Source organism: Mesorhizobium sp. BH1-1-5 (genome assembly GCF_020165615.1).
In the GTDB taxonomy this organism is placed as follows: Bacteria; Pseudomonadota; Alphaproteobacteria; order Rhizobiales; family Rhizobiaceae; genus Mesorhizobium.
Map to the genome: position 1 here is coordinate 1 of NZ_JAIUIM010000010.1, position 54418 is coordinate 54418.

The window sequence follows — 54418 nt, forward strand, 5'->3', positions numbered from 1 at the left end:
GTTCGGCGTTTTGCGGAAACGCCGAACCGCCACATCTCCTTGTTTTTACGCAATTCCGGACGGAAAACCGCTACACACCCTTTCTGGAATTGCTCTAGGTTCCTCACGTCGCCGTGCAATCGGGTCGCGATTCGGACGGCCGGATACCGAAATCTCTCCTGGACCAGTGGGTCTGGTTTGTACCAGCGCTGGTAAGACAAAAATAGAACAAACCCAGATATTGATTATTTTTCAGATGGTTGTTGCCCCTTGTCAAATGAGAACAAAAAAGGTACAAAAACGGCAGGGATCACGGATTGTCCGGCCTTCATTGACGACCAAGGGGTGATGTATCATGGCTCAGAATTCTTTGCGGCTTGTAGAGGATAAGGCAGTGGACAAATCAAAGGCTCTGGACGCGGCGCTGTCGCAGATCGAGCGCGCTTTCGGCAAGGGCTCGATCATGCGGCTCGGCGCCAACGAGCAGGCGGTCGAGATCGAAACCGTACCGACCGGCTCGCTCGGCCTCGATATAGCGCTCGGCGTCGGCGGCCTGCCGCGCGGCCGCATCGTCGAGATCTACGGGCCGGAAAGCTCGGGCAAGACCACGCTGGCGCTGCACACGGTCGCGGAAGCCCAGAAGAAGGGCGGCATCTGCGCCTTCGTCGATGCCGAGCACGCGCTTGATCCGGTCTATGCCCGCAAGCTCGGCGTCGACCTGGAAAACCTCCTGATCTCGCAGCCCGATACTGGCGAGCAGGCGCTGGAAATCTGCGACACGCTGGTGCGTTCGGGCGCCATCGACGTGCTGGTCATCGACTCGGTCGCGGCACTCACGCCGCGCGCCGAAATCGAAGGCGAGATGGGCGATGCGCTGCCCGGCCTCCAGGCTCGTTTGATGAGCCAGGCGCTGCGCAAGCTGACCGCCTCGATCTCGCGTTCCAACACCATGGTCATCTTCATCAACCAGATCCGCATGAAGATCGGCGTCATGTTCGGCTCGCCCGAGACGACCACGGGCGGCAACGCGCTGAAATTCTATGCCTCGGTGCGCCTCGACATCCGCCGCATCGGCTCGGTCAAGGACCGCGACGAGGTCGTCGGCAACCAGACCCGCGTCAAGGTGGTCAAAAACAAGCTGGCCCCGCCCTTCAAGGTGGTCGAGTTCGACATCATGTATGGCGAGGGCGTGTCCAAGACCGGCGAGCTCGTCGATCTCGGGGTCAAGGCGGGCGTGGTCGAGAAATCGGGCGCCTGGTTCTCCTATAATTCGCAGCGCCTCGGCCAGGGTCGCGAGAACGCCAAGCTGTTCCTGCGCGACAATCCCGACACGGCGCGCGAGATCGAGATGGCGCTCAGGCAGAATGCCGGACTGATCGCCGAGAAATTCCTCGAGAATGGCGGCTCCGAAGGCGGAGAGGACGGTTTCGAGGACGAAGCCGGCGCCGTGTGAGGCGACGGCCGGAGTTTGGCCATAATCTTGTTATATCCGCATATGCTTATGTAATTGAGTTCTAGTTATGTAATTGAGTTCTAGTATTGCGTACCCGAACCGCCGGCCCTCGTGCCGGCGGTTTTGCGTTTGTGGGCGGTGTTGAGCCGCCGCTCGCCGGCTGATTGGCCTAAAGCGCGTCGCGATCTTTCAGATTCGCTCCATGCGCTTTAAGCCTTTGTTTTGATGCATGTCGTTGTCCCAGAACCGCTGCGCACTTCTGGGCGACATGCATTAGGTTTTTGATTTTACGCATGTCTTTATCCCGAAACCGGTTCCCACTTTCGGGAGACATGCTTTAACTCCGTGTTTCTGGACAGGCTCAAGAGCTATCGCTAAAAGGCCCATCTATCTTCTGAAACATGAAAGCCCATCAGCCGCCGGCAGCGCCGGCAGTTCTTGCGAAAAAGGCAGTATGCAATGAGTGGCGTGAACGACATCCGGTCGACATTCCTCGACTACTTCCGCAAGGAGGGTCACGAGATCGTCGCCTCCAGCCCGCTGGTGCCGCGCAACGATCCGACGCTGATGTTCACCAACGCCGGCATGGTGCAATTCAAGAACGTCTTCACCGGGCTGGAGAAGCGTCCTTATTCGCGGGCGTCTACCGCGCAGAAGAGCGTGCGCGCCGGCGGCAAGCACAACGACCTCGACAATGTCGGCTACACCGCGCGCCACCTCACCTTCTTCGAGATGCTCGGCAATTTCTCGTTCGGCGACTATTTCAAGGAGCGCGCGATCGAGCTTGCCTGGAACCTGATCACCAAAGGTTTTGGCCTCAAGAAGGACAAGCTGCTCGTCACCGTCTATCACACCGACGACGAGGCGGCGACTTATTGGAAGAAGATCGCCGGCTTCTCGGACGACCGCATCATCCGTATCCCGACCTCGGACAATTTCTGGGCAATGGGCGACACCGGTCCGTGCGGTCCGTGCTCGGAAATCTTCATCGACCGCGGCGAGCATATCTGGGGCGGCCCGCCCGGCAGCCCGGAAGAGGACGGCGACCGGTTCCTGGAATTCTGGAACCTGGTGTTCATGCAGTATGAGCAGGTGACGAAGGAAGAACGCATCGACCTGCCGCGTCCCTCGATCGACACCGGGATGGGCCTGGAGCGCATGGCCTCGATCCTGCAAGGCGTCGAAAGCGTCTTCGAGACCGACCTGTTCAGGCATCTGATCGATGCCGCGTCCTCCGCGCTCGGCCAGGGTCCGGACCAGGAGAATGTCGCGTCGTATCGCGTGATCGCGGATCATCTGCGCTCGTCCTCCTTCCTGGTGGCCGATGGCGTGCTGCCGTCCAATGAAGGCCGCGGCTATGTGCTGCGCCGCATCATGCGCCGCGCCATGCGCCATGCGCAGCTGCTTGGCGCCAAGGAGCCGTTGATGTGGCAGCTGGTGCCGGCGCTGGTCCGCGAGATGGGCCAGGCCTATCCCGAGCTGGTGCGCGGCGAAGCGTTGATCACCGAAACGCTGAAGCTCGAGGAAACGCGCTTCCGCAAGACACTGGTGCGTGGCCTCGGCCTGCTTTCGGACGCCACCGAAACGCTGCATGCCGGCGACATGCTGGACGGCGAGACGGCCTTCAAGCTCTACGACACTTACGGCTTCCCGCTCGACCTGACGCAGGATGCGCTGCGCCAGCGCAGCATTTCGGTCGACATCGCCGGCTTCACCGACGCGATGGAGCGGCAGAAGGCCGAGGCGCGCGCGCACTGGGCGGGCTCGGGCGAAGCCGCGACCGAAACCGTGTGGTTCTCGGTGCGTGAAAAGACGGGTGCCACCGAGTTCCTCGGCTATGAGACCGAGCAGGCGGAAGGCATCGTCCAGGCGCTGGTCAAGGACGGCAAGGCCATCGACAGTGCGAGCCAGGGCGATGCGATCGCCGTGGTCGTCAACCAGACGCCGTTCTACGGCGAATCCGGCGGCCAGATGGGCGATACCGGCGTGATCTCCGGCGAAGGCTTCTCGATCGAGATTTCCGATACGCAGAAGAAGGCCGACGGTCTGTTCGTGCATCTCGGCAAGGTAGCCAAAGGCACGGTGAAGACGGGCGCTGCGGTCGAGCTCAAGGTCGACCACGCGCGCCGCTTGAAGCTGCGCGCCAACCATTCCGCCACGCATCTCATCCACGAGGCGCTGCGCGAGGTGCTTGGCACCCATGTCGCGCAGAAGGGCTCGCTGGTCGCGCCGGACCGGTTGCGCTTCGACATCTCGCACAACAAGCCGATCTCGGCCGATGAGCTCGAGGTGGTCGAGCGGATGGCCAACGAGATCGTCGTGCAGAACAGCCCGGTGTCGACGCGCCTGATGTCGGTCGACGATGCCATCGCCGAGGGCGCCATGGCGCTGTTCGGCGAGAAATACGGCGACGAGGTGCGCGTCGTGTCGATGGGCACCGGCCTGCACGGCGCCAAGGCCAATCGTCCTTATTCCGTCGAGCTTTGCGGCGGCACGCATGTGAGGTCGACCGGCGATATCGGTCTGGTGCGCATCCTTTCGGACAGCGCGGTGGCGGCGGGTGTGCGCCGCATCGAGGCGCTGACCGGCGAGGCTGCGCGCAAGCATCTCGACGAGCAGGACAAGCGACTGAAAGCCGCGGCGGCGACCCTCAAGATCTCGCCTGCCGACGTGCCGGCGCGGGTCGAGACGCTGCTCGAAGAGCGCAAGAAGCTCGAAAAGGAGCTCACGGAAGCGCGCAAGAAACTGGCGCTGGGCGGCGGCTCGGACGTTGCCGATGCGCCGGCCCCCAACGAGACCGTCGCCGGCGTCGGCTTCCTTGGCAAGGCGGTCACCGGCGTGGCGCCGAAGGACCTGAAGCCGCTTGCCGATGCCGGCAAGAAGACGCTCGGCTCCGGCGTGGTGGTCTTTGTCGGCGCCGGTGAGGATAACAAGGCAAGCGTGGTCGTCGGCGTCACCGACGACCTGATCGCTCGTTTCAGCGCCGTCGATCTGGTGCGCGTGGCGTCCGCCGCGCTCGGCGGGCAAGGCGGCGGCGGACGTCCCGATATGGCCCAGGCCGGAGGCCCGGATGCCTCCAAGGCCAATGATGCGATCGCCGCGGTTAAGGCGGCGCTGGAGGCGGCGTAGGCTGCGGGCTAATTATCGAAACGTCGGCGGGGCAGCGGGGCGCTGTCCCGCGGTCTTTTCAATAATGTCAGCTTACCTTTTCGGTCTTGGCAAAGCTCTGCCGCGCCGCGACGCGCTGATACCAATCGCGCATCTCCACGAACCGCGCCAACAGGTCGCGTCCTTCCGCGACCTTGACGAAATAGGCAATGATCGGCGCCGCATGCAGGTCAGCCAGCGTCAGCTGGTCGCCGAACAGCCAGGGCCCCTTTGCCTTCAGCGATGCCAAAACCTTTAGCACCGTCTCGGCCTGGCGGAGCCCGCCGGCGATCAGCGCCTCGTCCGGCGGGGTCTTTTCCAGCCGCTCGACGGCGACGTCCCAGACCATGGCGCGATAGCCATAGGCGTCGAGCATGCCGATGATCTGGCCCATCCTGGCGCGGCCGCGCACGTCGGCGGGCTGCAGGGCCGGACCGTCGAAGGCTTCGTCGACATAGCGCGCGATAGCGCCGGTCTCGAACAGATGAAAGCCGTCATGCTCGAAGGCCGGGATGCGGCCGAAAGGGTGAAGCTCCAGATACCAGGCCGGAATGCCCTCGGCGGCGAAGATGTCGAGCGGCACCAGCTCGTAGCCGACACCCTTTTCCGCCAAAGTCATCCGCGCGATGCGCACATAGACGCTGTAGTCCGCGCCGTAGAGGATAGGCTTGGCCATCACTTTCGCTCGTTGCTTATCCCAGAAAAAACGAAGGCTCCTTCCGGAGCCTTCGACATTATCGGGATTTGATTACCCCATGGCCTTCTGCAAATTCTCGTCGATCTTGTCGAGGAAGCCGGTGGTCGAGAGCCAGGGCTGGTCGGGGCCGATCAGCAGCGACAGGTCCTTGGTCATGAAGCCCGATTCGACTGTCTGGATGCAGACCTTCTCCAGCGTTTCGGCAAAGCGCTTCAGCTCGGCATTGTCGTCGAGCTTGGCGCGGTGGGCGAGGCCGCGCGTCCAGGCGAAGATCGAGGCGATCGAATTGGTCGAAGTTTCCTCGCCCTTCTGGTGCTGGCGATAGTGGCGGGTCACGGTGCCATGCGCGGCTTCCGCTTCCACTGTCTTGCCGTCCGGCGTCATCAGCACCGAGGTCATCAGGCCGAGCGAGCCGAAGCCTTGGGCCACGGTGTCGGACTGCACGTCGCCGTCATAGTTCTTGCAGGCCCAGACATAGCCGCCCGACCATTTCAGGCTGGAGGCGACCATGTCGTCGATCAGGCGGTGCTCGTACCAGAGCTTGCGCGCCTTGAACTCGGCCTCGAACTCCTTCTCGTAGACTTCCTGGAAGATGTCCTTGAAGCGGCCGTCATAGGCCTTGAGAATGGTATTCTTGGTCGACAGATAGACCGGATAGTTACGCAGCAGGCCGTAGTTCAGCGAGGCGCGGGCGAACTCGCGGATCGACTCGTCGAGATTGTACATCGCCATGGCAACGCCGGCGCCCGGCGCGTCATAGACGTCATGCTCGATCACCTGGCCGTCCTCGCCGACGAACTTGATCGTCAGCTTGCCCTTGCCGGGGAAGCGGAAGTCGGTGGCGCGGTACTGGTCGCCGAAGGCATGGCGTCCGACGATGATCGGCTTGGTCCAGCCCGGCACCAGGCGCGGCACGTTCTTCATGATGATCGGCTCGCGGAAGATGGTGCCGCCGAGGATGTTGCGGATGGTGCCGTTGGGCGACTTCCACATCTTCTTCAGCTTGAACTCCTCGACGCGCGCCTCGTCGGGGGTGATCGTCGCGCATTTCACGCCGACGCCGTATTTCTTGATGGCATTGGCCGAGTCGATCGTCACCTGGTCGTTGGTGGCGTCGCGGTGCTCGATGCCGAGGTCGTAATATTCAAGCTTCAAGTCGAGATAGGGGTGGATCAGCTTGTCCTTGATGAACTGCCAGATGATGCGGGTCATCTCGTCGCCGTCGAGCTCGACGACCGGGTTCGCCACCTTGATCTTCGCCATGGAAAGAATGCCTCGTTGCTGGGGGATCTGGACGGCCTTGCCCGCATGGTTTCGGCCGGGATGCGGAGCGTATATCAAAGGCTTTTTCAGCGCGCAAACCGCGATCCGCGCCGGAGCGGACGGGTACCGCTGTTGTGAATGCTTCATTTTCCGGTCCGGATGTGGCAGGGGACGCCGAAACGCCGCAAACTCCGGTTACCCACAGCCATGCCAGCCACCGAAGATACAACCAAAACCGCTTCCGCCGGACCGGCGATCATCCTGGTCGAGCCGCAGCTCGGCGAGAATATCGGCATGGTCGCCCGCGCCATGGCGAATTTCGGCCTATCCGAGCTCAGGCTCGTCAATCCGCGCGACGGCTGGCCGAGCGAGAAGGCGCGTGCGGCCGCCAGCCGTGCCGACCACGTCATCGACGTCACCAGGGTTTTCGACGATCTGGCCTCCGCGGTTGCCGACCTGAACTTCGTCTTTGCCACGACGGCGCGCGAGCGCGACGGCTTCAAGCCGGTGCGCGGTCCCGTGGAAGCGGGCAGGGCGCTCAGGGCGCATGTCGAGGCGGGCGAGCGCACCGGCATCCTGTTCGGCCGTGAGCGCTTCGGCCTCTATAATGACGAGGTCGGGCTCGCCGACGAGATCGTCACCTTTCCGGTCGATCCCGGCTTTTCCTCGCTCAATATCGCCCAGGCGGTGCTTTTGATGTCCTATGAATGGATGAAGTCCGGCCTCGCCGACGAGACCCAAACCAATTTCTCCGGGCCGGAGCTGGTGCCGGCGACCAAGGAGCAGTTGCACAGCCTGTTCGCCTATCTGGAGAATGCGCTGGAAGCGCGCGGTTATTTCCGCCCTGAGGAAAAGAAGCCGAAGATGGTCGACAATCTGCGCGCCGTGCTGACGCGCGCGGGCTTCGCCGAGCCCGAGCTCAAGGTCCTGCGCGGCATCATCTCCTCGCTCGACCGGTTCTCGCCGGCCATGCCGCGCGGCGACGGCTCGCCCGGAGATGATCCAAGACGATTGCCGGCCGGTGCGCGCAGTCGTGTCAAAGACGAAGAAAGTTAAGATCGATAAGCTGTGAGCATTTGAAGTAACCGATTTTTATTCGGTTGTGCCTCATCCTTGCTGCAATAGTGGGGGTGGCACATGTTTACGTCCAATATTGGTCGACTGCGCTTTTTCCTTTACTCTCTCGGTCTTGCCGTTGCCGAAACCGTGGTGATCGTTACCTCCATTGTCAGCACGATTGGTTTCGAAGGGCTGATCAATTCGGGGCCTGGTCCGGCGCGGCAGGGCATGGCGGGCGCCGTCCTCATCGCCTCGCTCATCTTTGTCGCGCTGCGCGGTAATATCGCCTCGCGCCGCACCCGCGATGCCAATGGGCGCCGCTGGATTCTGTGGGCCTACATCGCCCTTTCCGCCGTTTACGCCCTTCTGCAGGCAGGCGTGCTCCTGGTCGTCAAATTCGGCGATCCCGATAGCATTCCCGGCGGGCTGAACCTGCTTGCGCTTTCGATATTCGGCCTCTGGTGCACGATCCTGTGGGCGAAACCCGTCGCGGGCAGCAATATCGATGAATTGACCGATGTTTTCGAGTTCGACGGTCCGCTTCCGTCACCGACACGCACCGCCGCGCCGGCCGCTCCGCGCGCCGCGGCTGCCGCTTCGGCCGCCCGCGTTCCGCCCGCGCCGCAGCCCTTCGGCAGGCCGCGCCCCGCCGGCTTCGGCAAGCGCGGGATATAATTGTGTCTTAGATGGAGCATGATGCCGTCCGAAAACCGCTTCACACTTTTCGGCATCATGCTCGGACGGCTGCGCAAAAGCTGCTCGCATTCGCCTCTTCAAGACCACGATCATTCGCGATAGAAGCGCGGTCGATCCAATCTCGGATCGGATGCTATCTCTTTGTTTGACGCAATTCCGGACGGAAAACCGTTTCACACTTTTCCTGGAATTGCTCTGGCCGCCGGATGACAATGAGCGATCGATCAAGCCAACGCCCGATCCTGATGTTCGATTCCGGTGTCGGTGGGCTGACCGTGCTGCGCGAGGCGCGCGTGCTGATGCCCGACCGCCGCTTCGTCTATGTCGCCGACGACGCGGCTTTTCCTTACGGCGCCTGGGAAGAACCGGCGCTCAAGGATCACATCCTTACGCTGTTCACCAAGCTGCTCGACCGGCTGCGGCCGGCGATCTCCGTCATTGCCTGCAACACCGCATCGACCCTGGTGATCGACGCGCTGCGCGAGAAATTCCCCGGCCATCCGTTCGTGGGCACCGTGCCGGCGATCAAGCCGGCCGCCGAACGCACCCGCTCCGGTCTGGTATCGGTGCTGGCGACGCCCGGCACGGTGAAGCGCCAGTACACGCGCGACCTTATCAGCAAATGGGCGCAAAAATGCCATGTGCGCCTGGTCGGCAGCGACCGGCTGGCCGGACTTGCCGAGATCTATATGCGCCAGGGTTTCGTCGACGAGGAAGCCGTGCGCGCCGAAATCGCGCCCTGCTTCATCGAACGAGACGGCAACCGCACCGACATCGTCGTGCTCGCCTGCACGCATTATCCGTTTCTCGCCAACCGCATGCGCAAGACCGCCCCCTGGCCGGTCGACTGGATCGATCCGGCCGAGGCGATCGCGCGGCGCGCCATGTCGCTGCTCGAACCTGTCGGTGAGACATCGGGCGAGAGCGAGCCCGATCTTGCCGTCTTCACCTCGGGCAAGGTGGATTTCGCTACGCGACGGCTGATCCAGGGCTTTGGATTGACCGCACGCTAGACGGCCGGTTCGAAGACTATGCTGCGCTGATCCGGATCGGCCGAGACCAGCTTCAGCTCGAGATCGTCGCCCTGCCTGAGCCCGGAAGCCTTGACGTTGGCGACGACAGGCATGTCGGCAAGCTGCACGCGCACGCCATGGTCGACGATATCGGTGACGGCGGCCTTGAATGTCTCTCCTTCATGTCCCTTTAGCATGACGGCCTCGGCAAGGTCGATGGCGGCGTGGTTGATCTGCGAAGCGCGGGCGTCCGCGCGCCCCATCACCTTCGGCAATCTGGCGAAGGCATCGGTGACGGCCTGCGGCACGGGTTGGCCATTGGCGATTGCCAGCGCGCAGCGCACGACATAGCGGTCGGCCAGCCGCCGGAGTGGCGCGGTGGCATGCGCGTAGGTCGCGGCCATCGCCTCATGCCAGGGCACGACGCCCTCCTGATAGGGCTGGTAGGACGCGCCATTGCCTGCGCGGCGGATTTCCAGCATCAGCGCCGCCTGTTTCGGATCGGCGGGATCGAGCGTGCGCTGATAGTCGCGCAAGCTGGTGGAGGCAGGCCAGGCAACGCCGAGCGCCTGCGCGGCGCTGCGCAGTCTTTGCACCTTGGAAGCGTCGGGTCCCGACATCACCCGGAACAGCCCGGTCTTGTGCGCCAGCATGGCATCGGCGATCGCTATATTGGCCGCCAGCGAAAGTGCTGCATTGTCCTGCTCGGATTGCAGCAGCGGCCGGAACGAAAGGTGGAACGTGCCGTCGGCGAGCTTTTCCACCGCCTGCTCGGGCGGATCGACACGCGAAGCGCCGCGCCGCTCTTCGTTTGCCGCCATGCGCCGCGACAGTTCCGCGAAGCCGGCCGGAACATCGGCGGCCGTGACGCTGTCATAGGCGAGCTTCGCGCGGCTCTGGATGATTGCCCGCTCCGCGCCATCCAGCTTCACCGCGCCGTCCCCGGCGACCCGGACCGTGAAGACGACTGCAGGGCGCGGTCCGTCGGGCAACAGGCTCGCCGCAGCCTCGGCAAGCACCGGCGGGTAAAGCCCGGCCTTGCCGTCCGGCAGATAAAGCGTCTCACCCCGCGACCAGGCTTCGATATCAATCGCGTCGCCGTCCTCGACGAACCAGGCAACGTCGGCAATGGCATAATGCAGGAGGAGATCGCCGCCGCTGGCCTCGATCGAGAAGGCCTGGTCGAGATCTGTGGAGCTCGCCGGATCGAGCGTGACGAAGGGCATCGCCGTGCGGTCGGCATGCTGCGCGGGCACACGCTTTGCCGCCGCCTGCGCCGCGGCCGTCACCTCCGGCGGAAATCCACCCGGCACGTGGAACTCGGTGCGGATTTTCGCGAGGCCGGTGGAGAGCGCCTGTGCGGGATCGGTCAGCGATTTCATGTCGACGTCCTACACTGGCGTTCCGGAAGCGGGAAGATCGTCAACGAAAATCGCCTGGGAGGGCTGACCGGCTTGCCGATGCCAGCGGTTGGAGCTGCAAGCGTTGGAACTGCCGCGAAGGCGCGGCGTTCTCCTTCTATCTAATTGACGCAATTCCGAACGGAAAGCCGTTTCACACTTTTCCTGGAATTGCTCTCCAGCAAAGGAGAAACCGCCATGCCCGCTACATCGCAAGCCCAGCAAAAGGCCGCCGGCGCAGCCCTTTCCGCCAAGCGCGGCGAGACCAAGAAGAGCGAGCTCAAGGGTGCTTCGCGCGAAATGTATGACTCGATGAGCGAGAAGCAGCTCGAGGAGTTCGCAGAGACCAAGCGCAAGACCTTGCCGGCAAAGAAGTCATAAATCACGATCGGATGAAAAAGCCCGCGGTATTGGCCGCGGGCTTTCTGGATTGGCTCAGGCGCCGGTTTAGCGGCGCCACCAGCAGTGCTTGGTCTTGTAGCGGACGACGTGGCGGTGGCCGTGGCGCCATACGACCTTCTTCTTCCACACGACGCGGCAAACCTGCTTGTGGCCGCTCCAATGCCTGGCCATGGCCGGTTCCGGCGTGATGACCGCCATCGAGCCGGCCAGCAACGCCGCGCCTGTCAGGGTAAGGAAGAACTTCTTCATGGGATTTCGGACTCCTCTGCTCCAGTCCCTTCATCATGTGAGGGCGTTTGCATCCAAAGACGCTGCACTCCGCCCCCGATGCCGTCGGCGTGCCGCCAGCAACGCATAAAACGCTATAGGGTTGCGGACCGCGCGGCCAGCCACAAGCTTGACAGCGGTTAAATCTGTGTTTAACAGGCCCAGCAACACCGGGTGGCGACGCCCGGTGGTTTCTTTTGACGTGTCCCGTGGGTCTTCCGTCGCTTTGCGTGGAAAACCCTGTCAGGTCTCGAAAACGGAGGCCAGAGGAGGGCGCGTTTCCTTCGCCCGGAGCCATGGGGTTCCGGGTATATTGTTTTGAAAGGGAATGCGATGAGCAAGCGCGAATCCGCGAAATACAAGATCGACCGCCGTCTCGGCGAAAACATCTGGGGCCGCCCGAAGTCCCCGGTCAACAAGCGTGAATACGGCCCCGGCCAGCATGGCCAGCGTCGCAAGGGCAAGCTTTCCGACTTCGGCCTGCAGCTGCGCGCCAAGCAGAAGCTGAAGGGTCACTATGGTGACGTTTCGGAAAAGCAGTTCCGCAAGGTCTATGAAGAGGCCGACCGCCGCAAGGGCGACACCTCCGAGAACCTGATCGGCCTGCTCGAGTCGCGCCTCGACGCGATCGTCTATCGCGCCAAGTTCGTGCCGACCATCTTCGCCGCCCGTCAGTTCGTCAACCACGGCCACGTCAACGTCAACGGCAAGCGCACCAACATCGGTTCGTATCGCTGCAAGCCGGGCGACCTCATCGAGGTGCGCGAGAAGTCGAAGCAGCTCGTGATCGTGCTGGAATCGGTCGCTCTCGCCGAGCGCGACGTGCCGGACTACATCGAAGCCGACCACAACAAGATGACTGCGACCTTCGCTCGCGTTCCGGGCCTGTCGGACGTGCCGTTCGCCGTCCAGATGGAACCGAACCTAGTCGTCGAATTCTACTCGCGCTGATCGAACTCAATCAGCCGCAATATCAAGGCCGCCCATCGAGGCGGCCTTTTCTTTATCGGCCGCGTCCGTTAAGCCGGGCGGCAACCGGACCGATGGGCATCAGCGCCATGAATATGCTGCCAGATACCAAATCGCTTGACGTGAAATCCCTGGAACCGATGAGCGACGATACCGAAGGCGGCTTCCATCCGCTGTTTGCCGACGTGCCGTCCTCGGTCGAGTTCAACAAGCTGCGCAAGCGGCTGCTCAGGCTGACGCGCCAGGCGATCGAGGATTTCGCCATGGTGAAGCTCGGCGAACGCTGGCTGGTGGCGCTTTCTGGTGGCAAGGATTCCTACGGCCTGCTGGCGCTTTTGCTCGACCTCAAATGGCGTGGGCTTCTGCCGGTCGAACTGCTCGCCTGCAATCTCGACCAGGGCCAGCCGAATTTTCCAAAACACATCCTGCCAGACTATCTCAACGCCAACGGCATCGCTCACCGCATCGAATACCAGGACACCTATTCGGTGGTGACGGACAAGCTGCCCGAGGGCAGCACCTATTGCTCGCTCTGCTCGCGGCTCAGGCGCGGCCATCTCTACCGGATCGCGCGCGAGGAGGGGTGTTCGGCGCTGGTGCTCGGCCACCACCGCGAGGACATCCTCGAGACCTTCTTCATGAACCTGTTCCACGGCGGGCGTCTCGCCGCCATGCCGCCGAAGCTTCTCAATGACGAGGGCGACGTCATGGTGCTGCGGCCGCTCGCCTACAGCGCGGAGGCGGATCTCGAAAAATTCGCCAACGCGATGAAATTCCCGATCATCCCGTGCGACCTCTGCGGCAGCCAGGAAGGGCTTCAGCGCAACGCCATGAAGGCGATGCTCGATGATATCGAGAAGCGCATGCCGGGCCGCAAGGACACGATGATCCGCGCCATGACCAATGTTCGGCCCTCGCATCTGTTGGACAGGAAGCTGTTCGACTTCGCGGGGCTCGGCACGAACCCAGGACAAGACATTTCCGATGCGATTTGACGATAAAGCGATCGACTGGCTGGCCGAACTTCTCGCCGACGCGGCAAAGGCCGAAATCATGCCGCGCTTCCGCCGGCTGGGCGAGGGCGACGTCCGCCAGAAGACGTCCGCCGCCGACCTCGTCACCGAGGCGGACGTCAACGCCGAGAGGCTGATCACCGCCCGGCTGCGCGAGCGCTATCCCGACGCCATGGTGGTCGGCGAGGAAGCCTGCTCCGATAATCCGGCGCTGCTTTCTGGCCTTGGCGATGCCGCGCTTGCCTTTGTCATCGATCCGGTCGACGGTACTTTCAATTTCGCTTCCGGCGTGCCGCTGTTCGGTGTCATGGCCGGCGTCGTCGTCAATGGCGAGACCGTCGCCGGCATCATCCACGACCCGGTCGGCAAGGACTGGCTGATCGGCACCAAGGGCGCCGGCAGCCATATCCGCCACGCGCATGGCGCGCTGGAGAAGGTACGCGTCGCGGCGCCGGTGCCGATGTCGCAGATGACCGGCGCCGTTTCCTGGCAGTTTCTCACGGAGCCTGAACGCTCGCGGCTTGCCCGCAACCAGACCAAGACGCTGTCGCAGTTCGCCTATCGCTGCGCGGCGCATGAATACCGGCTTTTAGCCAGCGGCTACGCCCATTTCGTGCTCTACAACAAGCTGATGCCCTGGGATCATCTGGCGGGCGCGCTGATCCACCAGGAAGCCGGCGGCCATGTCGCGCGCGTCGACGGCAGCGCCTACCTGCCGTCGCATGTCGATGGTGGTCTGCTGGTCGCGCCGGACAAGCAAAGCTGGGACGAGTTGCGTCGCGAGCTCTGGGCGGAATAGGATCGGTTGCGCCGGCCCCGCTTGGCCGCCCTTCCTTGAGTAGCCGAAGATGACAATGAGCTTCCGGTTCGCTGTGGCTGCTTTTGCCTTGGCTGCCACCGTGAACGCAAGCTGCGCGCAGGATCGCGCCTGCGGCGGTCGCGATCCTGTCAACTCCATAGCGGAAATGTCGGCCGCCATTTATGCCTGCTGGCAACCGCCGCGCGGTACAACCGGCATGTCGCTGACCTTACGGTTCTCGCTTCGCCGGGACGGGACGCTTTTCGGCAAGCCGCACGCCACCTTCTCCGATTTGGGGCCGGACGACAGGCTGAACAGGGCTTTCGTCGCTTCGGTGCTCGAGGCCCTTGGCAAGGCCCTGCCATTGCCATTTACCGAAAGCATGGGCGGCGCGATCGCAGGTCGCATCCTTTCGCCGCGCTTCACGGCGACGCAGGAACGCAAGTCCTGAGCGCTTCTCAGACCGGGGGGTTGTGCGGCTGGAACAGCCGCCCGCCTTCGGCGACAAGGATCATCAGCAAGGCCGCGACCGAGACGCTGCAGAAGCCCGCGGCCAGCGGTGTCACCGTGCCGTTATAGGCCTGGCCGATCAGCGTGCCGAGGATGCCGCCGAGAAAGGTCTGCATGAAGCCGAGGATGGACGACGCGGTGCCGGCGAGCTCGCCGAGCGGCTCCATGGCAAGCGCGTTGAAATTGGCGCCGAGACAGCCGAACGGCAGCATAGCGCCGGCAAAGAAGGTGATGAACAGCCAGAGCGGCATTTGCATCTCCAGCGAGACGACGAGCCATATCAGGCTGATGGCGAGGAACAGCAGCAGCGCGCTTTGCGACAGGCGGCGCATGCCGACCCGCCCGACAAGCCGAGCGTTGAGGAAGTTCGAGAAGGCGAGCACGCCGGCGACGCCGGCGAAGATCAACGGAAACAGCTCGCCGACATGGAAGACATCGAGATAGATCTGCTGGGCCGAATTGATGAAGCCAAACATGGCGCCGAAGATGAAGGTGCTGGCAAAGGCATAGGAGACCGCGACACGGTTGGTGAGCACGATGCGGAAGCCCCCGACGACCGCATTGACGGTCAGCGGCCGGCGGTATTCCGGATGCAGCGTCTCCGGCAGGCGCAGCAGCGACCATGCCGAAACGATCAGCGCGCCGATGGCCATGGTGACGAAGATCCAGTGCCAGGTGGCGAACAGCATGATGAACTGGCCGATGCCGGGCGCGACGACCGGGATCGCCATGAACACCATGAAGATCAGCGACATCACCTCGGCCATGCGGCGACCTTCGAAGGTATCGCGCACGATGGAGACGGCGATGACGCGGGTCGCGGCGGCCCCGATGCCTTGCACGACACGGCAGGTGAGCAGGATGGCGAAGGTGGGCGCCACAGCGGCGGCGGCAACCGCGGCGACATAGATGATCAGGCCGGCGACCAGCGGCGCGCGGCGGCCGAACCGATCCGAGATCGGCCCGAAGAAGAGCTGCCCGGTGCCGAAGCCAAGAATATAAGCAGTGATGACATATTGCCGGTGGTTTTCGTTTTCGACGCCGAGCGAGGCGCCGATCTGCTGCAGCGCCGGCAGCATGATGTCGATGGCCAAGGAGTTGAGCGCCATCAGCGCCGCGCATAGCGCAATGAATTCCCAGCGCGGAATAGGCAAGCTGCTTGCCCGTTGCGACGCTTCTACCTGCTTGTCCACGGCAAAGTCCGATCTTTCAAACGAACAAGCGCCGGCTGACCGGCGCGCTGGTTCGTCTCATCCCCGAGATGCGGGTTTAAAAAATTGCCGAGGTGGGGGCGACCCCGGGCGATGCTTGCCGGCAGGAGGGTTAGCCTCCGCGCCGGCGAGCGAAAAATTGAATCAGGCCGCGCCTTTGACGCTGACGCCCTTTTCGACCAGGAAGTCCTGCAACTCGCCGGCCTGGAACATTTCGCGCACGATGTCGCAACCGCCGACGAATTCGCCCTTCACATAGAGCTGCGGGATGGTCGGCCAGTTGGAATAGTCCTTGATGCCCTGGCGCAATTCGGCCGAGTCGAGCACGTTCACGCCCTTGTAGTCGGCCCCGATATAATCGAGGATCTGCACCACCTGGCCGGAGAAGCCGCATTGCGGAAAGCCGGGCGTGCCCTTCATGAAGAGCACGACGTCGTTGCTCTTCACTTCATTGTCGATGTAGTCGCTGATGCCGGTCATGGACAATCCTTTCACGCCTGTGGGAGTCAGGCTCGAAGCATGTCCTTCAAATAAACCCATAGGGTGGCTGAAACAAGACGTTAGCCGCGACGCCACTCCAATGGCGCAAGGGATAACGCGATTTTGGGCCAAGGCTAGAACGGCTCACCGTACCAAGGAAACGCCGAACCGCTCTATCTCTTTGTTTTACGCAATTCCGGACGGAAAACCGTTACACACTTTTCCTGGAATTGCTCTGAGTGGCGATAGCGCTCAGTCGGGGACGGCGGTCTGCAGCGCCAGCGCATGCAGCACGCCGCCCATATTGCCCTTCAGCGCGTCATAGACCATCTGGTGCTGCTGGACACGGCTCTTGCCCCGAAAACTCTCGGCCACCACTTCGGCCGCATAATGGTCGCCGTCGCCGGCCAGGTCGCGGATCGTCACCCTGGCGTCCGGAATGCCTTCCTTGATCAGTTTTTCGATGTCGTGGGCATCCATTGCCATGGCAAAATCCTGTTTCAAGCGGGCAGGTGTGTGTGACTCGGGGGAGCCTAAAGCCTTTCCAGCCCGGATTGAAGCCGTTCCGTCGGGTGATGAGGCCTAGGGATTATCCTGGCTCGGATGAACCACGCCATCTTCGGTGATGTCATCGCGCGTCGAATAGGCGCGGCCGAGGCTGAAGACCCGCACGTAGAGCGGGATGTTGATCAACAGGATGACGATCGGAAGATAGCTCGTCATCTGCCATGCGGTTGAGAAGAAGGGCCGGCCGTAACCGTCGCAGGTCAAGGACGAGCCATATTCCCAAACCGCTCCGATCAGTGCGGCGACGGCGAAGAGCTTGATGCAGGTCGCGATATGCCTTGCTCGCGCCGGCTCAGGAGAAAGCCTGCTCCAGAGCACGAGGCAGGCGATCGGAACCGCGTAGATCAGGTTCTGTATGACGAGCATCGGCAGCGTGCCGTTGGCCGCGGCAAGGAATTGCGCGCGGGTTTCCAGCAGCGGACAGACCTCGCTCGAGGTCGTCGACAGCAGGAACAGGACGAACGGCCCGAGAAACCAGAAGAAGAACAGGGACGGCCAGAAGACGACTGCGATCAGCGCCTTCGAGGTTAAATCATGTCGCATAAAAAAGGATTTATGCGACATGATTTAAGTCTTTTGTCGTAAGCATGTCTTTTCCCGAAACAGCAGCACACTTTCGGGAGACATGCTTCTAGCCTGGTCAACTGGCCTGATCCATGAAGCGTGGGAACCAGCCCTCATGGGCGGCGGTCAAGTCGCTCACCGCAATCGCGCGCGCTTCGCCGAGCTTCAGTGTCTGGCCGCCCGTCGTGCCGATCCAGGGCGCGAAGATGCCGAGCATGCCCTGTTCCTCGCGGATCCTGTCCCATTCGCCGCTTTGCGGGTCGATCGACAGCGTCAGCAGATAACGGCCCTGATCCTCGCCGAACCAGACCGGGATCTGGTCGGTTCCGCTGAGCCCGGGAATGGTGGCGCCGATGCCGGAGGCCATCGCCATTTCGGCGAGTGCCACGGCAAGGCCGCCGTCGGAGACGTCATGCGCGGCCGTCACGATGCCGGACGCGATGAGCGCGCGCACATGGTCGCCGACGCGCTTCTCATGGTCGAGGTCGACCGGCGGCGGCGGACCGTCGGCGCGGCCATGGATGTCGCGCATATAGACGGACTGGCCGAGATGGCTGCCCCAGCTCGGCGGCGCGCCGACCAGCACGATCATCTGGCCTTCGGCGGCAAAGCCGATGCGCGCCATCTTCGACCAGTCGGCGATGAGGCCGACGCCGCCGATGGTCGGCGTCGGCAGGATACCGCGCCCATTGGTCTCGTTGTAGAGCGACACATTGCCGGAGACGATCGGGAAGCCGAGCGCGCGGCAGGCATCGCCGATGCCCTTAACGGCGCCGACGAACTGGCCCATGATCTCGGGCCGCTCCGGATTGCCGAAATTGAGGTTGTCGGTAGCGGCGAGCGGCAAGGCGCCGGTGGCGGTGAGGTTGCGCCAGCATTCGGCCACGGCCTGCTTGCCGCCCTCGTAAGGGTCGGCCTCGCAGTAGCGCGGCGTGACGTCGGAGGAGAAGGCGAGCGCCTTGGTCGGATGGCCTTCGACGCGCACGACGCCGGCATCGCCGCCCGGAAGCTGCAGCGAATTGCCCTGGATCAGCGTGTCGTACTGCTCCCACACCCAGCGGCGCGAGGAGAGGTCCGGACCGCCGAGCATCTTGAGCAACGCGTTGGCGACATCGGCCTTCGGCGCATCGTTCGCGGCAAGCGGCGCCGGCTTCTTGGCCTCGACCCAGGGGCGGTCATATTCCGGCGCCTGGTCGCCCAGCTCCTTGATCGGCAAGTTGGCGACCTCGTCACCCTGATGGATGACGCGGAAACGAAGATCGTCGGTGGTCTTGCCGACGATGGCGAAGTCGAGCCCCCATTTGCGGAAGATCGCCTCGGCTTCCTCTTCCTTCTCGGGGCGCAGCACCATCAGCATGCGCTCCTGGCTTTCCGACAGCATCATCTCATAGGCGCTCATGCGCTCCTCGCGCACCGGCACCTTGTCGAGGTCGAGCTCGATGCCGAGGTCGCCCTTGGCGCCCATCTCGACGGCCGAGCAGGTGAGGCCGGCGGCGCCCATGTCCTGGATGGCGATGACCGCGCCCGACGCCATCAGCTCGAGGCAGGCTTCCAGCAGGCATTTTTCGGTGAAGGGGTCGCCGACCTGCACGGTCGGGCGCTTCTCCTCGATCTTGTCGTCGAATTCGGCCGAGGCCATAGTGGCGCCGCCGACGCCGTCGCGCCCGGTCTTGGCGCCGAGATAGACGACCGGCAGGCCGACGCCCTTGGCTTCCGACAGGAAGATGGCATCGGTCTTGGCAAGGCCCGCCGCAAAGGCGTTGACCAGGATGTTGCCGTTGTAGCGGGCGTCGAAATTGACTTCGCCGCCCACCGTCGGCACGCCGAAAGCGTTGCCATAGCCGCCGACGCCGGAAACCACGCCGGCCACGAGATGCCGGGTCTTGGGATGGTCCGGCGCGCCGAAGCGCAGCGCGTTCATCGCCGCAACCGGCCTGGCGCCCATGGTGAAGACGTCGCGCAGGATGCCGCCGACCCCGGTCGCCGCGCCCTGATAGGGCTCGATATAGGAGGGGTGGTTGTGGCTCTCCATCTTGAAGACGACGCAGTCGCCGTCGCCGATGTCGACCACGCCGGCATTCTCGCCTGGACCCTGGATGACCTGCGGGCCGCTGGTCGGCAGCGTGCGCAGCCATTTCTTGGAGGACTTGTAGGAGCAGTGCTCGTTCCACATCGCCGAGAAGATGCCGAGCTCGGTGAAGCTGGGCTCGCGGCCGACCAGACCGAGGATGCGCTGGTATTCGTCGGGCTTCAGCCCATGCGCGGCAACAAGCTCGGGGGTGATCGGCACGGAATTGGAAATGGTCATGAGCGGCGATTTTTGTCCGTGGGAGAGGGGAGTTTCTTTGAGTCTCCTCTTATCGCAAGCTTTGGCGCGATACATCCCCACCGGATGACGAAAACGCCGGAAAACGGCCTCTGTCAGTGATGCTTGAGGTCTGGGGCTTGCCGACTTGATCAGGAAAAACTGTCGTAGCCGGCACGGCCTTCGTCGAGCAGGCGGCGGATGACGGCGACGCCGCCGGCGACATCCTTGCTTTGCCGCGGCTGCGACACGCCAAAGCGCACGCCGTGAAAGACCTGCTCGGAACGGCCGGCCTTGAACTCGTCCTCATCGTCGATGAGCACGCCTTGCGCCAGACAGGCGTTCTTGAAGGTGCCGGACAGCCACGGGTCCGGCAAGCTCAGCCAGAGGAAGGGCACGTTGTCCCTTGCCTTGATGTCGAATCCCGCCAGCACGTCGCGCACTATGGCGAGGCGCGCCTGGATTTCGGCAATGCAGCGTTTACGGATCTCGTCCGCCTGGCCCGACATCACCAGCCTCGTGCCGACTTCGGCGAGAAGGAAAGGCAGGCCACCGGTCATCATCTTATGCGCGACACGGATGCGATGGCGATAGGCCGGCGGGCAGGAGAGCCAGCCGCCACGCACGCCGGCGGCGACCGATTTGGACAGGCCGCCGGCGACGATCGTGCGCTCCGGCGCATATTTGGCCAGCAGCGGCGTCGGATCGTCGGTGAGTTCGCCATAGAGATCGTCCTCGATCAGCGCGACATTGTATTCGCGTGCGATCCGCGCGATCGCCTGCCGCCGCTCCGCCGACAACGTCACCAGCGTCGGGTTCTTCGCGGTCGGCATCAGGAACATCACCTTTGGATGTTTCTGCGCGCAGACGCGCTCGAAATCATCCGGGTCGATGCCATCTTCGTCGGTCGAAACCAGCGCCGTGCGGCGGCCGATCAGCCCGGCGCTGCGCGCGATCTGCGAATAGGTGAGATGCTCGAAGACCACGTAGTCGCCGGGCATGGTCAGCGCCGCGATCGCGGCCATGACAGCGGCGTGGGTGCCCAGCGTCGGAACTATCGAATCGGGTGAGGGGCGGAAGGAGTTGCGCGCCAGCCAGCGGCTGCCGGCCTCGTACCAGCGTTCGGGGAAATCACGCGTGTAGCTCGAAATGTCGTGCGGGTGTTCCTGCGCCGTGCGCGACAGCATGTCGGCAATCACCGCGCCCTGGCCGACATCGGGCGCGGCAGTGCTGTCGAAACGCAGCTTGCCGCTCGGCGCGTCGATGAAGCGCGTGCCTTGCAAGCCTGGCTCGACTTCGGGTTTCGGGGTTTCGGCGTGCTGGCCGAGCACATAGGTGCCGCGACCGACCTCGCCGCTCACCAGACCGCGTTCGCGCAGCAGCTGATAGGCCCTGCCGATGGTGCCGACGGTCGTGCCGATGTCATAGGCGAGGTCGCGCTGCGGCGGCAGCTTTGCACCGGCATCGATGACGCCCTTGTCGATATCTGACTCAATGCTGTCAGCAAGACGCTGATAGAGCGGACCGGAGCCGGAAGAGAGGTCAGGGAGCCAATTTGTCATGGTGACAATTTTCTATATTGCACCGCATAATGAGTCAATCCATACCGAGCCCGCGATTGATAAGGTACAATCGAGACAAGGCAGAACGACAATGGATACAATCGACACAATCCGCTGCGCCGGCCCGGCGTTCCGCACGCAAACCGATCTCCAGAGCCGCCCCGGCTTCGTCGGTCGCCTAGTATTTGTGCTTCGTTCCGTCGCCAAGCAAATCGATCATATGCTGGAGCGCCGGCGCGGCCGCCTTGCGCTGCTGGAGATGACGGACGATCAGTTGAAGGATATCGGCATCTCGCGCTGCGATGCCCATCGCGAAGGCATCCGGGCGTTCTGGGAGTGATGGTCTATCTTCGGGTTGCGGGTTTTCCCCGTAGCCGGCCGATGCCGTGATCGAGAAGCACCGCGAGCACGCTCAATCCGATGAACAGCGCGGTGATGGCCAAGGCCGAAACGGCGACGCTGGCCGCGCCGTTCTTGGCGACGTCAAGGAACGGGTAGGGCACTTCGCCGGCGAATGGCGCGCGTATCAGCGCGTAGGCGAGATAGGCGAGTGGATAGATCATCCACCAGGGGATATCGCTCCAAGTTCGCCGGCCGTCGGCCCCCGCCACAAGCCACCACAGCACGAACAGCACTGGCGTCACATAATGCAGGAGAATGTCGCAGAGCAGGAAAAGGCCCTGCGGCTGCCAGAGCCGCGCCAGCACCGTGGCATAGACGATGAACCCCAGCGAAATCGCGACGCCCACGCCGGTCCGCGCGCGGGGTCCGGCAAAAGCCGGAAACCATGCATAGCCGGCGGGCGACAGCAGGGAAACGTGGACGAGCACGGCGCCGATATTGGTCAATATGGTGAAGAAGCTGAAATAGAAGACGATTGAGCCGAGCAGGCTGCGGCCGGCTTCCATCGACGCCGGAATGGTTATGCAAAACTGCAGGACAAGCCCGGCCAGGCCAGCGATGACACCTGCGATCTGCAGCAGGCGGCCCATCGTTTTTACGCCGCCGCGGCGCAGGACGGATTGCCGGCCTGCCAGCGGGCGATGTCGGAGCCGATGCGCGCGCCGAGCGGCTCGTTCATCAGCGGCCCGAAGACGTCGACGCGGCTGGAATTGCCTTGCGCCTGCACGACCAGCAGCGGCTTGCCGCCATAATGCTTGGCGGGCACCAGCAGGAAGCGCGGCGTGCCGCTGTAGGAATTGAGCTCATTGGCCATCTGGTAGGCCTTGAAGGCTGGATCCTTGCTGGCGATCCAGCATTTGTGCGCGGCGATGGCGACCTGTTCCATGGCCAGCAGCGAGGCGCTCTTGCCTGAGGGGACCGGCGTCGTCTTGGGGCTGGACTGGCAGGAAGCCAAGGCGAGCCCGGCGGCGGCCAGGAGAGCAAGGCGAGCAATCGTCAGTCTCATGGTCAGTCCGCCCCCGCGTTCTGGGAAGTTTTTAAAGGATCAAGCGGCGATGCCGAGCGCGCTCTCGAACAGCGCCCGTCCGTCATTGCCACCATGTGCCGCCTCGATCAGGTTCTCGGGATGCGGCATCAGGCCGAGCACGTTGCCCTTGTCGTTGACGATGCCGGCGATGTCGTTGATCGAGCCGTTGGGATTGGTGCCATCCGCATAGCGGAAAACCACCTGGCCTTCGCCTTCGAGGCGGGCAAGCGTGTCGGCATCGGCGAAATAATTGCCGTCATGATGCGCGACCGGCGAGCGGATGACCTGGCCCGGCTGGTAGCCGCGCGTGAACATGGTGTTGGCATTGGCGATCTGGAGCTTCACCTGCCGGCAGACGAACTTCAGCGAGGCATTGCGCATCAAGGCGCCGGGCAGCAGCCCAGCCTCGACCAGGATCTGGAAGCCGTTGCAGACGCCGATGACGGTGACGCCCTTGGCGGCCTTTTCGGCGACCGCCCGCATCACCGGCATGCGCGCCGCGATCGCGCCGCAGCGCAGATAGTCGCCGAAGGAGAAGCCGCCGGGGATGGCGATCAGGTCGACATCGGGGATTTCCGTGTCGGTCTGCCAGAGGGTCGCCGGCGCCTGGCCGGAAATCTTGGTCAGCGCCGCGATCATGTCGCGGTCGCGGTTGAGGCCAGGCAGGAGGACGACGGCTGATTTCATTTTGGTTCGAAAGGCCTCTGATTTTCGGCAAGTTCCCGCAAGTCGAGGCGGCGCTCTATGCGTTCGAGTCGCTCATCCTGACGGCCAAGAATACCATAGATGTTATGGATATCACTCTGCGTGGCCACCATGTGACCTCGCATAACGTTCAACTCACGCTTGGCTTCGGACACATCCTGGCGAAGTTCGCCGATTTCGTGATGGACCCGCTTCAGCAGCTCGAACATCAATTCGTTCGTGGCTTCCGGCATTGTGCCTCCGCTACAACCTCAGGTTATAGCAACACTATAATTCTCAATCACCGTGTTCGCCAGAAGCTTGTCGCACATGGCCTTTAGATCGGTTTCGGCCTTGGCCTTGTCGGTTCCGGCGAGCTCGATGTCGAACACCTTGCCCTGGCGCACCTGGCCGACGCCGTCGAAGCCCAGCCCGGAGAGCGCATGCTCGATCGCCTTGCCCTGCGGGTCGAGAACGCCGTTCTTGAGGGTCACGGTGATACGGGCTTTCATCGATACTCCTGGGCAGGCGGTCGTTTGGGAAAAGGGCCTGCCATTGCCCGGCAGGCCCGTCAGTAACTAGTGCTTCAGGCCCTTGGGCGCTTCGGAAGAGGCGACGAGCACCGGACCCGTCGGACGTGGCGGCTCGTTCTCGTTGATGATGCCGAGACGGCGGGCAACTTCCTGATACGCCTCGACCAGGCCGCCCATGTCGCGGCGGAAACGGTCCTTGTCGAGCTTGTCCTGGGTGGCGACATCCCACAGCCGGCAGGAATCGGGCGAGATCTCGTCGGCGACGACGATGCGCATCATGTCGCCCTCGAACAGGCGGCCGCACTCGATCTTGAAGTCGACGAGCTGGATGCCGACGCCAAGGAACAGGCCGGAGAGGAAGTCGTTGATGCGGATGGCCAAAGCCATGATGTCGTCGATTTCCTGCGGGCTCGCCCAGCCGAAGGCGGTGATGTGCTCTTCCGACACCATCGGATCGTCGAGCGCGTCGGCCTTGTAATAGAACTCGATGATCGAGCGCGGCAGCACCGTGCCTTCCTCGATGCCGAGTCGCTTGGACAGCGAGCCGGCGGCGACGTTGCGCACGACGACCTCGAGCGGGATGATCTCGACTTCCTTGATCAGCTGCTCGCGCATGTTGAGCCGGCGGATGAAGTGGGTCGGGATGCCCATGCGGTTCAAATGGTTGAAGATATGCTCGGAAATGCGATTGTTGAGCACGCCCTTGCCATCGACCACTTCGTGTTTCTTCTTGTTGAAGGCGGTGGCATCGTCCTTGAAGAACTGGATCAGCGTTCCCGGCTCAGGTCCTTCATAGAGGATCTTGGCCTTGCCTTCGTAAATGCGGCGGCGATTTTTCATATGGATTTTTCTCTGGATCTGCGGGCAGGCGGCAAGTGACCAGTTCCTGTCCGTCTGCCTAAATTAGTATGGCGACGGCGGCGTTCAATGCCGGTGTTATCGCAATCGCCTTGTTTGCTCAATCGCCAAATCCCGCGAATCAACCGCTTTCGGAACCGAAATGCCGCAGCGCAGCATGCGACGAAGCATATTGACCGGCCTGCGGCCTTTTGGTTTGTGCTTGCCCATCACACATATTCATCGCCAAGCGAATCGGATTGATCGGAGGGACGCCATGAGCAGCATGAAAGACCGCGAAGAGGGTTTTGAGCGCAAATTCGCCTTCGACGAGGAACTTCGCTTCAAGGCCTCGGCGCGCCGCAACAAGGCGCTTGGGCTCTGGGCCGCCGAGAAGCTCGGCAAGTCCGGCGCCGATGCCGAAGCCTATGCCAAGGAAGTGGTGATCTCCGATATCGAGGAAGCGGGCGACCATGATGTCTTCCGCAAGATCCGCAAGGATTTCGATGCCGCCGGCGTCAACCAGTCCGACCATCAGATCCGCCGCACCATGGACGAGCTGATGGCGCAGGCGATCGAGCAGATCAAGAACACCTGAGGCTGTGCGGGTATGATGTCACCCGAAACCGCTTCACCCTTTTTCGGCATCGGGCCCTATCTCTTTGCCTTTACGCAATTCCGGACGGAAGGTTACGGCGAAGTCGCCGAACCTAAACGTTTCACACTTTTCCTGGAATTGCCCTGACTGGACCAATCGACCGCCCGGTAAAACCGGGCGGTTTTTCTTTGCCTTAGCGCCGTTTTCGACCGAAACTGCGGATTGTTAACAAGGAAAGTTCCGATGTCGCTCAAGTCCCGCCTGGCCGCCGACGAAACGCTGTTCACCGCCTGGTCGGGCGTGCCGGACGCGCTGACGGTCGAGATCATCGCCAAGCAGGGTTTCGACGCGGTCACCCTCGACATGCAGCATGGCGGCCACCACGAGGACAGCGTGCTGCGCGGCCTGGTGCCGGTGCTGGCCGCCAACAAGCCGGCGCTGGTGCGCATTCCGGTCGGACGCTTCGACATGGCGAGCCGCGCGCTCGATTTCGGCGCCGAGGCGGTGATCGCGCCGATGGTGAACTCCGTGGCCGATGCAAGGCAGTTCGCCGCCGCGATGAAATATCCGCCGCTGGGCGAGCGCTCCTGGGGGCCGACCTATGCCTTCCCACGCCACGGCAAGGGCGACCATGCCGAATGGCTGCGCGATACGAACCAGCGCACCATGGCTTTCGCCATGGTCGAGACGCGGGCGGCCCTCGAGGCGCTCGATGGCATTCTCGATACGCCCGGCATCGACGGCATCTTCGTCGGCCCGTCGGATTTCTCGATCGCCTGGTCGAACGGCGCCACCGTCAGCTCGACGCTGGAAAGCATGATGGAGACGGTCGCGTCGATCGCCGAGCGGACGCGCAAGGCCGGCAAGCATGCCGCGATCTATGTCATCGAACCGGCGATAGCCGGGCGCGTCGTGTCAATGGGCTTCCGGCTGCTCGCCATGGGCTCCGACCACACGCTGATCTCGCTCGGGGCGAAGACGCTGCTGAAGAGCATGCGCGATTCGATCGGTTCTTAAGGCGTTTTGATATTCAGGTGAGGCCGGCCTGCAAATGCCGGCTTCCCGCGCTTCCGGTGCTCACGTACTTGAAGTACGCTCCGCTCCGGTTCTCTGAAGCCACCATTTTCGGCTCGGCCTGACCTGAATCTCAACACACCTTGGTCGTCTTAGGGTTCTTTCAACTCCGTCAGGAATTTGGCGAAAGTCATCGAACCCTCAGGCCACGGGCCGAAACCGGCGTCGTGGTTGAGGTGGCCTGCCTCGCCTGCGTCGATGAACAGCGATCCCCAGGCGGCGGCAATGTCCTCGGCGACCTCGAAGGCGCAGAACGGATCGTTGCGGCTGGCAATGACGATCGACGGGAAAGGCAGCGGATCGCGCGAATAAGGGCCAAAGGTCATCAGATGACGCGGCCTCAGCTCAGGATTGGCGACATCCGGTGGCGCCACGAAAAAGGCGCCGGCGACCGGCTTCTTGAATTGCGGGATGGCCTGAACCGCCGCCGCGACGCCAAGCGAGTGCGCGACGAGCACCACCGGCCGCTCGGCCTCGTTGACGGCGTTCGCCACGCTCGCCGTCCAGTCATCGCGCACGGGCTTGGTCCATTCCGCCTGCTCGACCCGGCGCGCCGTCGACAGCTTCGACTGCCAGCGGGTCTGCCAGTGCTCGGGGCCGGAATTGGTGTAGCCTGGCACGATCAGAATATCTGCGTCTTTGACTTTCATGGCGTCGATGTAGCGAGCGGCCTTCTCGCCTGCAACCCTGCTCGCAAATCGATCGATATCGCAATTGTGAACAACTTGTTCGATTCTTGCTGTCTTGTGTGAACGATCGCAATCGACAATCTGAGGAGGACAACAGCCGGCGGCTGGAATATCCCATGCCGGGAAGCTGCCGAGACGGAGAGATTGATGAGCGAACTGCCTTTTGCCGCGACCACCCCGGTCAGCGTTTCGCGCCTCGGGCTGAAGGCGCGCGACGCCGAGAGCCTGGCGGCCTATTACCGCGCCGTTGTCGGCCTGCAGGAACTGAGCCGCGCCGATGGCGCGATCACGCTTGGCGCCGCCAATCGCCCGCTGCTGGTGCTCGAGCCGGATTCTTCGGCCAAGCCGGACGATCCACGCAGCGCCGGACTTTTCCACACCGCTTTCCTCCTGCCGTCGCGCGCCGACCTCGGCCGCTGGATCAGCCACGCCGCCGCCAACCGCATCGGCATCGAGGGCGCCTCCGACCACCTGGTCAGCGAGGCGCTTTACCTGACCGACCCGGAAGGCAATGGCATCGAGATCTATGCCGACCGCCGTCCCCAGGACTGGAAATGGAACGGCGACAAGATCGCCATGGCGACCGAGCGCCTGAACCTGCCGGCGGTGGTGGGCACCGTGCCCGCGGGCGATGCCGGCTGGCAGGGCGCGCCGGAAAACACCGTCGTCGGCCATGTGCATCTGCGCGTCGGCCGGCCGGAAGATGCGGAGGCCTGGTGGCATGACCAGTTCGGCTTCGACACCGTCGCCAAATATGGCAGCCAGGCAGTGTTCCTGTCATCGGGCCATTACCACCATCATATCGGCGCCAATGCCTGGCAGAGCGCCGGCGCCGGCCACCGCGATCCGTCCCGCTCAGGCCTCGCCTGGGTCGAGATGCGCTCGGACAATGTGAAGGCGGAGACGAGCCGCGAGGATCCCTGGGGTACGGTGATCAGGACCGTACCTGGGAAGGCGTGAACGACGGCTGCGTCAAGCTGGAGCACCCCCCTCATCCGTCTCGGCGCTGCGCGCCGATCCACCTTCTCCCACAAGAAGGGGAGAAGTGAAGATTGCGCCGGCGCCGCTGCCAATCGCAAACGCTGGTGATTGACTGAGGCGTGAGCGCCAGATTTCCTCTTCTCCCCTTGTGGGAGAAGGTGGCTTGTCGTGAAACGACAAGACGGATGAGGGGTGTTCCAGCTTGGCGCTAGCGGGCAACTCTTATCCGACGTCAAGCCTCTCCGAACACCCGCTTGAAGATCGTGTCGACATGCTTGGTGTGGTAACCGAGGTCGAATTTCTCGCGGATATCAACTTCCGATAGCGCGGCCGTCACCTCCTTGTCGGCGAGCAGTTCCTCTAGGAAATCGGCGCCGTGCTCCCAGACCTTCATGGCGTTGCGCTGCACCAGGCGGTAGGAGTCCTCGCGTGACAGGCCGGCCTGGGTCAGCGCCAGGAGCACGCGCTGCGAATGCACCAGCCCGCGGAACTTGTTGAGGTTCTTCTCCATGTTCTCGGGGTAGACGAGCAGCTTGTCGACGACGCCGGTGAGGCGCGCCAGCGCGAAGTCGAGCGTCACCGTAGCGTCGGGTCCGATCATGCGTTCGACCGAGGAATGCGAGATATCGCGCTCATGCCAGAGCGCCACGTCCTCCATCGCGGGCAGCGCCATCGAGCGCACCATGCGGGCAAGGCCGGTGAGATTCTCGGTCAGCACCGGATTGCGCTTGTGCGGCATCGCCGACGAGCCCTTCTGGCCCGGCGAGAAATACTCTTCCGCTTCCAGCACCTCGGTGCGCTGCAGATGGCGGATTTCGACGGCGAGGCGCTCGACCGACGAAGCGATCACGCCAAGCGTCGCAAAGAACATGGCGTGGCGGTCGCGCGGGATCACCTGGGTCGACACCGGCTCCGGCTTCAGCCCGAGTTTTGTCGCAACATGCTCTTCGACGTAGGGCTCGATGTTGGCGAAGGTGCCGACGGCGCCTGAAATAGCGCAGGTGGCGATGTCTTCGCGCGCGTGCACCAGCCGCTCGCGGCAGCGCGAGAATTCGGCATAGGCCTGCGCCAGCTTGACGCCGAAGGTGGTCGGCTCGGCATGGATGCCGTGGCTGCGGCCGATGGTGACGGTGTCCTTGTGCTCGAAGGCGCGGCGCTTGAGTGCGGCAAGCAGGGCGTCGATGTCGGCAAGCAGGATGTCGCTGGCGCGCGTCAGCTGCACGGCAAGGCAGGTGTCGAGCACGTCCGACGAGGTCATGCCCTGGTGGATGAAGCGGGCATCGGGTCCGACGAATTCGGCGAGATGGGTGAGGAAAGCGATGACGTCATGCTTGGTGACGCGCTCGATCTCGTCGATCTTGGCGACGTCGAATTTGGCCGCGCCGCCTTTTTCCCAGATCGTCCTTGCCGCTTCCTTGGGGATGACGCCCAGTTCCGCCAGCGCATCGCAGGCATGCGCCTCGATCTCGAACCAGATGCGGAAGCGGGTTTCGGGCGACCAGATGGCGACCATTTCCGGCCGGGAATAGCGAGGGATCATCCGTTTTTAAGTCCTGCTTGGGAGAGGCATCGGCCGCGTCCTAACAGAGGCGAGCCCAATGCTCAACGCCGCTGCCGTGCAAACCAGATGCTGACCCCGACAAGTGCCGCAAAACCCAGCGGAAAATAGAGCCGCACGCCGAGCACGACGAACTGGTAGAGCGCGGTCACCATGGTGAACGCGAATTCGAACGCCCAGGTCAGCGTGAGCGCCGGCGCATGCCACTCGGCGTAATAGGAGCGATATTGCAGCGCGAAGAGGCCGCCGGTGAAGGCGAGTGTCGTCGTCAGAAGCGACACGAATGCCGCGGCCAAGGCTGTTTCCCAATTGCGGTCCCGAGAAACCAGCCTGGCCAGCGTCAGCCCGACCGGGAAGGCGAGCAGGCCTCCAAGGCCGTAAAGCAGCGCAACGAAACGGATCCTGTCGGGCGTCTCCCAGACGGCCAGCAGAAGATTTGCCAGCGCGCTGCCACTCATGGCGCCGCCCCAGAGCAAAGTTCCGACAACGACCTCGTTTGCCGTCGGAACGGCGGCACGCAACCGGTCCGTGATACCGCGGCGCAAGGGAACTTGCTGCAGCGGCATCATGGGCGGCGAGCGGTATCGCGCGCCGGGTGACCGGGCAGGCCGGGCGTCATCGGCATGACATCTGTCTCATGGACGTCATGCCTATCACGCCATGGTGAACGAGACGTGCCGTGCGATGCATCCAATCCGGCGTTCATTTGTTATTGTCGGCCGTCTCGCATCCGAAAGGGCAAATCGCCATCCAGCGGAGGACCAGCATGAGCACCGACATCGGCAAGATACGCGGACATATGGAAGTGATCGGCGCCGACGGCGTCCATATCGGCACCGTCGACAAGGTCGAAGGTGACCGAATCAAGCTGACCAGGGCCGATAGCGGCATGGGCTCGCATAAGGGCCATCACCACTATATTTCGCTCGCCCTGGTCGCGGAGATCGACGGGCAGAAGGTATGGCTCTCCGCGAATTCCGACGTCGCGGTCACCTTCGAGGAAGAAAAGTCCGATCCGACCTGATCAGCGTCGAGCCAATCAGCGCGACGACCAGACGGGGAACAGATCGCCGTCCGCGGGTGTCGCGGCATGGACGCCGCGGCTGATGGCACGCGCCATGGTCGCGCCGGCCGCCGCGAACAAGTCGATAGCCGCATCGGCGCCGAGTTCTATTCCGCTCCTGCCCGTCGCCAGCGCGAACACCAGATCGCCGTCGGCCGGGGTATGCGTCGGCCAGATGGAGCGGGCGAAGCCGTCATGCGCCGAAATCGCCAGCCGCTTGGCCGCGGCCTTGGTCAGGACGGCGTCCGTGGCGATGACGGCGATGGTGGTACTGCCGGCCTCCGCATGTCCGCCGACGCGCCTGTCTCGGTATTTCAGCAATATCTTCCTGGCGTCGTCAGGCATGGGGTCTGGATAACCCAGGCCGCCGAATTCGTCGCCGATCTCGAAGGACGCCGCCCAGAAATGGCGGCTACGGCCTACAGTCACCGAGCCTGTCGGGTTGACGGCGGCGAGCGCGCCAACGGTGACGCCGCTGTCGAGCACCGTCGAAGCCGAACCCAGGCCGCCTTTCAACCCGGAGGTCAGCGCGCCGGTGCCGGCGCCAGCCGTACCGATGGCGAAATCGACGGTTGCCGCCTGCGCGGCCGCATAGCCAAGCTCGCGGTAGGGCGGATAACGGCCCCAATCCTTGTCGCCGCCATTGCGCAAGTCGAACAGGATCGCGGCCGGCACGATCGGCACGCGGAAGCCGCCGACCTCGACGCCGATATCTTTCTCGCGCAGCGCCGCCTGCACGCCGGAGGCAGCGTCGAGCCCGAAGGCGGAGCCGCCGGACAGGACGACGGCATGGATCGTCGCGATCGAATTCTGCGGCTCGAGCAGGTCGGTCTCGCGCGTGCCCGGCGCGCCGCCCAGCACTTGGAAGCCGGCCACGGCAGGCTCATCGCACAGCACCACCGTGACGCCGGATTTCAGCCTGGCGTCGGCGGCATTGCCGACGCTGAGGCCGGCAACGTCGGTGATCAGATTGCGCGGCCCCGTGCGGAACATCACTTGTCCTCCAGCGGTACGAAATGCGTGCCGTCGAAGCGGAAGACGCGGAACGGGTTCTGGCTCAGATCTCCCTTGTCGTCGAAGCGGATGGTGCCGATCGCGGTGGTGAAATCATGGCCGGTCAGCGCCTGGCCAAGCGGCTGACCGGAGCTTTCGGCGCCGGCCAGCGCGGCTTTGGCGATTTCGACCGCGGCATAGGCCGGAAGCGTATAGCCGTCCGGCGCGATGTTCTTCGCGGCGAAAGCCTGCATCACCTTGGGATCGGCGACCTCCGACCATTCCGGTGGGGCGATCATCAGCGTGCCGCCGGCGTAGGGCACATCGCCCGGCGGTGTGCGCAAGTTTTCGCCGCCGGCAAAGGTGATGCCGGCGTCGAGCTGGGCGGCGTCGCGGCCCATGATGGCGATGTCGTCGCCGTCGCCGCCGGCGAACACTTTTGTCGCGCCGGCCTTCTTCAGCCGGCCGATCAACCCGATCTGGTTGTCGAGCTGCGGCCGGAACGTGTCGACGAAGACGGGTTTCAGCGCCGCCTGCTCGGCCGCGGCGCGCAAGGTCTCGGCCATCTCGCGGCCATAGATGGTGCCGTCGTCGACGATGGCGAACAGGTCGTCGCGCCAGAGCTGCGTGAGCTTGGCGGCGACCGCATTGCGCTCATCGTCGCCGCGCGGGCCGAGCCGGTAGACCGGCCAGCCGGTCTTGGCGCGCCGGTCGGTCAGGCTTTCGGTGCGCACGCCGACCGTGATCACCGGAATGTTGGCGTCCTTCAGGATCGGCAGCGCGGCCTCGATCGTCTCGGTGCAGAGAAAGCCCACCACCACATTGACCTTGGCGTCGACGAATTCCTTTGCCGCGGCTGCGCCGCCATCGGCGGTGCAGGCATCGTCAACGGCTTTCACCGTGACGCCGTTTGCCTCCGCTGCCAGGCTTGCGCCGGTCTCAATCTGGTTGCCGAGAACAGCCGACGGACCGGAAAGCGGCGCGGCAACGCCGACCAGCACCTCGGCGTCGGCGCCCGCGGCCAGCGACAGCCAGAGCAGCACGGCTGATGTCGTCGTGAGAAGACGCATTCGGGCTAAGAGATCCTCCATGCCGGGAATACAGTCCCGACACTATTCCAAGAAATGCCTAAAGGCTGGCTAAGCGCCGCGCAACACGCGAATTTGCGGATTGCAGTCAAGCACTTCGCCCGTGCTATGCAACTTGTGGCGTGCAATATGCCGCCATATATAACGAACTGGTTCCGACAGGTGGATTATCGGGTGCTGAAGATCAACGATATCGGGCCGCAGCACTATCGCGATGCGATGGCGCATTTTGCCGGCCATGTGCATGTGGTGACGACGGACGGGCCTGGCGGCAAGCGCGGCGCGACGGTGATCGCCGCCTGTTCGGTCTCTGACACGCCGCCGACGGTGCTGGTCTGCCTCAATCGTGAGAACGCCAAGAACGAGGCCTTCATCAAGAACGGCAAGTTCGCCTTGAACACGCTGGCTTCGGACCAGGAAGCCGTCTCCGTCGGCTTTTCCGGTGTCACCGGCCTGCCGGCGGAGGAGCGCTTCGCGCTGGCCGAATGGGACGTGATCTCGACCGGCGCGCCGACGCTGAAGGGCGCGCTCGCCGTGTTCGACTGCGAGATCATCGACGCCAAGGACCTCGCCACCCACCGTGTGCTTTTTGGCAAGGTGACAGGCCTGCGCATCGGCGATAATTTGCGGCCGCTGATCTACCACAACCGCGGCTATCATTTTCTTTGAAACGGGCATTTTCTTTGAAAAGGGCGGGCGGGATCCTCGGAGACAAGATGATCGCGCCGCGTCCCGCGCCGAACTCGATCGACGAAACGCTCGATCTTCTCACCGGCGCGGACTATGTCGCGGACCGTTCGCTGGCGACCGTGCTGTTCCTTTCGCTGCGCATGAAGCGGTCCTTGTTCCTCGAGGGCGAAGCCGGCGTCGGCAAGACCGAGATCGCCAAGGTGCTGGCCGACGCGCTCGGCCGCCGGCTGATCCGCCTGCAATGCTATGAGGGGCTCGACGTCTCCTCGGCGGTCTACGAGTGGAATTACGCCGCGCAGATGATCGAGATTCGCATGGAGGAGGCGGCCGGCAAGGTCGTGCGCTCCGACATGGAGCGCAACGTGTTCTCCGAAAAATACCTGATCCGCCGTCCGGTGCTCGATGCGCTGACCGGCAAGGCAGGTGCGGCGCCGGTGTTCCTGATCGACGAGCTCGACCGCGCCGATGAGGCTTTCGAGGCCTTCCTGCTCGAGATTCTCTCCGACTTCCAGGTTACGGTTCCCGAGCTTGGCACGATCAAGGCGGAAGAGCCGCCGATCGTCATCATCACCACGAACCGCACGCGCGAGATTCACGACGCGCTGAAGCGTCGCTGCCTCTATCACTGGGTCGACTACCCGAATGCCGAGCGCGAGCTGGAGATCGTGCGCCGCAAGGTGCCGCAGGCGAACCGCCGGCTGTCGGCGGAGGTCGTGTCCTTCATCCAGAAGCTGCGCCAGGTCGAGCTGTTCAAGGCGCCCGGCGTCGCCGAAACCATCGATTGGGCCGGCGCGCTGACAGAACTCGACAAGGTGGCGCTCGATCCGGAGACCGTGTCGGACACGATCGGCGTGCTTTTGAAATACCAGGACGATATCGCCCGTATCGGCGAAGGCGAGGGCCGGCGCATCCTCAATGAGGTGAAGGCCGAGCTTTCGGCGGCGGAGTAGGCGCGGTGCCATCGCCGCGTCCGGAACCCAAAGAAGCACTCGCCGATGGGCGCATCGCCGACAACATCGTCTATTTCGCGCGGGCGCTGCGCAAGGCCGGCATGCGCGTCGGCCCGGCCTCGGTGAAGGACGCCATCGAGGCGGTGCTTGCCGCCGGTATCGGCTCGCGCGACGATTTCTACTGGACGCTGCATGCAGTGCTGGTGTCGCGGCACGAGGACCATCCGGTCTTCGACGAGGCCTTCCGCCTGTTCTGGAAATCGCACGAGCTGATCGAGAAGCTGCTGGCGATGTTTTCGCCAGTCGCGCCGGACAACGCTGAGAAGCAGAAGCCGCGCGCGGCCGAGAACCGCGTCAGCCAGGCGATGTTCGAAGGCCACCAGAAAAACCAGCCGGTGCGCGAAGTGCCGGAGATCGAGGTCGACGCGCGCCTCACCTTTTCCGGGAACGAGGTGCTGCGGGGCAAGGATTTCGCCCAGATGGATGCGGCGGAGATGGCCGAAGCCAAAAAGGCGATTGCGGCCTTGCGCCTGCCGTTCGATGTCATCCGCACGCGGAGCTTCAAGGCGGACGCGCAGGGGCGCCGAATCGATCCGCGCGCCATGATGCGCTCGGCCGCGCGCACCGGCGGCGAGCTTATCCTGCCGAAGTTCCGTTCGCCGCGCGAAGTACATCCGCCGCTGGTGGTGCTGGCCGATATTTCCGGCTCGATGAGCCAATACACGCGCATCTTCCTGCATTTCCTGCATGCGTTGACGGAAAAGCGCCGGCGCGTGCATGCCTTTGTCTTCGGCACGCGGCTGACCAACCTGACCCGCCAGATGCGCCATCGCGATCCAGACGAGGCGCTGGCCGAATGCTCGGCGGCGGTGAAGGACTGGTCGGGCGGCACCCGTATCGGTGACACGCTCGCCGAGTTCAACCGGTTGTGGTCGCGGCGGGTGCTGGGGCAGGGCGCGGTGGTGCTGCTCATCACCGACGGGCTGGAACGCGACGACGTCACCGGCCTATCGGAGGAGATCGAGCGGCTGCACAAATCCTGCCGGCGGCTGATCTGGCTCAATCCGCTCTTGCGTTTCGACGGCTTCGAGGCGCGTGCCCGTGGCGTCAAGGCGATGCTGCCCTATGTCGACGAGTTCCGGGCGGTGCATAATCTCGATGCGCTGGCCGATCTTTGCGCCTCGCTCGACCAGCGGCCGGCGGCTTCCGTCGATCCGCGCCGCTGGCTGCGAACTGGCGACAGGCGGGCGGCGTAGCCATATGTTCCTTGGGAATCTTTTCTCGGGAAAAACAGACTTTGTGAGAAGCGACGATGGATGAGAGCATTTATCTCGATGAGGCCCGCGATCCCCTGATCATCGCGGAAGGCTGGATGAAGGACGGCAAGGATGTCGCCATCGCGACCGTGGTCGAGACCTGGGGTTCGGCGCCGCGTCCGGTCGGCAGCCATCTGGTCATCGACGCCGAGGGGAATTTCCATGGCTCGGTCTCCGGCGGCTGTGTCGAGGGCGCCGTGGTGACCGAGGCGATCGACGTCATCGACAGCGGCAAGGCGAAGATGCTGGAGTTCGGCGTCGCCGACGAGACCGCCTGGCAGGTGGGGCTGTCCTGCGGCGGCCGCATCAAGGTCTATGTCGAGCGGCTGGGCTGACCGCCGTGGATCCGTATGTCCTGAAGACACTCAACGAAGAACGCCGCGCCCGCCGCGCCGCGGTGCTGGTCACCGATCTCGGCGACGGTCGCGACCGCATCGTGCGTGAGGGCGACCATGTCGCCGGCGATCTCGGAGCGGCCATCGCCAATGCGTTCCGGACCGGCAATTCGAGGTCGGTGGATGCTGAAGGGCGGAGCTTCTTTCTCAACGCGCATCTGCCGCGCCCGCGCCTGGTGGTGATCGGCGCGGTGCATATCAGCCAGGCGCTGGCGCCGATGGCCAGGATCGCCGGCTATCCCGTCGAGATCATCGATCCGCGCACCGCCTTCGCCACCCCGGAGCGCTTTCCCGACGTCGCGCTGCATGCCGAATGGCCGGAGGATGTGCTGAAGCGCGCGCCGCTCGACAGCTATACCGCGCTTGCGGCCGTCACCCACGATCCGAAGATCGACGATTTCGCGCTGAAGGCGGCGCTTGATGCCCGATGCTTCTATGTCGGGGCGCTCGGCAGCCGCAAGACCCACGCCAAGCGCGTCGAACGCCTGCTGGCGCTGGGCGCTGGCGCCGACCAGATTGCCCGTATCCACGCGCCGATCGGCCTCGACATCGGTGCGGCAAGTCCGGCCGAGATCGCTGTTGCCGTGCTTGCGCAGGCGATCCACGCCTTCCGCTCGCGCGGTCTCGAAGCAAAAGGCGCCGTGGCGTGAAATTCGGACCGGTTCCGATCGACGAGGCGGAAGGCGCGGTGCTGGCGCATGCGACCACCGCCGGTGAAAAACGGTTCCGCAAGGCGCACCGGCTGAGCGGCGAGGATGTCGCGGCACTCAAGGCGGCGGGCGTCAGTGAAGTTGTCGCGGCGGTGCTTGCCGAGGGCGATCTCGGCGAGGATGCCGCCGCCGCGAAGATCGCCGCCGCCATGAGCCACCGCAACATCGAGGTCAAGCCGGCCGCGACCGGGCGGGTGAATTTGCATGCGGAAGCCTCGGGCGTCTTTACCGTCGACGCCGGTATGATCGACGCCATAAACGCCGTCGATCCGGCCATCACCATCGCGACGCTGGCGCAGCACGCCCCGGTCGAGAAAGGCCAGATGGTGGCGACGGTGAAGATCATCCCCTTTGCCGTTGCCGCAAACCTGGTGGACAGCGTGGTGAGGGTCTGCGCCGGCCGCGAGATCTTTGCCGTCAACGCCTATCGCCCCATCACTGTCGGCGTCATCCAGACGGTGCTTCCGGGCGTCAAGCCGAGCGTGCTCGACAAGACGCTGCGGGTCACCGAGGCGCGGCTGGCGCGTTCCGGCGGCCGGCTGACGGCCGAACGGCGCACGCCGCACGAGATTGCGCCCGTCGCGGCGGCCGCGACCCAGCTGGCGCGCGACAACGACATGGTGGTGATTTTTGGGGCATCGGCGATGAGCGACTTTGCCGACGTCGTGCCGGCCGCGATCGAGCGCGCGGGCGGTACCGTCGTTCGCGCGGGCATGCCGGTCGATCCCGGCAATCTGCTGGTGCTCGGAACGCTCGACGGCAAGCGCGTCGTCGGCGCCCCGGGATGCGCGCGCAGCCCGAAGGAGAATGGCTTCGACTGGGTGCTCGATCGCCTGATTGCCGGGCTCGAGGTGACGGCGGGCGATATTGCCGGCATGGGTGTCGGCGGGCTTCTGATGGAAATCCCGACCAGGCCGCAGCCGCGCGAGCCGGCGTCGCAGCCGGCAAGGTCGGCGCTGAAGGTCGATATCGTGCTTCTGGCCGCCGGCTGTTCGAGCCGCATGGGCGGGCCGAACAAGCTTCTGGCGCTGTTCGACGGCGAGCCGCTGGTTCGCCGCACCGCGGGGCGGGCGCTGGGCTCGAAGGCAGCCAACACCATCGTCGTCACCGGCCATCAGCGCGAGCGCGTGCGTTCCGCGCTTGGCGGCCTTGAGGTGGAACTCGCCGACAATCCCGACTTCGCCGATGGCCTGGCTTCGTCCTTGAAGGCGGGCATTGCGAAGGTCGCGCCCGACGCGGCCGGCGCCATGATCGTGCTCGGCGACATGCCCGGCGTTTCGTCGAAGGACCTCGACAGCCTGATCGATGCGTTCCGCCGCGCCGGCGGCCAAGCCGTGGTGCGCGCCTCGCACCAGGGCAAGCGCGGCAATCCGGTGCTGTTGCCGCGACCGCTTTTCGCGGCGGTTGCGCAACTCGAAGGCGATACCGGCGCGCGGCATCTGGTCGAAGCCGAGGGTCTCGACGTCATCGATGTCGAGATCGGGCAGGGCGCCTCGATCGATGTCGACACGCGCGAGGCGCTGGAAGGGGCGGGCGGCGTTCTGCAGGATTGACAAAGCAGAGCCGAATTTCGCATGGCTCTCGGTATGTCTTTCCGTTTCCAACGTCTCTTTGCCTTGATCGCCGTGACGGCGCTTTCTCTTTCGGCCGCCGAGGGGCAGACGCTTTCGCTGAAGTCGTTCAAGGACGACCTCTTCGCTTACCCGGCGACACTGTCGACCGGCGACAATGGCGCCTACACCGTGCTGGACTATCGCGAGATGCGCGACATCAACCAGCGCGACGAGGTGCCGGAAAAGCGCGTGCGTGCGCAATATACCGATCCCGGCGTGCGCAAGGTGCAGCAGGACCTGATGCTGAAGACGGACGCCGGCGATGTCAGGCATGTCGCGGTCGGCAGGATTGAAGGCGCTTCCATCATCGTGCTCTACCTGCACGGGCAGGGCGGCAGCCGAAAGCAAGGTGTCGACGACTTCACCTTCGGCGGCAATTTCAACCGCATCAAGAACCTGATGGCCGCCAACAACGGGCTCTATCTTTCGCCGGATTTCCCCGATTTCGGCGACAAGGGCGCGGCGCAGGTCGCGGCGCTCATCGGTCACTATGCCGAGACATCGCCCGGCGCGAAAATCTTCGTGGCCTGCGGCTCGATGGGCGGGATGATCTGCTGGAAGCTCGCAGCGCGCAAGGATACGGGCGGCCGCATCAACGGCTTGCTGCTGCTCGGCTCGCTGTGGGACGACAGCTTCCTGACCAGCCCCGCCTTCAAACGCCGCGTGCCGGTGTTCTTCGGCCAGGGAAGCCATGACGTGGTCTTCCCGGTGGAAAAGCAGGAAGCCTTCTTCCGCTCGATCCTCGCCAGGAAGTCTTATCCGACACGCTTCGTACGCTTCGAGACCGGAACGCATGGCACGCCGATCCGCATGGTCGATTGGCGCGGCACGCTGAACTGGATGCTGACGAAGGCGCCCTGATCCGTCTGCCGAGGCTCAAGGCGCCGTGTTGTAGTCGATCACGGTCTGCGGATTCATCTCGCCGTCATAAGAGGCATCGACGTCATACTGGACCAGCGAGAAATCGCCGTTGCGGAAGAGATATGTTCCCGATGACGAGGCATCTCCCACACCACGCCATTTGTCGGATGTGGTGATGGTTTTGGTGTTGTCGTCATAGTCCGAGTTGGTCGCCCAGCCGCTGGTTTTGAACCCGATGATGTGGATCGACTCGACCTTGCCTTCGCTGTTGTTGTTCTCATAGCGGATATCGAGATCCGGCTCGGTGAACTGCAGCTGGGTGACGCCGTTGACGTCATCGCCGATGTAGTAGACCGCCGTCTCGTTATAAGCGGCCATCGAGCAGAAGAAGCGGAACAGCCGCGTCTCGCGCTCCGGGTCGCTGGGCTGGGCGTCCTTGTCCTTGTAATGGATGGAGTGCGCCTCGGGCTCGCCGATCGGCTTGCCGTCCGGGTCCTGCTTGTCGCACTGGCCGCCATAGGTGGCGAGAAACGCCTTCTTAGCCTGCTCCAGCGCCTCGTCCTTCTTCGGCGGCGGCGGGCCGTCGCCGCAGCTTGCCGGAACGGCGCTGTCGAAATCCTCGGTCGAGGGCTTCAAGGCGCCCTTGTCGATGAAGATCGGCTGAAAGGGCGGTTCCTGGATCTGCGCATTGACCTGGCGGACCGTGTAGCAGCCGGCGAAAACCTTGGCCTCGCCCTTCTTGTCGGTGGCCTGGATGGCGATTGGGACACTGTAATAGATGCTGCCGGCCGCGCCCTCGTCCGAAACGGCGCCGGTCTTGACGTCGACGGTGTCGGTGCCGTCATAACCCTTGACGAAAGCGTTGAAGTCTTTAGCCGGCTTCGTATCGCCGAAATAACCCCAGGCGCGGGCGAACTCGTGGCGGTTGATGGCGCTGTAGAGCGAACGGATGACCGCATCGGCGCTGGACCTGTCATCGATATAGGGCGCATCGGCTGCGAGCGCCGAGTGGCCGATACTGGAAAGGGAGAACAACGCAGCCGCTGCGAGAAAGACGTGTCTCATCGGGAATCTCCGCTCGATAACGAAAATACTACCACGGCGATTGCGGCGGCGCGGTGACGTGGGGACACGAGCGCTTGAAGAATCGTGGCCGGAGGCGCTAGGTCACGGCCCGCGGCGCTGGGGCCGCCTTGGGAGATTACCCGTGACCATTTCCATGTACGACATTTCGGTGGGCGTCTTTTCTGCCCGGCTCAAGGCGCTTGCCAGCGTCCTGACGGCGGCGGAGCAGAATGCCGGCGAGCGCAAGATCGATCCGCAGGTGTTCCTCAACGCGCGGCTGTCGCCTGACATGTTCGCTCTGACCAGGCAGGTCCAGATCGCCACCGACCATGCCAAGGGCGCGCCGTCGCGGCTGGCCGGCCGCGAGGTGCCGAAATACGAGGACAATGAAGCGAGCTTTGCCGATCTGCAGGCTCGGATCGCCAAGACGCTCGATCATCTGGCGACGTTCACGGCGGCCGATCTGGAGGGGTCGGAAGACAGGACGGTCGAGTTAAAGCTCGGCGGACGCGAAGCCACGCTGCCCGGCCTGCAGTACCTGCTGCATGTGGCGATGCCGAATTTCTACTTCCACGTCACGACCGCCTACGACATCCTGCGCCACAATGGCGTGCCGCTCGGCAAGCAGACGTTCCTCGGAAATCGCTGACTTTTGAATGGCTTGGAGGTTTCCCAGGCGTCCCGGGAAACCTCTTTGGTCCAGTTCGGCTCAGCGGATCGACATTTCGCGCGCGACGCGCGGAAAATCCGCCGGCTTGATGCCGATATCGGCGCGGTCGGCATTGCTCATCGCATTGAGAAGCGCGAGCGCCGCACGGTAACGCTGGTGTTCCTGCGGCCGCGGCCGAGCGAACATTTCAGTGAAGAACCCCATGACTCAATAGCCCCTGTTGGTCCTCCCGACTCCACGGTATAGGTGATTTGTTAAAAATTGTGCAGTGCAGCAATTGCATGGCTGCCATGCCGGATGAAATTTTTTCTGTCACAATCGGCTTTTCGTGAAACTTTCGGGCGGGCTCGACCGTAGGCACCGGTGCCGGCTCATGGCTGGCTTTTTCCTCGCCACTCCTGGCGAAACTGCCGGGCTGCACGAAAGTGCGGTCCGGCTTTTTGTTGTCGATGGCCGCCAGCCGGGCATAAAGCCGGCAATTGTTAACGTCGCCAGCATTCATTTTTAACGAGAGCGCCCTATGTTCGCGGCATCAACGCATGCCGTCATCATAGGGGGAGGCTGAGATCGGCACCGGGAACAAGCTCGATTTCGCTTCGTTGCTCGACGACCTGATCGTCGCCTCGGAGAAAGGCGAGGAAGAGGGCGCCCGGCCATCGATCCCGTTCGACTATCTGTCGGTGGCCGATGAATTGCATTCCGGCCGCATCAAGGTCGCCGGCGAGAGCGTTGCCGCCGAATATCGCGAGTCTGGCGCCGATCTTGCCGCCGAGTTCGCGGCACTTCTCGACCAGGCGAAACTGGCGCTGGCCGGTGAAGAGCACCGGCCGGAGGAGAAGCTGCCGCCGATCGATCCCGAAGCGATCGCTGGCGAACTCGGTCTCGACCGTCCAGCCAAGAACGCCGATTTCGGCCGCATCCGCCGCAACTTCGCCTTTGCCAACCATCCGGACCGGGTCGCGCCGCATCTGCGCCAGCGCGCCATGATCCGCATGCAGGTGGCCAACATGCTGATCGACGAAGCCAAGCGGCGGGCGTTGGCCGGGGCCAGGCGGTAGTCCCCCGGCTGGAGCTTCTCCAATATTCGTCATCCTTGGGCGTAGCGACGCGAAGCGGAGCGCAGACCCAGGATCCATGCCGTGACCTTCAACGCAAAATGCAACGGTGTAGAATTCTGTAATCGCTGCAACGTCTTAGCGTAACGGAATGGATTCTAGGGTCTCCGCGCGTCGCTTCGCTCCTTGCTCCGCCCTGGAATGACGAACTGACTGACGCTTCGGCCAGTCTCGAAACTGGGCGACTTTGCAAAACGCAAGCGTTTTGCTCTATGTTCAACTTCCTCCCCGCGCTGTCCGCGCAACCTCCCGCCGGAGAAACCCCATGCATAAACGCCGCCTTGGTCGGACCGATCTCCTTGTTTCGCAAATCTGCCTCGGCTCGATGACTTGGGGCCAGCAGAACACCGAGACCGAGGGCCATGCGCAGATGGATCTGGCGTTCTCGCGCGGCGTGAATTTCATCGACACGGCCGAGCTCTATCCGATCCCGCCCAAGGCGGAGACGCAAGGGCGCACCGAGAAGACCATCGGCAGCTGGATGAAGGCCAACCGCAACCGCGACAAGGTCATCCTTGCCTCGAAGGTGGTCGGCCGCACGGCCAACGCGTGGTTCCGCGGCGATCGTCCGTCGAAGCTGGTGCGCGCCGACATCTTCGACGCGGTCGAGAAATCGCTGGCCAAGCTCGGCACCGACTATATCGACCTTTACCAGATCCACTGGCCGGACCGGGACATTCCGTGGGGCTCGAATCCGACGCGCGTCGGAGCGGTGGCGCGGCGGGCGGATGCGGCAGGCGCTCCGGGAGACGAGACGCCGATCGCCGAAACGCTCGCGGTCTTCGAGGAACTGGTGAAGGCCGGAAAGATCCGCCATCTCGGCCTCTCGAACGAAAGCTCCTGGGGCGTCATGCGCTTCGTCTTCGAAGCAGAAAAAGGCAAGGGTCCGCGCGTCGCCTCGCTGCAGAACGCCTACAGTCTCGTCAACCGCACCTTCGAGGTGAACCTTGCCGAGGTCTGCGAGCGCGAGGAGATCGCGTTTCTTCCCTATTCGCCGCTGGCGCAGGGCTATCTCACCGGCAAATACAATCATGGCGCGCGGCCGCAGGGCTCGCGCTCGCAGCTCTTCAACCGCGGCCAGCGCTACGAGACGCCGAATGCCGCGGAAGTGCTGCTGGAATACACCGAGCTGGCGCGCTCCTTTGGCCTGGAGCCGGCGCTTTTCGCCAACGCCTATGTGGCGAGCCGGTCCTTCGTGACCGCGAACATCGTCGGCGCGACCACCATCGCGCAGCTCGAGATGGCGCTGTCCTCGGCCGGCGTCACCTGGACCGAAGAGATGCAGAAAGCGGTCGACGCCATCCATCAGCGTGTCGGCAATCCGTGTCCTTGAGCGGGAATCGTTAAAAAAACAAAGGGGTGGAGACGATGGCAGAGTTTCCGATCGAGACCGTGCGCGGCAGATTTCCGGCGCTTTCGCTGGTCGATGACGGGCGCCGGCGCATCTATCTCGACAATCCCGCCGGCACGCAGGTGCCGCTGACGGTGGCGGACGCGGTGTCGCGCTGCCTGCTGTCGACCAACGCCAATCTCGGCGGTTTCTTCGAAACGGCGGTCGCGGCGCAGCAAGTGGTCGACAGGGCGCATGCCGCGATGGCCGATTTCCTCAATGCCGCGAGTGTCGAGGAGATCGTCATCGGCGCCAACATGACGACGCTGACCTATCACATGTCGCGCACGCTCGGCCGGACGATGAAGCCGGGCGACGAGATCATCGTCACGCGCATGGACCACGAGGGCAATGTCTCGCCCTGGCTGCAGCTTGCCGAGGATCTCGACCTGGTCGTGCGCTTCCTGCCGTTCAACGAGCGGAGCTGGCAGGTGGAGGAGGCGGCGCTCGAGGCGCTGCTTTCGGAAAAGACCCGGCTTGTCGCGCTGAATTATGCATCCAACCTCACCGGCTCGATCAATCGGGTGAAAGCGCTCACCGAGATCGCCAAGCGGGCTGGCGCGCTGGTCTATGTCGATGCCGTGCAGTTCGCGCCGCATGGGCTGATCGACGTGCAGGAGCTCGGCTGCGATTTCCTGATCTGCTCGGCCTATAAATTCTTCGGGCCGCATATGGGCATATTGTGGGGCCGCCGCGACGTCCTCGACGGCCTTGAGCCTTACAAATGCCGCTGCTCGTCGAACGTCCTGCCCGAGCGGTTCGAGCTCGGCACGCCGCAGATCGAGCTGATGGCCGGGCTGACGGCGGCAATCGACTATTTCGCCAATCTCGGCGCTTCCGCCGGCGAGGGTGGCTCGCGGCGGCAACGGATCGCCAAGGCGTTCGAAGTCTCGATCGCTTACGAGAACGCGCTGGCCCGGCAATTGATCGAAGGCCTGTCCGATATAGAGGGCCTGGTCATCCACGGCATCACCGATCCGGAACGCCTCGCCGAACGGGTGCCGACCATTTCCTTCACCGTCGAAGGCATCGAGCCGGAAACGATCGTGCGGCAGATGAATGCCGAAAACATCTTCCTGTGGTCAGGCCACAATTATGCGTGGGAGGTCGTCCACCAGCTCGGCATTCCGGCCGAACAGGGCGTCGTGCGCATCGGCATTGCGCATTACAACACGGCGGCCGAGATCGAGGAGACGCTGGAAAGCGTGCATCGCGTTATCGCGATGCTGAGGCAGGAACGGTCCTGAGTTAGCTCTGCTTGCCGCCGAAGCCGGTGAGGAAGGCGGTGAGGTTGTCGCCGAGCGCATCGCAGAGATAGCCGCCTTCCTGGACGATGACCGTCGGCAGGCCGAGCCCGGCAATCGCTTCGCCGATGCGCGAGAAGCCTGGCGTCGTCACCGACAGGCCGCCGAACGGATCGCCTTCGAAAGCGTCGAGGCCGAGCGCTACGACCAGCGCTTCCGGCGCGAAGGCGCGGATGCGCTGAAAGGCTGCCGATAGCGCTTCGAGAAAGGCCGCGTCGCCGGATTTGCGCGGCAGCGGCAGGTTGAGATTGTAGCCGAGGCCGGGACCGTCGCCGCGTTCGTCGGCATGACCCCAGAAGAACGGATAGAAGCGCACCGGATCGGCATGCAGCGAGACGGTCAGCACGTCGGGCCGGGCGTAGAAGATGCCTTGCGTGCCATTGCCGTGGTGCAGGTCGACATCGAGGATGGCGACGCGGGCAGCTTGTTTGCGCAGCACCTGCGCCGCGACCGCCGAATTGTTGATGAAGCAGAAGCCGCCGGCGACATCGGCGAAGGCATGATGGCCCGGCGGGCGGCAAAGCGCATAGGCCGAAGGCGCGCCGGCCATCACCGTCTCAGCGGTCTCCACCGCGCTCCAGGCGCTCCACAGGGCGCTGTTCCAGGTCTCGGCCGAGATCGGGCAGGCGGTGTCGGCCATGTGGTAGCCGGCCTGGCCGACCGCCGAGGCCGGATAGGAGCCGTTGCGGGCGATCGGGTGAATGTTCGGGATGACCTCCGCCGAAGCGCCTTCGATGCGCTGCCAGCGCGTGAAAATGTGCTCGAGGAAGTCGAGATATTCAGGCGTATGCACCGCCGCGACCGGGCCAAGCCCATGATTCCCTGGACGTTCGACCGTCAAGCCGGCCGATATTGCACCGGCTAACAATCTTTCGACCCGCTCCGGCTTTTCCGGGTTGGGCTGCGGCGTGCCGCTGGAGAGGAAGGCCTTGGGATCATGGCGTTTCTGCTCCTCGGCATAGAAGGCTTTCATCGTCATTCCTCCGGCGTATCGGCAAAGGCGAAGAAGGCATCGCCGACGATCTTCTGCACCTGTTCGTAGCTCGACCAGCCGATGCCTAGCTTTTCATAGAAGGCCTTGGCGGTTTCGTTGTCGGTGTCGACGGACAGCCTCAGATAGACGCCGCCCGCCGCGCGGCACTCACTGGCCACGCGCCGCAGCAGTTTCTCGCCGATCCGGCGGCCGCGAAAACGATCCTCGACGTAAAGATCCTGCACATAGACGCCGGGACGGCCCATCCAGGTCGAGAAGATCGGGAAATGCAGGCAAAGCCCGGCGAATTCGCCGTCGATCTCGGCGATCACGGTCGAGAAGGCGGGCTTTTCGCCGAAGCCATAGCGGCGAAGGTCGTCGGGCGTCGAGGTGATTTCCTGATGCGCGCCGATATAGGTGCCGAGGCGCAGCAGGGCGGCGTGGATGGTTTCGACGTCGTCGATGCGGCCGGGGCGGAGGGTGATTGGTGCCGGCATCAAAACACCTTTCTCACCCCTCCACCGGCAGGTCGAGTTCCTCCGCCAGCGCTTCCAGGGAGTCGCCGATGATGGCGATCATCTCGCCGATCTGCTCTCTGGTGATGATCATCGGCGGCGCCACCATGAAATTGTCGCCGTCGACGCCACCCTTGACCTTGCGGCCATAGATGATCAGGCCGCGCGCATAAGCATGGTCGAGCAGGCGCTGCGTTGCCTTGCGGGCCGGGTCGATCGGCTTCAAGGTCTCGGGATCGGCGACCATTTCGGCGCCGGTGAGCAGGCCCTTGCCGCGCACGTCGGCGATGAAGGGGAAGCGCTTTTGCAGGCTCTTCAACTCCGCCATCAGCACATCGCCCATGGCGGCGGCGTTGGCGATGAGATCGAGCCGGTCCATCTCGCCAAGCACGGCGAGGCCGGCCGCGCAGGCCAGCGGATTGCCGGCATAGGTGTGGCCGTGCTGGAAGCCGCCCGAGGCAAGCAACGGTTCGACCAGACGCATCGGCGCGGCCAGCGCGCCAAGCGGCGCGTAGCCCGAGCCCAGCCCCTTCGAGAGCGCCACGATGTCGGGCCTGCAGTTCCAGTGGTCGCCGCCGAGGAACTTGCCTGTCCTGCCGGCGCCGCTCATCACCTCGTCATGGATCAGCAGGATGCCGTAGCGATCGCAGATTTCGCGGATGCGCGCATAATAGCTGTCGGGCGCGACAAGGGCTGCGGTCGCAGCACCGCCGATCGGCTCCATGATGAAGGCCAAAACGCTTTCCGCGCCTTCGGACTGGATCTTTTCCTCCAGCATGTCGGCGTAGCGGACCCCGCGCTGTTCCATCGAGAGATTGTCGCGGTCCCGCCAGGCGGTGGGCGCCGGCACCGTCGGCATCACCTTCATCATCGGCGTGAAGCTCTCGGCCAGCGCATCGTCGCCGGTGACCGAAAGCGAGCCCAGCGTGCCGCCGTGATAGGACGGAAAGCGGGTGATCACCTTCCAGCGCTTGGGCTGGCCGGTGACGACCGCCCATTGGCGGGCAAGCTTGATGCAGGATTCGGTCGCTTCCGAGCCGCCGGAAACGAAGAAGATGCGGTCCATGCCTTCAGGGAGCTTGCCGGCCAGTTCCCGCGCCAGTTCCTCGGCTGGTTCGTTCTCGAAATGCAGCCGGTAGGCGAAAGTGGTCTTGTCCATCTGCCGCTTCATGGCGTCGAGCACGTTGCGGTTGGAATGGCCGATATTGGCGACCATCGGCCCGCTCGAGCCGTCGATGAAGCGGCGGCCGTCCTTGGTCCAGAAATAGATGCCCTCGGCGCGGTCGACAAGCGGCCGCCGCAGGCTCGACAAATAGAACAGATGCGATGGCGGCCGTGCTTCGATTTCGGGCGAGGGCTTGGCTTGGGACTTCGACATGTCAGGACTTTCCGAGATAGCGGTCGAGAACATTTTTCGTCACGCGTTCGACCATCGCGTCCTGCCTTAGCAGGCCGGCGACCCATTCGCAGCTTCCAGCATGGAAGACCTCGCCCTTGCCGCTTGGGAAATTGACGATCATGCCGTTGCCGCGCTTGACCTTGTCGAGATTGGCGTCGCTGGCCTCGCCGAACAAGGTCTCGGCGGTGAAGCGGCCGTCCTCGTCGGTGAGGAACTGGTCCTCGATCGGGATGTCGGCGCTTTCCTCGACCTGGCTCGCCATGCCGACGGCCAGCACCTGGAGCCCGTCCGGGGCGCCGCTATCAGCCGTCGGGTAGGGCAGGCCGCCGCGAATCTCGAAATCGAGCCCGTCGACCTCATAGCCGTAGACATGGCTGTCGGCGCCGAGCAGGTCGCCATAGTAGATGCCGGTGCCGGCGAAGGCCCAGTGCTCCGGACGATAGACCGGAAAGCCGCGCACGCCGCGCGGCGCGCAGCCGCCCCAGCCGGCATAGACGCCCCGCGTCGCGTTGAGGCCGAAGGTGGCGCTGCCCGGACGGCCGATCTCGGGCGCCTCCCAGGAATTGGTGGCGCGGGTGACGTCGCCGCCGCGATAGGCGGGGTCCTCGGCGCGCGCCTTGTATTTGTAGCAGACCTGGCGGCGGCCCTTGTCCTCCAGCCTGGTCTGCCACATGAAATTGCCGGCGAAGCGCGCCGCATGGCCGCCGCGCTCGATATAGTCGTCAACGGCGTCGCGCATCTCCCAGGTCCAGTATTCGTCATGGCCGACGAAGACGACGCAGTCGTAGCCATCGAGGATATCGGGCGAAAAATGGAGGTCGTGCTGGCTGGCGAGATCGACCTGGTAGCCGGCGCGTTCGGCGAAGCGGAAGAAATGGCTGTCGTAGCTCGCCCAGCCGGAGGAGGCATATTTCTTCGAATGTCCGGTGGCGAAAGCCCATTCCATATGCGGATAGCGCGGCACGGTCTTCGGCGGCACCGCGACTACCAGCGGCACGCGCGGCGCATCCTTGGGCAGGACGACGAAGCCGCGGCACCAGGGGCGCTCAGTCGACACCGTCGTCGCGTACTGGTCGCGGTTCGGGCCGGTGATGCCCTGATAGTGGTTGGAGCCGCCCCAGGTGTTGTAGGCAAGCCAGGTGCCGGTCGCGGCGACCTGCAGCAGGCGGCCAGCTTTTCGGCCAGGCAGGGGCGCGACGATGAAGAGATGATGGCTATGGATCGGCTTGCCGTCCCGGCCGTCGGCCGAAAGTGTGACGCGATAGGCACCGGATGGCCAGTCGTCGCCGACGCCGAATTCGAACGACGCTTCCCAGCCGCAGCCATCGACCGAGCATTGGTCGGGCGTGTCCTGCCAGCGCGCCGACAGACCACGTTTCTCGAAGACCTTGGTTTCAGCCGCTCCGTCGCGGACGATGACGATGCTGAATTGCGGCATTGTCGAGCTCACATGGAGCGTCACCGTATCGCCTGGACGATAGGAAAAACGGTCGCTGTAGCACCAGATCTCGCCGCTCGAGCCATCCATCCCCGGCCATTCGTAATAATGGCCGCGCACCGCTTCGCGACGCTGCTCGGGCGTCAGCCCGAAATCGGGGAATTCGGTGGGCAGTTGCGTCAAGGAACACCTGAGATCACGAGGTCGTCATTGAGACCATTGGCCGGCCGAGCGTCAAATGGAAAGCATCGGGCCAGCGCGCCTTGCGCTTGGCGATATCCGGCAAACGAGTTACTTCATGCTGACGCGATGTTCCAACGCCGGGAGCCGACATGCTGAGGGTGCAAAAGGTCAAGGTCGACGACATCTACGTGCCGACGGCACGGCGCAAGACGCTGCATCCCGACACTGTGCGCCATCTCGCCGAGGATATTCTCGAGAACGGCATGAAGACACCGATCCAGGTGCGGCACGACGGCAAGCGCCACATACTGGTCGAGGGGCTGCATCGGCTCGAAGCCGCGAAATGGCTGGGCGAGACCGAGATCGACGCCTATCTCGTGCAGGCCAAGCGGCATTGATTTCTCGTCGGGGACGGGCCTATCACCGTTAGCGATCGCGTCCCATCAAAGCTTTCTGATTGACGCCGCCGTGCCGGCGGCTAGAGCGTTCCGACACTCACGAACAGGATGCTTACCATGGCGAAATATGAGGGTGGATGCCTGTGCGGCGCGGTGCGCTATCGTGCGGAGGCGGAGCCGATGAACGAGCGCGTCTGCCATTGCCGGATCTGCCAAAGGGCAATCGGCGCCGCTTTCAACGCGCGGCTCCTGTTCCGCATCGACGACGTGGCCATCGAGGGGCCGGTGGCGACGATCAATTCCACGCCTGACCTCCAGCGCGGCTTCTGTCCGGTGTGCGGCACGACGATGTTTTCACGCCGCGACTCCAGGGGCATTCTCGGCGTCACCTCCGGCTCGCTCGACGACCCGTCGCTGTTCAAGCCCGACATGCATTTCTGGACCGCTTCGAAGCAGCCCTGGGTGATGCTCGACGACGGCCTGCCGCAATATGAAGGCGCGCCGCCGGTGTAGCTTCTTGCCTTCTCCCCTTGTTGTGGGAGAAGGTGGCCGCGAAGCGGCCGGATGAGGGGTGTTCCAGAAGACACCAGTGTCTCACTCCGCTGGAGCACCCCTCATCTGTCTCGGCGCTGCGCGCCGATCCACCTTCTCCCACGAGGGGAGAAGGGAAAACTGCACAAAAATTTCATCTTCGATTCACGAGATAGCCGGCAAAACGTCATTGGCGAGCCATCTTTGACTGCCTATCTAAGCGCCATGCGGGCAGGCATCGAGGAGGCGACGGATGAGCGAGAGCATCAACACCCTGGACGAGCTTTTGAACGACCCGATGGTCCAGCTCGTGATGGCGCGTGACCGTGTGCGTCCGGCCGAGCTTCGCCTGCTTCTGGAAAAGGCTCGCGACAGGGCCGGCGATGATTCCCGCATCGACCGGGCTTCGGTGCCGCCAGCGCATGTGGTGGCAAGAAGCTGCCTGAAGCAGTGGCTCTACCGCTGAGGCAATTCCAGGAAATTGGTCAGCTCGAATTTGCGGGCAGGTAACTGTAATGACTGCGCAAATAGGCAAGCTTGAAGCCGAGCCGGTCGTAGTTGCGATAGGCCGGCCCGTCGCGATCGGGGTGCGGCGCCTCGATGTCGGCGACAAACAGTTTCGCGCCGGCGGCGATGCCGTCGCGAACCAGCCTTTCCCCAAGCCTTGCATCAAGATCGAAGCTCGGCGCCATGATGCCCGGCACCGGCGCGTCGATGCCGCTCCAGGCAGTGCCGTCTGAGATGAAGAGCGAGCGGACCGCCTCCACGGCGCCTCTGCGTCTCAGCATGTAGTGATGCCAGCCCTTGCGGCCGACAAGCGCCGTGAGCCAGGGCGAGGTGGGCAGCCTGTATCTGGCATCGATGAAAGAAGCCCATTCGGAGGCTGTGCCGGGCGTGACCTCCTCGACCACCAGATCGTCAACCGGGATCAGCGGGTCGCCCGGGAAAAGCGGTTCGTCCGCCAGCGGGGTCGCGTCGCGATAGATGCGCTCCCAGCCGCCTTGCTGCTGCATCCCGCGCGCCTCCAGCCAGCATCTCAGCCGCGACGGTTCGGTGTGTGGACTGGTGTAGAACCACGGCCGCATGATGCCGGCCGCGCGGTAGTGCGCGAGCAGCGCGTCGACTTGTTCCTCCGTCGCCGGACCATCGACGCCGATATTCTTCACGCAGTTGAAATGGATGAACGGGATCGTCGTGCAGGTGGTCCAGACGAGGTCGCCGTCGCTCGCGATCGAAAGCCCTTGCCGGGCCGCGAAATCCGCGGGCGCCGCTTCGTAAAGGTCGAGCCATGCAGCGACTTCGGCGCGTTCGATGGCGCGGCTGATATCGCGCGACACCTCCTCGATCGCGATTTCCGGGACGTGGGTTTGCGGCGGCACGACTGGCTGCAATTCCGAGAGGGCGGCGGTCGACATGGCATGCTCCCCGATTTACCTTACAGTGTAAGATTAGTGGAGAATAATATAACGACGCCTGTTGTCAAGCAGGATTAGCGGCACCTTACAAATCCGTGAGTTGGAATCACGCTATCGTGAGGCTAAGCCTGTCCTCGATGGGCTTTCGATGACGATTCATTTTTGCCTCGGATAATGACCGGGGCACGGGGAAAGGACCGGGATGACCGACGTCTGCACTCAAGGACTGGACACCGGCTTTGTCGGCCTGGGTTATGCCAAGGTGGCATTTCTGGGCGTCGTGCAAGGCATCACGGAATTACTGCCGATCTCGTCCACGGCGCATATGCGCATCGTGCCGGCCGTGCTCGGCTGGCAGGATCCCGGCTCGGCCTTCTCCGCCGCCATGCAGTTGGCGGCGCTGGCGGCGGTGATCAGCTATTTCTGGAGCGATGTCAGGGACGTGCTGTTCGGCTCGCTGTCTGCAATCTCGCGCCGTGATTTCAGCGACCGCCATTTCCGCCTGGCGGCCAGCATCGTGCTTGCCACCGTCCCGATCGTCATTGCTGGCCTCGCGCTTTCCGGCGTGCTCAATGCCTGCAATTCGCCCTTGCGTGGGCTAGCCGTCATCGGCTGGGCCTGTATCGCCATGGCGATCCTTTTGGCGCTCGCCGAGATATTCGCCAGCCACAAGCTCATGCTGCGCCAGGCGTCGATCCTCGACGCGCTGCTGGTGGGCGTCGCCCAGGTCGGCGCGCTCATTCCCGGTGTCTCGCGCTCGGGCTCGACGCTGACGGCGGCGATGGGGCTGGGCTTTGCCCGGCCGGAGGCGGCGCGCCTGTCGTTCCTGCTCGGCCTGCCGGCCATAGCGCTCGCCGGACTGAAGGAGCTCTATGAACTGCACAAGGTGCATCTCGACGCGCATGGATGGTCGATTCTGGCCGTCGGCCTGATCGTCGCTTCGATCTCGGCTTTCTTCGCGATTTGGGGGCTGATGCGGGTGCTCGAGCGCTTCTCCGCCTGGCCGTTCGTCATCTATCGCGGCCTGCTCGGCGTGGTGCTGCTGATCGGCGTCGCGACCGGCTGGCTCACCTGAGGAATTCCAGGAAGGATGCCCAGCGGTTTTCTGTCCGTGAATGCGTGGGGACAAAGGCTCTAGAGGCCTTGACCGAATCCGCTATATCGACAGCTGACGCTCGGGTGCGCTGATGGATATTGTTACGCTTCTGCAGTCGGTTCCTGTGCTGGCCACGCTGGTGAAGTCGGCGTTGCCTGCCGCTGTTGGCGCAGGCATGGGCCTTGGCCAATGGCTGGCCGCGCTGCCGCCCTGCCGCAACCAGACTTTCGAGAACGCGGCCTACCTCGTCTGCGAGGCCGATCCGAAGCATTTCTCCATCGAGCTGTTCTGGAAGAACAAGGATGGCGACCTCTACCGGTCGCTGCACAATCTGCGCAGCGCGCAGCAGGCGACGGGGCGCACCCTGCTCTTCGGAATCAATGCCGGCATGTATCATCCGAACCTCGCGCCGGTCGGGCTCTATGTCGAACGCGGCGAGCAGATCACGCCAGCGAAGACCGGATCGGGATCCGGCAATTTCTCCATGCAGCCCAACGGCATCTTTTATCTCAGCGCAGGCAGGGCCGGTGTTCGCGCGACCAAGGATTACCTGAGGCGTCCGCCGCGGGTGGATTACGCCACGCAGTCCGGGCCGATGCTGGTCATCGACGGCAAGCTGCATCCGAAATTCCAGGCCGACGGCACCTCGCGAAAGATCCGCGATGGCGTCGGCGTGCGTGCCGACGGCGTCGCCGTCTTCGCGATCTCGGACGATGTCGTGACCTTCCATGAATTCGCGCGGCTGTTCCGCGACCAGCTCGGCTGCCCGAACGCGCTTTTCCTCGACGGTTCGATCTCGAGCCTCTACGCGCCCGGGATCGGCCGCAACGACGATTTCTGGAATCTCGGGCCGATGATCGGCGTGTTCAGGCGGTAGCCGACCGTCTTCGGCGTCTTCCCGAATCATCCGATCGCGCCAAAAGTAAATTTTGATTCAAACTTTGTTGGTAATTTCTCATTAGGAATGGGGGTTCCGGCGGCGCTGTTCCTGCCTTCGGTCTGTTTTGTTTTGCGTACAGGTCAAAGATGCGGATTTTTGGCGTCGTCAGTTTCGTGCTCGCATCGCTATGCCTTGCCGGCTGTTCGTCCACATCGGGCGTCGATGCCTTGCAGATGCCGTCCAACGAGATGACGAGCTCGGTCGTGCGGCCGAGCGCGCCGGTGTCGAAGGGCGTGAGGACCGCCGTGGCGGAAAGAACCGTCGAGACCGCGTCGATGTCGGGCGTGGCGCGCATCAAGCCGCCGGCGCCTTTGCTCGACGAGGATAATGCGAGCGCGAGCGACGAGAATTCGCGCCCATTCGGCCTCGCCGAGGAAGAGACGGTGAATTTCCCGGCGGCCGACTTGCCGGACAGCGTCGAGCCGCCGGTGCAGGAGGCAGCGCTCGTCTCGCCGCCGAAGCGGCTTTCGCGTGCGGCGCCTGCGATGCTTGCCAGTCCGGTCACCCGCTATGCGTTCCGCGACGCCAAGCCGATCAATTTCGGACGCTCTTCGCCTCGCCATCTTGC

At 63.7% G+C, this 54418-nt stretch carries 60 protein-coding genes and 2 pseudogenes (1 of these 62 cut by a window edge); 33 read left to right on the forward strand and 29 right to left on the reverse strand.

The features are described from left to right. Positions 1-334 precede the first annotated feature (334 nt). Positions 335-1432: a recombinase RecA gene (gene recA / locus LB572_RS14880; RefSeq protein WP_224668241.1), complete on the forward strand. Its 1098-nt coding sequence runs from the start codon at positions 335-337 to the stop codon at positions 1430-1432. 459 nt (positions 1433-1891) lie between these two features. Further along, a complete protein-coding gene (gene alaS, locus LB572_RS14885) occupies positions 1892-4561 on the forward strand; it encodes an alanine--tRNA ligase (RefSeq protein ID WP_224668242.1) in 2670 nt (889 codons plus the stop codon). A gap of 67 nt (positions 4562-4628) precedes the next feature. Here alaS and LB572_RS14890 read toward each other — a convergent pair whose 3' ends face one another. Beyond that, positions 4629-5255, reverse strand: coding sequence for a glutathione S-transferase family protein (locus LB572_RS14890; protein WP_140803869.1), 627 nt, complete (start codon positions 5253-5255; stop codon positions 4629-4631). A 72-nt stretch (positions 5256-5327) separates the two neighbouring features. Then, complete coding sequence (locus tag LB572_RS14895) at positions 5328-6539, reverse strand: NADP-dependent isocitrate dehydrogenase (RefSeq protein ID WP_140803871.1); 1212 nt, start codon at positions 6537-6539, stop codon at positions 5328-5330. Positions 6540-6746: 207 nt separating this feature from the next. On the opposite strand from LB572_RS14895, the gene LB572_RS14900 reads away from it, so the two are divergent. From LB572_RS14900 to murI, 3 genes are all read left to right on the forward strand, one after another. Then, a complete protein-coding gene (locus LB572_RS14900) occupies positions 6747-7595 on the forward strand; it encodes an RNA methyltransferase (protein ID WP_224668243.1) in 849 nt (282 codons plus the stop codon). 81 nt (positions 7596-7676) lie between these two features. After that, positions 7677-8273, forward strand: coding sequence for a hypothetical protein (locus tag LB572_RS14905; protein WP_140806126.1), 597 nt, complete (start codon positions 7677-7679; stop codon positions 8271-8273). Positions 8274-8506: 233 nt separating this feature from the next. Beyond that, positions 8507-9307: a glutamate racemase gene (gene murI / locus LB572_RS14910; RefSeq protein WP_140806128.1), complete on the forward strand. Its 801-nt coding sequence runs from the start codon at positions 8507-8509 to the stop codon at positions 9305-9307. Here the strand turns inward: murI and LB572_RS14915 are convergent. Then, positions 9304-10689 (reverse strand): RNB domain-containing ribonuclease, encoded by a 1386-nt coding sequence (locus LB572_RS14915; RefSeq protein ID WP_224668244.1) that lies wholly within the window; start codon positions 10687-10689, stop codon positions 9304-9306. The genes murI and LB572_RS14915 overlap by 4 nt on opposite strands. 216 nt (positions 10690-10905) lie before the next feature. Here LB572_RS14915 and LB572_RS14920 point away from each other — a divergent pair, with 216 nt between their 5' ends. Beyond that, positions 10906-11088: a DUF3008 family protein gene (locus tag LB572_RS14920; protein WP_140806132.1), complete on the forward strand. Its 183-nt coding sequence runs from the start codon at positions 10906-10908 to the stop codon at positions 11086-11088. Between the two features lie 66 nt (positions 11089-11154). On the opposite strand, the gene LB572_RS14925 is transcribed toward LB572_RS14920, so the two are convergent. Continuing rightward, positions 11155-11358: a hypothetical protein gene (locus LB572_RS14925; RefSeq protein ID WP_140806134.1), complete on the reverse strand. Its 204-nt coding sequence runs from the start codon at positions 11356-11358 to the stop codon at positions 11155-11157. A gap of 351 nt (positions 11359-11709) precedes the next feature. Between LB572_RS14925 and rpsD the strand changes: the two genes are divergently transcribed. From rpsD to LB572_RS14945, 4 genes are all read left to right on the forward strand, one after another. Further along, a complete protein-coding gene (gene rpsD, locus LB572_RS14930; RefSeq protein WP_140806136.1) occupies positions 11710-12327 on the forward strand; it encodes a 30S ribosomal protein S4 in 618 nt (205 codons plus the stop codon). A gap of 158 nt (positions 12328-12485) precedes the next feature. Continuing rightward, positions 12486-13340: a tRNA 2-thiocytidine(32) synthetase TtcA gene (gene ttcA, locus LB572_RS14935; protein WP_224668245.1), complete on the forward strand. Its 855-nt coding sequence runs from the start codon at positions 12486-12488 to the stop codon at positions 13338-13340. Then, on the forward strand, positions 13330-14157 hold the full coding sequence (locus LB572_RS14940; protein ID WP_224668246.1) for an inositol monophosphatase family protein: 828 nt from the start codon (positions 13330-13332) through the stop codon (positions 14155-14157). Before ttcA ends, LB572_RS14940 begins: the two co-directional genes overlap by 11 nt. A 55-nt stretch (positions 14158-14212) precedes the next feature. Beyond that, a complete protein-coding gene (locus tag LB572_RS14945; protein WP_224668247.1) occupies positions 14213-14608 on the forward strand; it encodes a TonB C-terminal domain-containing protein in 396 nt (131 codons plus the stop codon). Positions 14609-14615: 7 nt separating this feature from the next. On the opposite strand, the gene LB572_RS14950 is transcribed toward LB572_RS14945, so the two are convergent. The 6 genes from LB572_RS14950 to LB572_RS14975 all read right to left on the reverse strand — a co-directional run bounded on the left by LB572_RS14950 (position 14616) and on the right by LB572_RS14975 (position 21356). Beyond that, positions 14616-15860: a multidrug effflux MFS transporter gene (locus LB572_RS14950; RefSeq protein WP_140806144.1), complete on the reverse strand. Its 1245-nt coding sequence runs from the start codon at positions 15858-15860 to the stop codon at positions 14616-14618. A gap of 162 nt (positions 15861-16022) precedes the next feature. Next, positions 16023-16358, reverse strand: a complete 336-nt coding sequence (gene grxD, locus LB572_RS14955) for a Grx4 family monothiol glutaredoxin (RefSeq protein WP_040981263.1) — start codon at positions 16356-16358, stop codon at positions 16023-16025. 252 nt (positions 16359-16610) lie between these two features. Then, a complete protein-coding gene (locus LB572_RS14960) occupies positions 16611-16844 on the reverse strand; it encodes a BolA/IbaG family iron-sulfur metabolism protein (protein ID WP_140806145.1) in 234 nt (77 codons plus the stop codon). 96 nt (positions 16845-16940) lie between these two features. Then, positions 16941-17468, reverse strand: a complete 528-nt coding sequence (locus LB572_RS14965; protein WP_224668248.1) for a hypothetical protein — start codon at positions 17466-17468, stop codon at positions 16941-16943. Between the two features lie 97 nt (positions 17469-17565). Then, positions 17566-19797: a phosphoribosylformylglycinamidine synthase subunit PurL gene (gene purL, locus LB572_RS14970; protein WP_224668249.1), complete on the reverse strand. Its 2232-nt coding sequence runs from the start codon at positions 19795-19797 to the stop codon at positions 17566-17568. 149 nt (positions 19798-19946) lie between these two features. Then, positions 19947-21356, reverse strand: coding sequence for a PLP-dependent aminotransferase family protein (locus tag LB572_RS14975; protein ID WP_224668250.1), 1410 nt, complete (start codon positions 21354-21356; stop codon positions 19947-19949). Between LB572_RS14975 and LB572_RS14980 the strand changes: the two genes are divergently transcribed. After that, complete coding sequence (locus LB572_RS14980) at positions 21355-21696, forward strand: DUF1127 domain-containing protein (RefSeq protein ID WP_412033563.1); 342 nt, start codon at positions 21355-21357, stop codon at positions 21694-21696. The genes LB572_RS14975 and LB572_RS14980 overlap by 2 nt on opposite strands. A 4-nt stretch (positions 21697-21700) precedes the next feature. Here the strand turns inward: LB572_RS14980 and LB572_RS14985 are convergent, their stop codons facing one another. The 6 genes from LB572_RS14985 to purC all read right to left on the reverse strand — a co-directional run bounded on the left by LB572_RS14985 (position 21701) and on the right by purC (position 24842). Then, positions 21701-22348 (reverse strand): Pr6Pr family membrane protein, encoded by a 648-nt coding sequence (locus LB572_RS14985; protein WP_224668251.1) that lies wholly within the window; start codon positions 22346-22348, stop codon positions 21701-21703. A 5-nt stretch (positions 22349-22353) separates the two neighbouring features. Further along, positions 22354-22764 carry a hypothetical protein gene (locus LB572_RS14990; protein WP_140806154.1) on the reverse strand — a complete coding sequence of 137 codons (411 nt, stop codon included), beginning with the start codon at positions 22762-22764 and terminating at the stop codon, positions 22354-22356. A 39-nt stretch (positions 22765-22803) separates the two neighbouring features. After that, entirely contained in the window at positions 22804-23472 is a 669-nt protein-coding gene (gene purQ / locus LB572_RS14995; RefSeq protein ID WP_224668252.1) for a phosphoribosylformylglycinamidine synthase subunit PurQ, read from the reverse strand. Continuing rightward, positions 23469-23723, reverse strand: a complete 255-nt coding sequence (locus LB572_RS15000) for a hypothetical protein (protein WP_140806157.1) — start codon at positions 23721-23723, stop codon at positions 23469-23471. The genes purQ and LB572_RS15000 overlap by 4 nt, the downstream gene beginning before the upstream one ends. 18 nt (positions 23724-23741) lie before the next feature. Further along, positions 23742-23981, reverse strand: a complete 240-nt coding sequence (gene purS / locus LB572_RS15005) for a phosphoribosylformylglycinamidine synthase subunit PurS (RefSeq protein WP_140806158.1) — start codon at positions 23979-23981, stop codon at positions 23742-23744. 66 nt (positions 23982-24047) lie between these two features. Beyond that, on the reverse strand, positions 24048-24842 hold the full coding sequence (purC, locus tag LB572_RS15010; protein ID WP_140806160.1) for a phosphoribosylaminoimidazolesuccinocarboxamide synthase: 795 nt from the start codon (positions 24840-24842) through the stop codon (positions 24048-24050). 274 nt (positions 24843-25116) lie between these two features. On the opposite strand from purC, the gene LB572_RS15015 reads away from it, so the two are divergent. Then, positions 25117-25437, forward strand: a complete 321-nt coding sequence (locus LB572_RS15015) for a DUF1476 domain-containing protein (protein WP_224668253.1) — start codon at positions 25117-25119, stop codon at positions 25435-25437. 243 nt (positions 25438-25680) lie between these two features. Beyond that, positions 25681-26454 carry an HpcH/HpaI aldolase family protein gene (locus LB572_RS15020; RefSeq protein WP_040981238.1) on the forward strand — a complete coding sequence of 258 codons (774 nt, stop codon included), beginning with the start codon at positions 25681-25683 and terminating at the stop codon, positions 26452-26454. A gap of 149 nt (positions 26455-26603) precedes the next feature. Here the strand turns inward: LB572_RS15020 and LB572_RS15025 are convergent, their stop codons facing one another. Beyond that, positions 26604-27161 (reverse strand): RBBP9/YdeN family alpha/beta hydrolase, encoded by a 558-nt coding sequence (locus LB572_RS15025; RefSeq protein ID WP_140806164.1) that lies wholly within the window; start codon positions 27159-27161, stop codon positions 26604-26606. Between the two features lie 186 nt (positions 27162-27347). On the opposite strand from LB572_RS15025, the gene LB572_RS15030 reads away from it, so the two are divergent. Next, the gene (locus tag LB572_RS15030) at positions 27348-28160 is read left to right on the forward strand and encodes a VOC family protein (RefSeq protein ID WP_140806166.1); all 813 of its coding nucleotides are present in this window, start codon (positions 27348-27350) and stop codon (positions 28158-28160) included. 253 nt (positions 28161-28413) lie between these two features. Here LB572_RS15030 and purB read toward each other — a convergent pair whose 3' ends face one another. Together purB and LB572_RS15040 are read right to left on the reverse strand one after the other, a co-directional pair. Beyond that, the gene (purB, locus tag LB572_RS15035) at positions 28414-29721 is read right to left on the reverse strand and encodes an adenylosuccinate lyase (protein ID WP_224668254.1); all 1308 of its coding nucleotides are present in this window, start codon (positions 29719-29721) and stop codon (positions 28414-28416) included. 62 nt (positions 29722-29783) lie between these two features. After that, positions 29784-30197 (reverse strand): hypothetical protein, encoded by a 414-nt coding sequence (locus LB572_RS15040; RefSeq protein WP_224668255.1) that lies wholly within the window; start codon positions 30195-30197, stop codon positions 29784-29786. A gap of 308 nt (positions 30198-30505) precedes the next feature. Here LB572_RS15040 and LB572_RS15045 point away from each other — a divergent pair, with 308 nt between their 5' ends. Continuing rightward, positions 30506-30763 (forward strand): DUF2171 domain-containing protein, encoded by a 258-nt coding sequence (locus LB572_RS15045; protein ID WP_224668256.1) that lies wholly within the window; start codon positions 30506-30508, stop codon positions 30761-30763. Between the two features lie 15 nt (positions 30764-30778). On the opposite strand, the gene LB572_RS15050 is transcribed toward LB572_RS15045, so the two are convergent. Together LB572_RS15050 and LB572_RS15055 are read right to left on the reverse strand one after the other, a co-directional pair. Beyond that, entirely contained in the window at positions 30779-31795 is a 1017-nt protein-coding gene (locus LB572_RS15050) for a P1 family peptidase (RefSeq protein WP_224668257.1), read from the reverse strand. Then, a complete protein-coding gene (locus LB572_RS15055; protein ID WP_224668258.1) occupies positions 31795-32865 on the reverse strand; it encodes a branched-chain amino acid ABC transporter substrate-binding protein in 1071 nt (356 codons plus the stop codon). Before LB572_RS15055 ends, LB572_RS15050 begins: the two co-directional genes overlap by 1 nt. A 192-nt stretch (positions 32866-33057) precedes the next feature. Between LB572_RS15055 and LB572_RS15060 the strand changes: the two genes are divergently transcribed. The 7 genes from LB572_RS15060 to LB572_RS15090 are packed head-to-tail and all read left to right on the forward strand — an operon-like array spanning position 33058 to position 39418. Then, positions 33058-33552 (forward strand): flavin reductase, encoded by a 495-nt coding sequence (locus LB572_RS15060; protein ID WP_140806185.1) that lies wholly within the window; start codon positions 33058-33060, stop codon positions 33550-33552. A gap of 47 nt (positions 33553-33599) precedes the next feature. After that, on the forward strand, positions 33600-34523 hold the full coding sequence (locus LB572_RS15065; RefSeq protein WP_224668259.1) for an AAA family ATPase: 924 nt from the start codon (positions 33600-33602) through the stop codon (positions 34521-34523). A gap of 5 nt (positions 34524-34528) precedes the next feature. Further along, entirely contained in the window at positions 34529-35779 is a 1251-nt protein-coding gene (locus tag LB572_RS15070; RefSeq protein WP_224668260.1) for a vWA domain-containing protein, read from the forward strand. Positions 35780-35835: 56 nt separating this feature from the next. Next, entirely contained in the window at positions 35836-36174 is a 339-nt protein-coding gene (locus tag LB572_RS15075; RefSeq protein WP_040981220.1) for an XdhC family protein, read from the forward strand. A gap of 5 nt (positions 36175-36179) precedes the next feature. Then, positions 36180-36884, forward strand: a complete 705-nt coding sequence (locus LB572_RS15080; RefSeq protein WP_140806202.1) for an XdhC family protein — start codon at positions 36180-36182, stop codon at positions 36882-36884. Beyond that, a complete protein-coding gene (locus LB572_RS15085) occupies positions 36881-38497 on the forward strand; it encodes an NTP transferase domain-containing protein (RefSeq protein ID WP_224668261.1) in 1617 nt (538 codons plus the stop codon). Before LB572_RS15080 ends, LB572_RS15085 begins: the two co-directional genes overlap by 4 nt. Positions 38498-38530: 33 nt before the next feature. Continuing rightward, positions 38531-39418, forward strand: a complete 888-nt coding sequence (locus LB572_RS15090; protein WP_224668262.1) for an alpha/beta hydrolase — start codon at positions 38531-38533, stop codon at positions 39416-39418. A 15-nt stretch (positions 39419-39433) separates the two neighbouring features. On the opposite strand, the gene LB572_RS15095 is transcribed toward LB572_RS15090, so the two are convergent. Then, positions 39434-40483 carry a DUF1176 domain-containing protein gene (locus tag LB572_RS15095; protein WP_224668263.1) on the reverse strand — a complete coding sequence of 350 codons (1050 nt, stop codon included), beginning with the start codon at positions 40481-40483 and terminating at the stop codon, positions 39434-39436. 142 nt (positions 40484-40625) lie between these two features. Here LB572_RS15095 and LB572_RS15100 point away from each other — a divergent pair, with 142 nt between their 5' ends. Continuing rightward, complete coding sequence (locus LB572_RS15100) at positions 40626-41132, forward strand: DUF1993 family protein (RefSeq protein WP_140806225.1); 507 nt, start codon at positions 40626-40628, stop codon at positions 41130-41132. Between the two features lie 60 nt (positions 41133-41192). On the opposite strand, the gene LB572_RS15105 is transcribed toward LB572_RS15100, so the two are convergent. Together LB572_RS15105 and LB572_RS15110 are read right to left on the reverse strand one after the other, a co-directional pair. Continuing rightward, complete coding sequence (locus LB572_RS15105; protein WP_140806231.1) at positions 41193-41357, reverse strand: DUF1127 domain-containing protein; 165 nt, start codon at positions 41355-41357, stop codon at positions 41193-41195. Continuing rightward, positions 41341-41655 (reverse strand): hypothetical protein, encoded by a 315-nt coding sequence (locus LB572_RS15110; protein ID WP_140806237.1) that lies wholly within the window; start codon positions 41653-41655, stop codon positions 41341-41343. Before LB572_RS15110 ends, LB572_RS15105 begins: the two co-directional genes overlap by 17 nt. A gap of 97 nt (positions 41656-41752) precedes the next feature. Between LB572_RS15110 and LB572_RS15115 the strand changes: the two genes are divergently transcribed. The 3 genes from LB572_RS15115 (at position 41753) to LB572_RS15125 (ending at position 44905) form a co-directional block, all read left to right on the forward strand. Continuing rightward, complete coding sequence (locus LB572_RS15115; protein WP_140806245.1) at positions 41753-42211, forward strand: hypothetical protein; 459 nt, start codon at positions 41753-41755, stop codon at positions 42209-42211. A 322-nt stretch (positions 42212-42533) separates the two neighbouring features. After that, entirely contained in the window at positions 42534-43601 is a 1068-nt protein-coding gene (locus LB572_RS15120) for an aldo/keto reductase (protein ID WP_224668264.1), read from the forward strand. A gap of 35 nt (positions 43602-43636) precedes the next feature. After that, positions 43637-44905 (forward strand): cysteine desulfurase-like protein, encoded by a 1269-nt coding sequence (locus tag LB572_RS15125; protein WP_224668265.1) that lies wholly within the window; start codon positions 43637-43639, stop codon positions 44903-44905. 1 nt (position 44906) lies between these two features. Here LB572_RS15125 and LB572_RS15130 read toward each other — a convergent pair whose 3' ends face one another. Genes LB572_RS15130 through LB572_RS15145 form a run of 4 tightly spaced genes read right to left on the reverse strand, consistent with a single transcriptional unit; the run spans position 44907 to position 49470 of the window. Beyond that, positions 44907-45935, reverse strand: coding sequence for a histone deacetylase family protein (locus LB572_RS15130; protein WP_224668266.1), 1029 nt, complete (start codon positions 45933-45935; stop codon positions 44907-44909). 2 nt (positions 45936-45937) lie between these two features. Further along, positions 45938-46432 (reverse strand): GNAT family N-acetyltransferase, encoded by a 495-nt coding sequence (locus LB572_RS15135; RefSeq protein WP_224668267.1) that lies wholly within the window; start codon positions 46430-46432, stop codon positions 45938-45940. A gap of 13 nt (positions 46433-46445) precedes the next feature. Continuing rightward, the gene (locus tag LB572_RS15140) at positions 46446-47828 is read right to left on the reverse strand and encodes an aspartate aminotransferase family protein (protein WP_224668268.1); all 1383 of its coding nucleotides are present in this window, start codon (positions 47826-47828) and stop codon (positions 46446-46448) included. Position 47829: 1 nt separating this feature from the next. Next, positions 47830-49470, reverse strand: coding sequence for a N,N-dimethylformamidase beta subunit family domain-containing protein (locus LB572_RS15145; RefSeq protein ID WP_224668269.1), 1641 nt, complete (start codon positions 49468-49470; stop codon positions 47830-47832). A gap of 149 nt (positions 49471-49619) precedes the next feature. Between LB572_RS15145 and LB572_RS15150 the strand changes: the two genes are divergently transcribed. The 3 genes from LB572_RS15150 to LB572_RS15160 all read left to right on the forward strand — a co-directional run bounded on the left by LB572_RS15150 (position 49620) and on the right by LB572_RS15160 (position 50865). Then, positions 49620-49868 (forward strand): ParB N-terminal domain-containing protein, encoded by a 249-nt coding sequence (locus LB572_RS15150; RefSeq protein WP_224668270.1) that lies wholly within the window; start codon positions 49620-49622, stop codon positions 49866-49868. 117 nt (positions 49869-49985) lie between these two features. After that, positions 49986-50381, forward strand: a complete 396-nt coding sequence (locus LB572_RS15155) for a GFA family protein (protein WP_224668271.1) — start codon at positions 49986-49988, stop codon at positions 50379-50381. A gap of 271 nt (positions 50382-50652) precedes the next feature. Further along, positions 50653-50865 (forward strand): hypothetical protein, encoded by a 213-nt coding sequence (locus LB572_RS15160; protein WP_140809787.1) that lies wholly within the window; start codon positions 50653-50655, stop codon positions 50863-50865. Positions 50866-50884: 19 nt separating this feature from the next. Here LB572_RS15160 and LB572_RS15165 read toward each other — a convergent pair whose 3' ends face one another. Continuing rightward, positions 50885-51814, reverse strand: a complete 930-nt coding sequence (locus LB572_RS15165; RefSeq protein WP_140809785.1) for a hypothetical protein — start codon at positions 51812-51814, stop codon at positions 50885-50887. 202 nt (positions 51815-52016) lie between these two features. On the opposite strand from LB572_RS15165, the gene LB572_RS15170 reads away from it, so the two are divergent. The 4 genes and pseudogenes from LB572_RS15170 to LB572_RS15180 all read left to right on the forward strand — a co-directional run. Then, positions 52017-52889: an undecaprenyl-diphosphate phosphatase gene (locus LB572_RS15170; RefSeq protein ID WP_224668272.1), complete on the forward strand. Its 873-nt coding sequence runs from the start codon at positions 52017-52019 to the stop codon at positions 52887-52889. 112 nt (positions 52890-53001) lie between these two features. Continuing rightward, on the forward strand, positions 53002-53787 hold the full coding sequence (locus tag LB572_RS15175) for a phosphodiester glycosidase family protein (protein ID WP_224668273.1): 786 nt from the start codon (positions 53002-53004) through the stop codon (positions 53785-53787). 149 nt (positions 53788-53936) lie between these two features. Beyond that, positions 53937-54075, forward strand: a pseudogene (locus tag LB572_RS34710) (muramidase); the annotation flags it as partial. Positions 54076-54194: 119 nt separating this feature from the next. Then, positions 54195-54418: pseudogene (locus LB572_RS15180) on the forward strand (GH25 family lysozyme); its annotated part runs 637 nt beyond the window's last position; the annotation flags it as partial.

Excerpts from the sequence above, each read along its gene's own strand:
- LB572_RS15125 (WP_224668265.1), top strand. The coding sequence starts at position 43,637 with ATGGCAGAGTTTCCGATCGAGACCGTGCGCGGCAGATTTCCGGCGCTT.
- grxD (WP_040981263.1), bottom strand. The coding sequence starts at position 16,358 with ATGACCGGCATCAGCGACTACATCGACAATGAAGTGAAGAGCAACGAC.
- LB572_RS15055 (WP_224668258.1), bottom strand. The coding sequence starts at position 32,865 with ATGCGTCTTCTCACGACGACATCAGCCGTGCTGCTCTGGCTGTCGCTG.
- LB572_RS14890 (WP_140803869.1), bottom strand. The coding sequence starts at position 5,255 with ATGGCCAAGCCTATCCTCTACGGCGCGGACTACAGCGTCTATGTGCGC.
- LB572_RS15135 (WP_224668267.1), bottom strand. The coding sequence starts at position 46,432 with ATGCCGGCACCAATCACCCTCCGCCCCGGCCGCATCGACGACGTCGAA.
- LB572_RS14965 (WP_224668248.1), bottom strand. The coding sequence starts at position 17,468 with ATGCGACATGATTTAACCTCGAAGGCGCTGATCGCAGTCGTCTTCTGG.
- LB572_RS15095 (WP_224668263.1), bottom strand. The coding sequence starts at position 40,483 with ATGAGACACGTCTTTCTCGCAGCGGCTGCGTTGTTCTCCCTTTCCAGT.
- LB572_RS15160 (WP_140809787.1), top strand. The coding sequence starts at position 50,653 with ATGAGCGAGAGCATCAACACCCTGGACGAGCTTTTGAACGACCCGATG.
- LB572_RS14975 (WP_224668250.1), bottom strand. The coding sequence starts at position 21,356 with ATGACAAATTGGCTCCCTGACCTCTCTTCCGGCTCCGGTCCGCTCTAT.
- LB572_RS14940 (WP_224668246.1), top strand. The coding sequence starts at position 13,330 with ATGCGATTTGACGATAAAGCGATCGACTGGCTGGCCGAACTTCTCGCC.
- LB572_RS15015 (WP_224668253.1), top strand. The coding sequence starts at position 25,117 with ATGAGCAGCATGAAAGACCGCGAAGAGGGTTTTGAGCGCAAATTCGCC.
- LB572_RS14925 (WP_140806134.1), bottom strand. The coding sequence starts at position 11,358 with ATGAAGAAGTTCTTCCTTACCCTGACAGGCGCGGCGTTGCTGGCCGGC.
- purS (WP_140806158.1), bottom strand. The coding sequence starts at position 23,981 with ATGAAAGCCCGTATCACCGTGACCCTCAAGAACGGCGTTCTCGACCCG.
- LB572_RS15175 (WP_224668273.1), top strand. The coding sequence starts at position 53,002 with ATGGATATTGTTACGCTTCTGCAGTCGGTTCCTGTGCTGGCCACGCTG.
- purQ (WP_224668252.1), bottom strand. The coding sequence starts at position 23,472 with ATGAAATCAGCCGTCGTCCTCCTGCCTGGCCTCAACCGCGACCGCGAC.
- LB572_RS15000 (WP_140806157.1), bottom strand. The coding sequence starts at position 23,723 with ATGCCGGAAGCCACGAACGAATTGATGTTCGAGCTGCTGAAGCGGGTC.
- LB572_RS15025 (WP_140806164.1), bottom strand. The coding sequence starts at position 27,161 with ATGAAAGTCAAAGACGCAGATATTCTGATCGTGCCAGGCTACACCAAT.
- murI (WP_140806128.1), top strand. The coding sequence starts at position 8,507 with ATGAGCGATCGATCAAGCCAACGCCCGATCCTGATGTTCGATTCCGGT.
- LB572_RS14900 (WP_224668243.1), top strand. The coding sequence starts at position 6,747 with ATGCCAGCCACCGAAGATACAACCAAAACCGCTTCCGCCGGACCGGCG.
- LB572_RS15030 (WP_140806166.1), top strand. The coding sequence starts at position 27,348 with ATGAGCGAACTGCCTTTTGCCGCGACCACCCCGGTCAGCGTTTCGCGC.
- LB572_RS15140 (WP_224668268.1), bottom strand. The coding sequence starts at position 47,828 with ATGTCGAAGTCCCAAGCCAAGCCCTCGCCCGAAATCGAAGCACGGCCG.
- rpsD (WP_140806136.1), top strand. The coding sequence starts at position 11,710 with ATGAGCAAGCGCGAATCCGCGAAATACAAGATCGACCGCCGTCTCGGC.
- ttcA (WP_224668245.1), top strand. The coding sequence starts at position 12,486 with ATGAGCGACGATACCGAAGGCGGCTTCCATCCGCTGTTTGCCGACGTG.
- LB572_RS14945 (WP_224668247.1), top strand. The coding sequence starts at position 14,213 with ATGAGCTTCCGGTTCGCTGTGGCTGCTTTTGCCTTGGCTGCCACCGTG.
- LB572_RS14980 (WP_412033563.1), top strand. The coding sequence starts at position 21,355 with ATGGTGACAATTTTCTATATTGCACCGCATAATGAGTCAATCCATACC.
- LB572_RS15040 (WP_224668255.1), bottom strand. The coding sequence starts at position 30,197 with ATGAGTGGCAGCGCGCTGGCAAATCTTCTGCTGGCCGTCTGGGAGACG.
- LB572_RS15155 (WP_224668271.1), top strand. The coding sequence starts at position 49,986 with ATGGCGAAATATGAGGGTGGATGCCTGTGCGGCGCGGTGCGCTATCGT.
- LB572_RS15170 (WP_224668272.1), top strand. The coding sequence starts at position 52,017 with ATGACCGACGTCTGCACTCAAGGACTGGACACCGGCTTTGTCGGCCTG.
- LB572_RS14895 (WP_140803871.1), bottom strand. The coding sequence starts at position 6,539 with ATGGCGAAGATCAAGGTGGCGAACCCGGTCGTCGAGCTCGACGGCGAC.
- LB572_RS15020 (WP_040981238.1), top strand. The coding sequence starts at position 25,681 with ATGTCGCTCAAGTCCCGCCTGGCCGCCGACGAAACGCTGTTCACCGCC.
- LB572_RS15105 (WP_140806231.1), bottom strand. The coding sequence starts at position 41,357 with ATGGGGTTCTTCACTGAAATGTTCGCTCGGCCGCGGCCGCAGGAACAC.
- LB572_RS15045 (WP_224668256.1), top strand. The coding sequence starts at position 30,506 with ATGAGCACCGACATCGGCAAGATACGCGGACATATGGAAGTGATCGGC.
- LB572_RS14985 (WP_224668251.1), bottom strand. The coding sequence starts at position 22,348 with ATGGGCCGCCTGCTGCAGATCGCAGGTGTCATCGCTGGCCTGGCCGGG.
- LB572_RS15120 (WP_224668264.1), top strand. The coding sequence starts at position 42,534 with ATGCATAAACGCCGCCTTGGTCGGACCGATCTCCTTGTTTCGCAAATC.
- LB572_RS14990 (WP_140806154.1), bottom strand. The coding sequence starts at position 22,764 with ATGAGACTGACGATTGCTCGCCTTGCTCTCCTGGCCGCCGCCGGGCTC.
- LB572_RS15075 (WP_040981220.1), top strand. The coding sequence starts at position 35,836 with ATGGATGAGAGCATTTATCTCGATGAGGCCCGCGATCCCCTGATCATC.
- LB572_RS15065 (WP_224668259.1), top strand. The coding sequence starts at position 33,600 with ATGATCGCGCCGCGTCCCGCGCCGAACTCGATCGACGAAACGCTCGAT.
- recA (WP_224668241.1), top strand. The coding sequence starts at position 335 with ATGGCTCAGAATTCTTTGCGGCTTGTAGAGGATAAGGCAGTGGACAAA.
- LB572_RS14920 (WP_140806132.1), top strand. The coding sequence starts at position 10,906 with ATGCCCGCTACATCGCAAGCCCAGCAAAAGGCCGCCGGCGCAGCCCTT.
- LB572_RS15090 (WP_224668262.1), top strand. The coding sequence starts at position 38,531 with ATGTCTTTCCGTTTCCAACGTCTCTTTGCCTTGATCGCCGTGACGGCG.
- alaS (WP_224668242.1), top strand. The coding sequence starts at position 1,892 with ATGAGTGGCGTGAACGACATCCGGTCGACATTCCTCGACTACTTCCGC.
- LB572_RS14960 (WP_140806145.1), bottom strand. The coding sequence starts at position 16,844 with ATGGCAATGGATGCCCACGACATCGAAAAACTGATCAAGGAAGGCATT.
- LB572_RS15165 (WP_140809785.1), bottom strand. The coding sequence starts at position 51,814 with ATGTCGACCGCCGCCCTCTCGGAATTGCAGCCAGTCGTGCCGCCGCAA.
- LB572_RS15110 (WP_140806237.1), bottom strand. The coding sequence starts at position 41,655 with ATGAATGCTGGCGACGTTAACAATTGCCGGCTTTATGCCCGGCTGGCG.
- LB572_RS15050 (WP_224668257.1), bottom strand. The coding sequence starts at position 31,795 with ATGTTCCGCACGGGGCCGCGCAATCTGATCACCGACGTTGCCGGCCTC.
- LB572_RS15130 (WP_224668266.1), bottom strand. The coding sequence starts at position 45,935 with ATGAAAGCCTTCTATGCCGAGGAGCAGAAACGCCATGATCCCAAGGCC.
- LB572_RS15150 (WP_224668270.1), top strand. The coding sequence starts at position 49,620 with ATGCTGAGGGTGCAAAAGGTCAAGGTCGACGACATCTACGTGCCGACG.
- LB572_RS14915 (WP_224668244.1), bottom strand. The coding sequence starts at position 10,689 with ATGAAATCGCTGACCGATCCCGCACAGGCGCTCTCCACCGGCCTCGCG.
- purC (WP_140806160.1), bottom strand. The coding sequence starts at position 24,842 with ATGAAAAATCGCCGCCGCATTTACGAAGGCAAGGCCAAGATCCTCTAT.
- purB (WP_224668254.1), bottom strand. The coding sequence starts at position 29,721 with ATGATCCCTCGCTATTCCCGGCCGGAAATGGTCGCCATCTGGTCGCCC.
- LB572_RS14905 (WP_140806126.1), top strand. The coding sequence starts at position 7,677 with ATGTTTACGTCCAATATTGGTCGACTGCGCTTTTTCCTTTACTCTCTC.
- purL (WP_224668249.1), bottom strand. The coding sequence starts at position 19,797 with ATGACCATTTCCAATTCCGTGCCGATCACCCCCGAGCTTGTTGCCGCG.